General features: G+C 37.9%; 48 protein-coding genes (1 of these 48 running past the window's edge). 40 read left to right on the forward strand and 8 right to left on the reverse strand.

The features are described 5' to 3' along the window. Positions 1–1,518 carry the beginning of a type IV secretory system conjugative DNA transfer family protein gene (locus C3B52_RS27175; protein WP_103109513.1) on the reverse strand. It extends 1,902 nt beyond the left edge of the window, so only the first 1,518 of its 3,420 coding nucleotides appear in the window; it begins with the start codon at positions 1,516–1,518; the stop codon falls past the left edge of the window. Next, positions 1,511–2,818: a replication-relaxation family protein gene (locus tag C3B52_RS27180; RefSeq protein WP_164684963.1), complete on the reverse strand. Its 1,308-nt coding sequence runs from the start codon at positions 2,816–2,818 to the stop codon at positions 1,511–1,513. The genes C3B52_RS27175 and C3B52_RS27180 overlap by 8 nt, the downstream gene beginning before the upstream one ends. An 859-nt stretch (positions 2,819–3,677) precedes the next feature. On the opposite strand from C3B52_RS27180, the gene C3B52_RS27185 reads away from it, so the two are divergent. Both C3B52_RS27185 and C3B52_RS27190 read left to right on the forward strand, forming a co-directional pair. Then, positions 3,678–5,039 carry a hypothetical protein gene (locus tag C3B52_RS27185; RefSeq protein WP_103109515.1) on the forward strand — a complete coding sequence of 454 codons (1,362 nt, stop codon included), beginning with the start codon at positions 3,678–3,680 and terminating at the stop codon, positions 5,037–5,039. Between the two features lie 28 nt (positions 5,040–5,067). Next, a complete protein-coding gene (locus C3B52_RS27190) occupies positions 5,068–5,682 on the forward strand; it encodes a hypothetical protein (RefSeq protein WP_103109516.1) in 615 nt (204 codons plus the stop codon). A 331-nt stretch (positions 5,683–6,013) separates the two neighbouring features. Here C3B52_RS27190 and C3B52_RS27195 read toward each other — a convergent pair whose 3' ends face one another. From C3B52_RS27195 to C3B52_RS37530, 4 genes are all read right to left on the reverse strand, one after another. After that, complete coding sequence (locus C3B52_RS27195; RefSeq protein ID WP_103109517.1) at positions 6,014–6,514, reverse strand: DUF6843 domain-containing protein; 501 nt, start codon at positions 6,512–6,514, stop codon at positions 6,014–6,016. Between the two features lie 148 nt (positions 6,515–6,662). After that, positions 6,663–7,022 (reverse strand): hypothetical protein, encoded by a 360-nt coding sequence (locus tag C3B52_RS27200; RefSeq protein ID WP_103109518.1) that lies wholly within the window; start codon positions 7,020–7,022, stop codon positions 6,663–6,665. Positions 7,023–7,193: 171 nt separating this feature from the next. After that, positions 7,194–7,415 (reverse strand): hypothetical protein, encoded by a 222-nt coding sequence (locus tag C3B52_RS37525; protein WP_235615875.1) that lies wholly within the window; start codon positions 7,413–7,415, stop codon positions 7,194–7,196. Positions 7,416–7,433: 18 nt separating this feature from the next. Then, positions 7,434–7,616, reverse strand: a complete 183-nt coding sequence (locus tag C3B52_RS37530) for a hypothetical protein (RefSeq protein WP_235615876.1) — start codon at positions 7,614–7,616, stop codon at positions 7,434–7,436. 1,318 nt (positions 7,617–8,934) lie between these two features. On the opposite strand from C3B52_RS37530, the gene C3B52_RS27210 reads away from it, so the two are divergent. Beyond that, positions 8,935–9,657 carry a hypothetical protein gene (locus C3B52_RS27210; protein ID WP_103109519.1) on the forward strand — a complete coding sequence of 241 codons (723 nt, stop codon included), beginning with the start codon at positions 8,935–8,937 and terminating at the stop codon, positions 9,655–9,657. Positions 9,658–9,749: 92 nt separating this feature from the next. Beyond that, on the forward strand, positions 9,750–10,346 hold the full coding sequence (locus C3B52_RS27215) for a hypothetical protein (protein WP_103109520.1): 597 nt from the start codon (positions 9,750–9,752) through the stop codon (positions 10,344–10,346). Positions 10,347–10,362: 16 nt separating this feature from the next. On the opposite strand, the gene C3B52_RS27220 is transcribed toward C3B52_RS27215, so the two are convergent. Continuing rightward, entirely contained in the window at positions 10,363–10,812 is a 450-nt protein-coding gene (locus C3B52_RS27220; protein WP_103109521.1) for a hypothetical protein, read from the reverse strand. A 241-nt stretch (positions 10,813–11,053) separates the two neighbouring features. Between C3B52_RS27220 and C3B52_RS27225 the strand changes: the two genes are divergently transcribed. From C3B52_RS27225 to C3B52_RS27400, 35 genes are all read left to right on the forward strand, one after another. Further along, positions 11,054–11,446, forward strand: coding sequence for a pilin (locus tag C3B52_RS27225; protein ID WP_103109522.1), 393 nt, complete (start codon positions 11,054–11,056; stop codon positions 11,444–11,446). A gap of 164 nt (positions 11,447–11,610) precedes the next feature. Continuing rightward, a complete protein-coding gene (locus C3B52_RS27230) occupies positions 11,611–12,075 on the forward strand; it encodes a thermonuclease family protein (protein ID WP_164684965.1) in 465 nt (154 codons plus the stop codon). Positions 12,076–12,086: 11 nt separating this feature from the next. After that, positions 12,087–12,413 (forward strand): PrgI family protein, encoded by a 327-nt coding sequence (locus tag C3B52_RS27235; protein ID WP_103109524.1) that lies wholly within the window; start codon positions 12,087–12,089, stop codon positions 12,411–12,413. Beyond that, entirely contained in the window at positions 12,413–13,312 is a 900-nt protein-coding gene (locus tag C3B52_RS27240) for a hypothetical protein (protein ID WP_103109525.1), read from the forward strand. The genes C3B52_RS27235 and C3B52_RS27240 overlap by 1 nt, the downstream gene beginning before the upstream one ends. After that, positions 13,302–15,425: a VirB4 family type IV secretion system protein gene (locus C3B52_RS27245; RefSeq protein WP_103109526.1), complete on the forward strand. Its 2,124-nt coding sequence runs from the start codon at positions 13,302–13,304 to the stop codon at positions 15,423–15,425. The genes C3B52_RS27240 and C3B52_RS27245 overlap by 11 nt, the downstream gene beginning before the upstream one ends. 16 nt (positions 15,426–15,441) lie before the next feature. Further along, positions 15,442–17,529 (forward strand): hypothetical protein, encoded by a 2,088-nt coding sequence (locus C3B52_RS27250; protein WP_103109527.1) that lies wholly within the window; start codon positions 15,442–15,444, stop codon positions 17,527–17,529. Beyond that, entirely contained in the window at positions 17,529–19,001 is a 1,473-nt protein-coding gene (locus C3B52_RS38050; RefSeq protein WP_103109528.1) for a M23 family metallopeptidase, read from the forward strand. Before C3B52_RS27250 ends, C3B52_RS38050 begins: the two co-directional genes overlap by 1 nt. A gap of 58 nt (positions 19,002–19,059) precedes the next feature. Further along, positions 19,060–19,656, forward strand: coding sequence for a hypothetical protein (locus C3B52_RS27260; RefSeq protein WP_103109529.1), 597 nt, complete (start codon positions 19,060–19,062; stop codon positions 19,654–19,656). Positions 19,657–20,000: 344 nt separating this feature from the next. Beyond that, positions 20,001–20,639: a hypothetical protein gene (locus C3B52_RS27265; protein WP_103109530.1), complete on the forward strand. Its 639-nt coding sequence runs from the start codon at positions 20,001–20,003 to the stop codon at positions 20,637–20,639. Between the two features lie 25 nt (positions 20,640–20,664). After that, positions 20,665–21,141 (forward strand): hypothetical protein, encoded by a 477-nt coding sequence (locus C3B52_RS27270; protein WP_103109531.1) that lies wholly within the window; start codon positions 20,665–20,667, stop codon positions 21,139–21,141. A 165-nt stretch (positions 21,142–21,306) separates the two neighbouring features. Beyond that, positions 21,307–22,233, forward strand: coding sequence for a helix-turn-helix domain-containing protein (locus C3B52_RS27275; protein WP_103109532.1), 927 nt, complete (start codon positions 21,307–21,309; stop codon positions 22,231–22,233). A 42-nt stretch (positions 22,234–22,275) separates the two neighbouring features. After that, positions 22,276–22,845 (forward strand): ribonuclease HI family protein, encoded by a 570-nt coding sequence (locus tag C3B52_RS27280; protein WP_103109533.1) that lies wholly within the window; start codon positions 22,276–22,278, stop codon positions 22,843–22,845. A 34-nt stretch (positions 22,846–22,879) separates the two neighbouring features. Further along, on the forward strand, positions 22,880–24,079 hold the full coding sequence (locus tag C3B52_RS27285; RefSeq protein ID WP_103109534.1) for a hypothetical protein: 1,200 nt from the start codon (positions 22,880–22,882) through the stop codon (positions 24,077–24,079). A gap of 15 nt (positions 24,080–24,094) precedes the next feature. Next, positions 24,095–24,508: a hypothetical protein gene (locus C3B52_RS27290; protein ID WP_103109535.1), complete on the forward strand. Its 414-nt coding sequence runs from the start codon at positions 24,095–24,097 to the stop codon at positions 24,506–24,508. A 127-nt stretch (positions 24,509–24,635) separates the two neighbouring features. Next, complete coding sequence (locus C3B52_RS27295; protein WP_103109536.1) at positions 24,636–24,884, forward strand: hypothetical protein; 249 nt, start codon at positions 24,636–24,638, stop codon at positions 24,882–24,884. A 135-nt stretch (positions 24,885–25,019) separates the two neighbouring features. Further along, positions 25,020–25,280, forward strand: coding sequence for an AbrB/MazE/SpoVT family DNA-binding domain-containing protein (locus C3B52_RS27300; RefSeq protein ID WP_103109537.1), 261 nt, complete (start codon positions 25,020–25,022; stop codon positions 25,278–25,280). 310 nt (positions 25,281–25,590) lie between these two features. Beyond that, entirely contained in the window at positions 25,591–25,941 is a 351-nt protein-coding gene (locus C3B52_RS27310) for a hypothetical protein (RefSeq protein WP_103109539.1), read from the forward strand. 47 nt (positions 25,942–25,988) lie between these two features. Continuing rightward, positions 25,989–26,474: a hypothetical protein gene (locus C3B52_RS27315; RefSeq protein ID WP_103109540.1), complete on the forward strand. Its 486-nt coding sequence runs from the start codon at positions 25,989–25,991 to the stop codon at positions 26,472–26,474. Beyond that, complete coding sequence (locus C3B52_RS27320) at positions 26,461–27,537, forward strand: hypothetical protein (protein ID WP_103109541.1); 1,077 nt, start codon at positions 26,461–26,463, stop codon at positions 27,535–27,537. Before C3B52_RS27315 ends, C3B52_RS27320 begins: the two co-directional genes overlap by 14 nt. A gap of 704 nt (positions 27,538–28,241) precedes the next feature. Beyond that, entirely contained in the window at positions 28,242–28,559 is a 318-nt protein-coding gene (locus C3B52_RS27325) for a LysM peptidoglycan-binding domain-containing protein (protein WP_164684966.1), read from the forward strand. A 12-nt stretch (positions 28,560–28,571) separates the two neighbouring features. Then, positions 28,572–28,874, forward strand: coding sequence for a hypothetical protein (locus tag C3B52_RS27330; RefSeq protein WP_103109543.1), 303 nt, complete (start codon positions 28,572–28,574; stop codon positions 28,872–28,874). Positions 28,875–29,050: 176 nt separating this feature from the next. Beyond that, positions 29,051–29,305, forward strand: a complete 255-nt coding sequence (locus C3B52_RS27335; RefSeq protein WP_164684967.1) for a hypothetical protein — start codon at positions 29,051–29,053, stop codon at positions 29,303–29,305. Positions 29,306–29,367: 62 nt separating this feature from the next. Continuing rightward, entirely contained in the window at positions 29,368–29,979 is a 612-nt protein-coding gene (locus C3B52_RS27340; protein ID WP_103109545.1) for a hypothetical protein, read from the forward strand. Positions 29,980–30,169: 190 nt separating this feature from the next. Then, a complete protein-coding gene (locus C3B52_RS27345; RefSeq protein WP_103109546.1) occupies positions 30,170–31,525 on the forward strand; it encodes a hypothetical protein in 1,356 nt (451 codons plus the stop codon). A 226-nt stretch (positions 31,526–31,751) separates the two neighbouring features. After that, positions 31,752–33,311 (forward strand): DNA cytosine methyltransferase, encoded by a 1,560-nt coding sequence (locus tag C3B52_RS27350; protein ID WP_103109547.1) that lies wholly within the window; start codon positions 31,752–31,754, stop codon positions 33,309–33,311. A gap of 105 nt (positions 33,312–33,416) precedes the next feature. Further along, positions 33,417–34,664, forward strand: a complete 1,248-nt coding sequence (locus C3B52_RS27355; RefSeq protein WP_103109548.1) for a hypothetical protein — start codon at positions 33,417–33,419, stop codon at positions 34,662–34,664. Between the two features lie 323 nt (positions 34,665–34,987). Then, entirely contained in the window at positions 34,988–36,550 is a 1,563-nt protein-coding gene (locus tag C3B52_RS27360) for a DNA sulfur modification protein DndB (RefSeq protein WP_103109549.1), read from the forward strand. A 1,062-nt stretch (positions 36,551–37,612) separates the two neighbouring features. Next, a complete protein-coding gene (locus C3B52_RS27365) occupies positions 37,613–38,593 on the forward strand; it encodes a hypothetical protein (protein WP_103109550.1) in 981 nt (326 codons plus the stop codon). 224 nt (positions 38,594–38,817) lie between these two features. Continuing rightward, entirely contained in the window at positions 38,818–39,372 is a 555-nt protein-coding gene (locus tag C3B52_RS27370) for a hypothetical protein (RefSeq protein WP_103109551.1), read from the forward strand. Further along, positions 39,369–39,734, forward strand: a complete 366-nt coding sequence (locus C3B52_RS27375) for a hypothetical protein (RefSeq protein WP_103109552.1) — start codon at positions 39,369–39,371, stop codon at positions 39,732–39,734. Before C3B52_RS27370 ends, C3B52_RS27375 begins: the two co-directional genes overlap by 4 nt. 57 nt (positions 39,735–39,791) lie before the next feature. Then, the gene (locus C3B52_RS27380; RefSeq protein ID WP_103109553.1) at positions 39,792–41,138 is read left to right on the forward strand and encodes a hypothetical protein; all 1,347 of its coding nucleotides are present in this window, start codon (positions 39,792–39,794) and stop codon (positions 41,136–41,138) included. Positions 41,139–41,361: 223 nt separating this feature from the next. Then, the gene (locus C3B52_RS27385; RefSeq protein WP_103109554.1) at positions 41,362–42,000 is read left to right on the forward strand and encodes a hypothetical protein; all 639 of its coding nucleotides are present in this window, start codon (positions 41,362–41,364) and stop codon (positions 41,998–42,000) included. Positions 42,001–42,132: 132 nt separating this feature from the next. Further along, on the forward strand, positions 42,133–42,972 hold the full coding sequence (locus C3B52_RS27390) for a site-specific integrase (RefSeq protein WP_103109555.1): 840 nt from the start codon (positions 42,133–42,135) through the stop codon (positions 42,970–42,972). A 100-nt stretch (positions 42,973–43,072) separates the two neighbouring features. Beyond that, positions 43,073–43,390, forward strand: coding sequence for a hypothetical protein (locus tag C3B52_RS27395; RefSeq protein ID WP_103109556.1), 318 nt, complete (start codon positions 43,073–43,075; stop codon positions 43,388–43,390). A gap of 93 nt (positions 43,391–43,483) precedes the next feature. Beyond that, positions 43,484–44,155: a hypothetical protein gene (locus C3B52_RS27400; RefSeq protein ID WP_103109557.1), complete on the forward strand. Its 672-nt coding sequence runs from the start codon at positions 43,484–43,486 to the stop codon at positions 44,153–44,155. On the opposite strand, the gene C3B52_RS27405 is transcribed toward C3B52_RS27400, so the two are convergent. After that, positions 44,150–44,647: a hypothetical protein gene (locus C3B52_RS27405; protein WP_103109558.1), complete on the reverse strand. Its 498-nt coding sequence runs from the start codon at positions 44,645–44,647 to the stop codon at positions 44,150–44,152. The two genes, C3B52_RS27400 and C3B52_RS27405, sit on opposite strands and share 6 nt — an antisense overlap. A 912-nt stretch (positions 44,648–45,559) precedes the next feature. Between C3B52_RS27405 and C3B52_RS27410 the strand changes: the two genes are divergently transcribed. Then, complete coding sequence (locus C3B52_RS27410) at positions 45,560–46,798, forward strand: AAA family ATPase (RefSeq protein ID WP_103109559.1); 1,239 nt, start codon at positions 45,560–45,562, stop codon at positions 46,796–46,798. Positions 46,799–46,886 lie beyond the last annotated feature (88 nt).

Here is a 46,886-nt window from a genome sequence, read left to right on the forward strand (position 1 = left end):
AAAATTCGCTTTGGGTACGACAATCTTGTGAATGAAACTAGATGTTTGTTCAATGATGGAGTAATACGAAAGATCATCGCCATCGAACTGATTCTCCCAGTCTTCTGGTAGGAGGAGCTGTAAGGAATACGCAGCTTGTTTTACTAACCAAGGATCACGATACATCTTCATTAACGTATCTAATGTACACGCATTATTCCCAAAAACTTGTTGGTAGGTAAGATACGGCTTTCCTTTGGTAGGATCGGCAATATCTGGATATGTAGGGGCATACGTGCGAATGATCGACTCGATTTCTTCTCTCGCATCGTGAAAAAGCTTCACTAGCAAGATGTGGTAATACAAATGAACAGCTTGCGTGTTTTTATAGAAATCTTCTTGATCGGGTTGAAGCCCTTCTAATACAAACACAAATGTGGCTGCTACTGTTTCAGCTGGACCTCGAAGCGGGTTATAACTCTTGCTGTCTTGATTTTCTGGATCGAGATAATAGATCGCTTCTTTGGGTATACCGTGAGCTCGCGCGAGTTGGAACGATTTCGAACACAAGTCATTACTCGGATCGATAATTGTTAACCCGGATAACCGTTGAGATAGTGTTTTATCATCATCTGTCTGAAAGTTATTGATATAATTGACAAGATGCTTCATATCAAGGCGAATGACTGGTAATAGAGCAGCTGCGGATTTACCAGTACCAATGGATCCGACAATTATCGTATGAGTTGCACGATCGATGCCTCTCATTATCGCCTTAACCTTAAAAAACGCATCAACATATATCCCAATACAGATATCTGCGTATTTTCCTGCACGTTGCATTTCTGTAATGCCTTGGAGTAGATGGTGATTGAATTCATAATTTGCGAACCACTCGTGCCATCGTTTCGAATGTTGCATTAATACTCCGATGAACCAAGCAAGGAAGAAGTAAACCGCATATATCGGTAAGATCAACAATCCCCACGTGAACCACACAACGTTATCTTCCAGAAACTTATCCATCGTTTCTGTTTTGCCTACATATTGCACCATGAGTTCCGCAATCCAGGGGGTGAACATTTCTTTAACAGGAAGAGAAGACCACGAAACCCACTTCGCAAAGATGACCAAAATACAGAATCCGAACATAATGTACCGAAAAGGTAGCTTTTTGAGTTGCTTCACTTTTGTACTAAATAACCATGTGCTCAGTCCTAAGATCCCCACGTAAAGAAATGAGAAGAATCCTATGTCTTGTGGATTGAAGTATGCCAAGGTAAATAAACTTTTCCATGGCCCCGCCTTAACATTCTCTAATACAACTGTTTTGCTCCACATCTCTGGTGGATAATACCAGATGACCATGACTTGAAGTATCGATCCGATAATAGAGCATACCGTGATGAAAGTGAGAAGAACTGTTATCAGGAGCGGGATAGCGCGGATTACTTTTTCAATCCCAACCTTTTGAACAATGTCCTCTACGCGCTTTCTAGCACGTAGAATGATGGGCACTTGCGAAGTGATCTTACTCAATGAGATTCACCTCTACCCTCTTCCACGTACGTTTGCTTTCTGACCATTTCCAAGCATGCCTTAACCCTTTTTGGCTCATCGTATGTAGGTCAATAGAGAGTACGTTATTAAAGGCATGAAAGGTTGGTACATCATCCATACGGTTTTCGTGTGAGTCATGAACCAAATATACAAAGCAATCGTATTCCGCATTGCTCATGCTATTTGCGAAAATTGAAAGGTCATATCTTTGCATCTCTGATAGACATGAACCCGGCTCTGCTTGTAATTGAAAAATGACCCTGTGCTTCGTGTTAGCATGTTTCTTAAAAAGGAAATGTACCTTATCACATGATGGAATTTGTTTTCCAAGCTTTTCGCATGCTTCAATATACGTGTATTGGGCGATCAAGCCTGTTTGATTAGGATCGTAGGAAATCTGTAGCGCCTCGGAAAATATGTCACGGCGCTCTGGCTCGATAAGCTTCTCCAGGTAACTGATTAGCCAGTCTATAGTGAGCGCTGAAGCTCCTTCTATGACTTCAAGCCTATCTTCGAGTATGAATTCACCTAGGTACTCAATCGCCAATCTTTTAATGTTTCTCCGTCGAGTAATATTCTTCTCAGTATGAGAGGCGAATAAGATTACATGCTTTCCACTCTGGGGGTTATCCCTAAACCACTCCGCGTAATTATGAAATTTGGAAGTGATTTTTCTGGTATTCTCTGTCCCCATATCCATTTCAAGATTGATGGTCAAATTGCTGTGACCAACAGAAATGATCCAATCAGGCCTATGTGTAACATGACCAATTTGATTAACGTAATGCGGCATGCGCTTTGGTTCTTTGAATGAAAGACCAAGTGTCGTAAGCATCTCATTACCATAAACAGAGCGAATCTGACGGATAAACTCAATAATCCAATTTTGTGTATGGTAGTGATGAGGTAATAACCTATCGGATACCATTAGTTCTTTAGCATCGAAATGGTTTTTCTCGATGATCTTGTTATCAGGACCATAGCGATTGTAAGGTATGCCCAAAGTTGCTACAGCATGACCTACTCCATTCTCCGTTAGGTAATACACATAGATCGGATTGCCAACCATTCCTATTTGGGGTAATCGTCTTCTTCGCACAAGATTTTTTGCTATGAGAATTTGTAATCGCCGATTGAACTTTAGGCGATATTTATTCTCCACATCGTATCCGCAGTACACACAAATCTGTGGAAGAGTTAAATGGCGATGATCGTACAATGCTACAAGGATGTCATTGTCTAGATCTTCCGTGGCTTTTCTTTTTACTTGCTCTGCCACGAACAGCTCACCTCCTTTCTAAAAACAAAAAACCCGAGCAAAAGTATAGGGGTAAAGAATTACTCCTATTACTTGTGCTCGGGATATCCGATGCAATTTATTTGGTTGTTGATACGTGACCACTATAACATGACTTCCAGGAAAAAGGGAATAGTTTCGTTAAAAAAAGTGAAATTAATTGATGTTTTGAAATGACTTCTTGATGCCTATATTATATCCGGGTTTTTCCACCGTTTCATAATGTGTTTATTTGAAGTGAATTAATATCAAAATGGAAATGCTTCTGGATTCAGGATTCCCATGAGAAAATCCATCTTTCTACTATGAAAACAATGATGAAATTAATTGTGACATTAATTTAGAGTTGAAGTTTATGCATTCTTTCGCTGCTTAATATCGTGTTAGTAGAGTCATTTAGATGAGTTATCTGGCCTTGTTGTGTGTGAGGTTTATAGATTATGTTTGCAAATCAACTGTGGTTTTAAAAAGAATTCACTTTTGGTACTATTGTAAATTTCGAACAGACTCGATCCAATGGCGAATATCACATGTAAATTGGCGATTATAGTAAAATGTGCAGATTTCCCTTCAGAAATGAGGCTTTTTCGATAGTTTTACTAGTATTCTCTCAGAATTAAGTTCATATATATTAGAGTGAGAAACGCACAAGAATAAGATTGAACAATCATCTGCTTTGATTACAATAGTGAACGACATCAGTCACAAATAATGTTACGTTAGATTTCGTATGTATATAAATATAATTATAGATATGTTTATGTTTATACTTGTATTCTGTTTATATAGATGATACCCTTAAGTTGTGCATACCAAAATATTCATATAAAGGGTGAACTATATGAGCAAAGCTAAGGACTTTGAATATCAACTAAACGGATCAGATCCAGGAAATACCAACACCAAGCTTTCCTACTTAACAAAAGAAGGAAATATTGCAGAACTTGCAGTCCCAACCGCGGTTGCTCATGCCCCCTCTCACGTTAGCAATCTTGGTAGCTCGAAGACTTTACAAGCAACAGATAACCTCCATATTTTTCTTCAACCTCTTGACGATACAGATGGATTTATTAAGGGTGGATATTATTGGGTTGGTCCTGCTGCGAAGCTGTCTGGTGAGGTAAAGGAAGCGCGAGACGGTCAAAATAAACATGACTCACAAGTACATATGATAACCATGATTACACTAGAAGCAGTTGCAGCAAGATTAAATGGGTCAGAAGGTACCGTTGTAATCCCTCCATCTTCTGGTCTGCCAGTGAAGCTCATTAAAGACGGCGCTAGGGAAGCGTTTTTAAGTAGGATTAAAGGTTCATTTCAAATTACATTTATCGATGGAATGTTCAAAAATGACACATTGATCATCAAACATGAAGTTGATGAATCTGCACCGGCTTCCCGCTATATTCATGCAGAAGCAACAAAAGCTGGAATGGGTATGGGATTCAATGTTAAAAACTTCGAGATGATTGAAAATAATGTTGACCAAAGTGTTATTGACCCTAAGGGTGCCCTGATTGTAAGTGATCCAGGAGGGTACACCTATGATGTTGCTACTTTTGAGCCCCAAGGAATCAATAGTAGCCTTACGACAACGTATGAAGTGGTTCCGCCAGAATTTGCTCAAGCTAAACTGGCTGATTTGGTGGGGAAAAAAGTCGGAGGTAACCATATAGTTGAACGCTTGCAAGATCTAGTTAACAATAAAATCATTGATATTCATAAAGAAAATGACCTACCTCTCTTTCAAGACAACTTTTTTAGAGATAGAGCAGAGTTTATAGATATCGTATTAAAACCATATATTGAAGCGCTTGTAGCAGGTGAAGAAGCACCACGAATTGTTAGATCATTTGGATATGCGACAAATGTCGATCTGACAGATATTATTGTTCCGGTTCTAGACGAGTATGGGAATATTGTCTTTAATTTGAATATGATGGCTAGACAAAAGGCATCATCAATTGGCAGCAATATTATTGTTGGTGGCGGCGTTTTACTAGGATATAAAGTATTGCGAGATCGTCAAACAGTTGGAGATCCAAAGGCAGCAAATAAGATTAAACTTTATGAGCTTCCGCCAAAAGAAATGATCGAGAGCTCCCCTTTTATAAATGCCCGTGGGTATCTCATTGAAGCAATGCTAAATAACCCAGACATCGTGGAAGTGCTCATCAAACAGAACAGTAAGGTAAAGAAATAGAGGAGCTGAGTAGATTGGAGGCAGAACAATGACAAGATCTAAGGAGAATGCCAAGTTTGTTCATGGCAAATCTGCCCCCCTACTCCCCGGATCTGATGCTGAATGGGTGACACCTTTCAATACTCTTTTAGATAAGTTAAATGAGGAACCAACGGATCACCCCTTGTTAAAAGGATTAGGGGCTAGGCCATCACGAAATAATTTAGTTCAACACTTGATCATGATCGGGTTAGATACTGTTAATCAGTATAAAAATAGAGTTTTCATTGAAACAAACCAGTTGTCTGAAGACTTAATTGAACTTTTGAATACTCCAGCTGGTCAAAAAGTTATTGGAAACTTATTGGCCATGATGGATGGTAAGACTCAGACACCCTTTAATCATATTCAGGTGAACAGACTAGTTAAGACATCAGGTGACATTCCAGTTGAACCAAAGATAATTACCGAGCAATCCGTAGTTCAAGAAGTTACCGTTCGTACAGATCTAACGAGTCAAGAACAAAGTGCTGATGATAAGAATAGACAACATAATGAAGACGTTGTTCACGTGCCGCCCGTTGAACCCAGTAAAAAGGAAGATGCCAAAGGCTTAAGTCCAATAGAAAGAGCAAGAATGTTATCAAATAGATCCAATTTATAATTTCGTCTTTTAATGATTACAATTTCTGTTCATTTAAGATAAAATGTGTATATACCCTTTTGTGGTATGCACTCAAAAGAGGAGCCTTTTATGGGCTCCTCTTTTGATTTGGTTTATTGTTTGGGACACTCTTCAAGATATCAAATTTTTGAACAGCCATAAAATCTGGTTTGTTGGCAGTTCCCTTAACTCTCGATTTTTTCCGATTCGTGATGTGATCGCTATTAAGCACTGGATAGCTCATTTTACTCATCAAGCGTATTCCTATGCGCTTGTTCATGGTTGGAAGTACATTTATGTTTCTAGCTACATCGAAGTACAGGACTTATGTTCAACTATCGTCTAGGCCATAATGCACTTTCAGAATTTCGTTTAGTACGGTATCCATTTCCTCTGGATATATTCCATTTCCTCCATCGATAAATGCCTGACCGCATCTATTGTTTGTGACTTCAATTCCCGTATATTTGATCTCTATTTTGTTGGATGACCCTATGTCCTTTTCCAATCCTCCAGTACCCATTTCCCTTACACAATCATTCTGGATCGGGGACCTCTGCCCATTCTTATCGAGGTAGTAATACTTGTTGGTTATCCTCCCATGATCCATTACCGGAGACGAAGTGACAAAATACCCCATGTCGTTAATTACATATACGTCATAATCGCCTTCTTTGGTGAGTGCTGGTGCATCTTTTACGTTATAGAAGACATATATATTTCCTTCGTATCCTTTTGGAATTAAGTAGATGTCATTCGTTTCACTACTAGTACTTGAACAACCTATTAAAATGAAAAAAACGCAAGAAAGGATTCCAAATTTGATCTTCAATTCACCTTTCCCCTTTGTTCTTTACTTGATGCAAGTTTGATTTCCAGGTTAGAAATCGAGGTTAGTAATTACTTTTTTTGACTGGCTTGAATCTAGTAACAGCGTCACCATTGTGACGAAAAGTAATTCTCTTAGAATGCAGATGTTGCTAATCTCCATGGAGCTTGTGTTGAGTCATATAATCTTCATATGCTTCATTAACTTTCTTTTTACAAAGACTTTTCCAGGATTCTTTTAATTCAGTTACCATCTTGGAATTATAAGGATCAGGTTCCATATCACCTCCATATCCTATCCATGCATCAGAGTCGACTTCTCCCAATTTATCTGAATACGCTATTTCAAGGGGTGCTGGTGCATGCCCTGAGTACTTACATTTTTCCGCTAAACAATGGTACCCTGGCTTACGGACTCCGTTTTTACAAAACGGTGGAACGGGATTCACTTGTTCTTGTTCATCTATCGTGTAAAGACAGTGTAATTCCACAATAAGATGAGTAAACGGCATGGGTTAACAACCTACTTTCTCAAATAAAGCGATTTGGGTTATATATTTTTGACACGTTCAAATTATCCCGACTTTTGGGTACGGAAAATCCAGATCGTTTTATGTGACGAGGAACATCTCACTCTTCCGCGCCGGATATCGGGCATCCAATTCCACCCACTGCCGCTTCGGTCATATCAAAAACTCGTGGGTATCGGAAAGATAGGAGGCTTCAAACAGACGAATTTCGTATTTGTCCCTGATCAATTCCTGGAACCCGCGAATCGTAATATAGCGATCTTTTCCAGAAAGCGTGAGCGCAAACGAATGTAATTGTCCATTGTAGGTAACGTCCAATCCTTTGTCTGTAGTCGTCACCTCGACCGATTCATCCGGAAGCCGTTCACCGAACAATCGGATGATTTCCTCGTCTTATTCACTGTATATGTAAGCGAATGCTATCGGAATTTGCTTCTCGATCGCAAGCTCGTCCTCCAGCACAATTCGATGGCGCTCTAATGGTTCACGATGATTTTCAATAAATTGTAGAAGCTGTTGCTCGTCTCCTTCGAATAGATTCGTTAGCTCCCGATTAACATGCCTGTGTTCACCCAATTGGTGCTACTGCCCTTTCTGCCTTGATTGATATACGCAAATCTTTGGAGAAAGTTTCCAAGTTACTGCGTTAAACTGCCTATTAGACGATCATGCAGCTCGCTGCACCACAGATTATGAAAATGGATTAGTGCATCCATAATGATTGATATTACAATTTCTTTTGCCTTTTTTGCGTTTTAATTTTCATGAGAGTTGAATAACTGTCTCCAGTCTAGCACTTTGATCGATTTGCAAAACCCTATTTGAATCTCCCTATTTGTCTTTCTATCTTCCGCTTGATATTACTTCTGTTGGATATTATTCATTCTAATATTTCTAGATTAACAAGAAAGTATCATGAACATATGATTACTTTTACTATTAAACCTTGGTGAATAGTATGAAGATGTTATGCATTGCTTGTACACTTGTATGCATTTCTTTCAGTAGAGGTAGTTCATGTACGTTTGAGAAAAATCAGATGGCCAAGTACTCAATTGCTTGAGAGAACTCTACCTATCAGCACTCCCCTATTCAAATGATTGGGTTTGATTGAGTTGTTTTCGGAGTCAATCAATCTAACTCAATATAGATCAGTGCTAAAAAATGATTAAATTGAGGACAAAGGACAGAAAACACTATCTTGATTGACTGTGATCGAGTTGTTATTGAAGTGGATTGATTTAGATCGAAATGTTTTGAAGCAAAAGCAAGATAATAATGGGATTCTGATCTAGTCTGATTCGGTTGATGTTGATCCGGATTGAATTAATCTGATTCAGTTTGATTGATATTGATTCAAGAGTAGAAATATAACTATAACATGTTTATAAATATATATATAAATATCATTTTAAACATTTCTTGCTTCTGATAAACAATCCACTCCAGTTTTACGGATGTACTGTTTGACTATGAGGGGGTTGTTTTCGAGGTGAATTGATTTGCATTGATGTACTTTATTGCTCCAAGGCCTTAACACTTAGGGCTTTCTCAATATTTGCCTTTGGACTAGCAGCAGGGTGATATGCAGATTAATTAATTACACAAACATATATATAAACATGATTATACTATATATATGTTTATAATTGCTTTCCGTGGCTGCTGTAGATCTTGAATTAATAGGGGAGAGGTGATCTTGTTCAAGTGTGATTCGGTTTGAGGGGGTTAATTGCGAACTAGAACGAAGCGCCTCATCCTAGATCACTCAAATTAGTTTGGATATATCGTGAAGTGAGTTAAAATAGCATAGGGTCAATCGAAGTGCCTCGTTGACAAGTTGATGCATATGTGGAAAAGTATAATTAACTAGGAAGAAAGGAGGGGGAGCGTAGTGAATCAATCTCATGTGACAGTTTATTACTATACGAATGAGATAGCGAAACAAGTGGGTCACTCCAACGCAACTATATTAAGATGGGCAGAAGAACTTTCAGTAGCTGGGTATCACTTTGAAAGAGACGAACAAGGTGGGCTGAATAACTATCGTTTTAAAGAAGAGGACTTAGAAGTATTCCAAAAATTTAAAGAGTATAGGAATATGAACTATAGTCTGCCAACATGTGCAAGTAAAGTGATAGAAGATAGAAATAAAATACTAACGCCAATTACTAAAAGTGAGAATATAGAAACAGAAGATCAAACTACGTTGGCTGCTGATAACTACCTGGATGAACTCGTGGAATTAAAGTTAAGGGATAAAGTGGAACCATTCCTTGCACATTTGACTGAACGTTTAGACCAGGTAAAACAATTAGAAGAAAAGATGAGACAGCTTCCACCACCACCTTCCCAAGAGGAAATTAGAAGGATCGCTAGAGAAGAAGAACGACTCAGAGCTAGAATAAGTTTTGATGTGAAAACGAAATTAAGAGAAAAAGCAACGAAGCTGTGGTATGAAAAGCCTGAAAAAGAGAGAACGATAAAACTATTGTTTAAAAGAATTGAGAATGAAGGTCTTAAAAATGAATTCATTCGATCCTATATAGACCAACACTATCAAGAAGAAATTGATAAGTGTTATGAGGATCTTTCTAGAGAAGGTAAGGAGCAATAAGCCCTTTCCTTCTTTTTTGTTGTAGTGAGGTTAAGTTACAAATTATATGGCAATTCTATATTTAAAAGGAAAATATGAGAGGGTGATTAAAATTGAAAAGAAAAAGGATAGTTTGGTCCACTGCTGAGGACTCCAAATTACTAGAAACCGTCCTGCGTTACATTCGAAATGGAAGTTCACAAAAAGCAGCATTTCGGGAAGTAGGGGTAGAACTAGGAAGATCAGTAGAGGCTTGTGGTTTCCGCTGGAACAATGTTGTCAGAAAGCAGAATAAGGAACGGGTGGATTCTGCGCTCACTAAAAGATCGGCCTTAAAAGACGACAGTTCAATTACGTTATCATTACAAAATACCTTTAATCAAAGCAATTCAGTAATAAGAGGGTATGATGAAATCCTCAAGAGAATTGATCAAGTACTCGCCGCAATGAATGATAGGAAAGAGTATTATGCGAAAATGCAAATTCTACAGAAGAAGTTGACCAAATGGAAGCTGTTGTTAGGGACAGAACGTGAGCTGTTCCACGAAATTGTTGATCTAGTAAACAGGTTAAATAACATTCAGTTACGCGAAACTAACATAAATGATTTAACAGTTGTTCCAATGGGAAGTGTTCATCATAACATTCAAAAAGTAATTAGAAAGTTCGATTTGTCTATAAGTAACGAAAGAAGCGGTCAGGTTTCTTAACCCAGACCGCTTCTTTCTATTTTACTGTTTTTACACGTACAATTTTCCCATTACCTTTTCTTCTATACCCTGGATTTAAGTTATCACTAGGTGCGCTCACGTTCACTTTCGCATTATTCCAATCGTCTCTTAGTTCTTTGATTTTCCGTTTGAAGAGAATAATAGGGGGGATGATTAAGAAACCGAGCATAAGGACTACCAAGACAGCAAAGAGTGCCACGCTGAGATATCCAGTTAAGATCACACCTATAGCACCAAGGGTGAGCATTTTCATTCCAGCTTCATAAGGCCACAAAACCATGTTGTCAGGCCAAATTCCCTCATCGATTAATCGTTGTCCAAAATATGTTGATTCAAACCATGGAATATAATAAGGTGCACCGATACATGCCCCCAGAATGATTGCAATTGCTAGAAGTTTGACTAAAGGAGATTCGAAAAGAACATTAATAAACGAAAACATCATATCACCTACTTTCCTTGATTTGTAAATTCATTATACTAGCAAACCAGTAATTGTACAACAAAAAAGAATCTTTCCAATATGGTTATTTAATGGTAATCTGTAGTGGACAACTAAATGTGGCCGAGGAAACACCCGGCGTTAAACTTTCTTTATGCATTTTATGCTGAAGGAAGTTTAACGCCTTTTTGTTTTTCTACAAGGCTACATTTATACAAAAAAACGGGAAAGGAGGATAGATCCAGTGAAGGCAAAATTTCTTCAACAATTATTAATGGTTGTTTGCGTCCTGGTATTAGGCTTGTCGTATGCAGAACCTTCTCTTGCAACCAGTGCAGGCAACAAAGGTAGCATTAGTGAGATTCTGGGTAAAGGGCTAATCAATGAAAAAGACTCAACGTTCAATGATGCGAAATTACAAACCAGTATCACAAAAATTGTGGGTGTCGTTCGCTTAGTCGGGGCGGGCATTTGTTTCATCATGATTGTCATTAGTGGAATTCTGTTTTCTACATCTGGTCAAAACCAACAACGTAGAACAGGAGCATTTGCGTCACTTATAGGTGTAGCGGTTGGGATTTTCTGCATCATGCAAGCGTCTATGATCGCGAGCTGGTTTGCCTCGATCGGTACATAGATCGAAATGCGAAAAAACCGCTAGTGGTCAAATTCACTAGCGGTTTCAAAATTTTCAAGAAAGGAGTACGGATGAGACCGAAAAGCTTATACATCTGTTGCGCGTTAGGTTTGGCGGTATTCCTTCTTACTGCGTGTTCCCCATTTGAGACGGAGCCTCCTTCAATGTTAACTTCTTCAAAAGGTAATCAAACGAATGTTGTAGTTAAGGTTTTGCAAATCGTTGATGGAGCAACGATTGTTGTTGACTTAGAGGGGAAAGAACAAACAATTAAATACGCCATGGTAGAACCACCAAACAAAAGTGACAAAGCCAGTAGTGATCATTCCAAAAGATATAATGAGACCCTCATCAACCAATCCAATGGTAATGTCCAACTCATATTGGATGCAGCTGTTAAAAGTCAGTTAAAAAATCCAGGCGTACTGGTTGCATACGTATTACTGTCGAATGGAAAAGTTGTGAATGAAGAGATGATTAGAAGTGGTTTGGCGCGTGTAAGCGATGAAATAGTAACGGACATAAAAAAGGAAAGCAAGGATATGGCACAAGCCATCAAGGGCACATTGAAAGAAATCGAGAATGAAGCAAAGCAAGAGTTGAGAGGTATGTGGAAAAGCAAAAAATAGAGGAGATATCGATGAAAATTAACGTTGTTCATGTAGATATAGTATCCGAGGAAAAGGACTTCATGGGCTTAGTTAGTTGGCGACAATTTGCCTATTGCGCGATTGGTGGCATTCTTGCTTACAACATTGCTAAGCCCATGTTCTTTTCGGATTATTCATTGGAAACAATCATCATTCTTTTAATGGTCATCTTAGCACCAATTATTTTGATTGTCTGGGCTTTAGGATTTCTGTATCTTGATGAACCAGACATGTACTTTGATAAATGGCTTGTTTATTGGTGGATCGGTAGGAATGAAAACAATATATATCTCTACTTAGAGGAGGAGAGTGATTAATGGAGGGAGATTCAATTTTTGGATTTGTAGTCCTCGGGATTATGCTTACGTTAATATATTTCTTCTGGGATAGATCTCGAAAGAATTTACCACTAAATCCATTCAAGAAGCAAAGTAAGAAGAAAATTTACATTGAGGACGAAGATGAAGAAACCCCTGAGGAAAAAGAGAAGAAGCAGAAAAGTAATGAAAAGAAGAAAAGAGTTAATATTCGTGAGCTTTTAGATATTGAAGACATCAAACACGGATTAATGAAGCTTAAGAACGATAGATTCGTCCTCGTTGTTAAAGCAGGAGGGGTAAACTACTACCTTAAAAGTCCGGGTGAACAAGAGGCAATTGATGCAGCTTTCGAAGCTGGTATTTCGGCTTACGATGGTTCAGAAATGATAATTTACACACAGAGTAGACGTGTCGATTATGACGATCACATAAAGTATCAGCTTGATTTAGTGGGTAACAATAGAAGTTTGAATGATGTACAAGCTTATTATTGCCTAAACGTATTGAACAATGTGGATATCTGGCAAACCAATACCGAGGTCTATGAAAAACACAGATACTTCTTACTCCCATATGATTTATCTGCAAAAGACAAGAAGAAATTCAAAAATGAAGATCAATTATATAAGCGCATCTTTATCATCATGTCAAGGAAAGCAAAGATTCTGATGGACACGATGGGACGTGCTGGTGTTCGTAATGTTCACATTGCTACCAATGTGAGGATCTATGAGATGCTGCATCACGCAATGAGAAGAAGTGACTCTCGACATTACAAATTAGAAGAAGCCTTAAGGCGAGAAGTAGATGCTCTGTTTGTAACCTCCGATAGGGATGAGCATCAAATTGAACTAGTAGAAAAAATCACAAAGGAGGTTGAATCTGATGCTAGCTAAACTTTTTAACTTCAAAAGAGAAAAAGAAGTAACAAATGAAGAAGAAATCGAAGCGGATCTTTTTCAAAAGCAAAATGAAGAAGAATTGAGTGATATGTTCGCGACTGGAAGTGCGAGTCTATGGTCCATAATACTTCCCGATGGTGCTGACTTAACAGCAAGAGATATTGGCTATCTCCAGGATAAGCTTGGTAAGGAACGTGTCCTTCAACCATTGTATATCACACAGGGAGGATGGCCACGAAAGATTAAAACCGCTGCATTTCACCAACTCATTAATGCACCGGATACGGATGTTATGTTCTACTTGCAAAAATCCAAAAGAAAAGACGCGGTAAAGTCTCTAAAGAAAAAAGCAACCATCCTCAAGTCCAATCTGAACTTGGAAATAAAAAGAGGAAACGATGACCAGGTATTTGACTTGCAGTTAAAAATTCAAGACTGCGAAATGCTACAACAAGAGATTGCAATTGGATTGAATGATCAATTTATGGTTGCGGTTGTATCGAACGTGTTTGCGAACAATGAGGATGATTTAGAATCTATTACACAAGACTTGTCAGATAATATGGCTGGCGATGGATTTAATTTAAGAACTACATACTCAAGGATCAAGATGGGGTATGCATCCGGATTACCACTAGGTAGAAATCAAATTCGTGAATCCTGGAGGAACTTAGACAGATATGCGGCGGCATCTGTCTTTCCATTTGCAACGAATGATTTAGAGTATGCTGGACCAGGTAGTATTCCTTTGGGAATGAATAAAATTGAGGATAAAATAGTGTTCTTTGATAACTTTTCGCGGAAGAATCCAAATTATAACTTTGGGATATTCGGGGTGAGTGGATCAGGAAAGAGCTATGCTGTAAAACTATTAGCAGCACGAGGGCTAATCAATGACATCGCAACAGTGTTTATAGATCCTGAGAAGGAGTACAAGGATTTAGTACTACAACTTGGCGGTATTTACATCTCATTCGTAGAAGAGGAACTGTCTGATAAGCCACAAATTACAATCAATCCGTGCGCACTTTGGCCGACAGAAATAGAGCTCGATGGAGAAGATGATGATGAATTAAACAATATAGATACCAGCAAGTGCGAAGTTTATAAGGATCATGAGGGCAGAACCTTTATTCGATTCGTAAATATCCAGGAAAAAAGAGACGAGATTCTTGACTTTCTTGAGATGGTTGTAAAGGACGATGAAAAGAAAGGTCTAAATGCATTTGAACGTGAGTTTTGTGAAGATGCGATAATTAAGGTTTTTAAAAAGCGAAGATTCACTCAACATCCAGATTCACTGTTTGAAGATGGACACATGGATGAAGACGGCAGAATCCATACAGGCCGAGTAAGGAAGAAAGAAATAACCATTACGGATATTTATAACCAGATTTATGGTGATTTTGGAGACCGGGAAGAAGCACAAGAACTTCTTGCTGCTTTAAGACCATGTCTGAGATCTCGAAAATCGCGAGATTATGAAACGGAAGAAGAGTTTGATATTCGTGGATCTATGTCTATGTTTGATGGCCAGAGTTATTTTGGAGAAGGTATCAACACTGCTTTGGAAGATCAAATGTTAATAGGATTCGATCTTTCATCCTTCGAAGGAAACCCACGTTTAAGCAAAATAGCCTACCATGTCATCTTTCAGTGGAGTTGGGAAAAATTTGTAAAGGGAAATCCAATCAAGAAAAAGCGACTCCTATGCGATGAAGCGTGGAGAATGGTTGATGATGAGCAGTCTGTAAACTTCTTAGAAAAGGCAGCTCGCAGAGCGAGGAAGCGTAATTGCTCTTTAACAATTGCAACGCAAGATTTCCAACGACTAGCTGAAAATAAAAAGGCAAGTTCTGTTGTACAAAACTGCCATACCCTATTCTTTATGAAACAAGATAGTAAGAGTATTGATTCTGTAGCAAGTACTTTCAAGTTAACAGATGGTGAAGTTAGCTTGTTAAGTGCAGATATTCCTCAAGGTGAGGGGATCTTGCGCGTAGGTAATACAAGTGTGTGGATGCAGACTCTTGCATACGAAGAAGAGAAACCATTCTTAGAATCAAATGAAGCAGTCAAACGAGAACAGAGACAGGTAGCCTCTTAAGAGAGGGGGGAACATAATGTTTGCGATAGGTGATTTATTGGTTGAAGCGATAATTGCTTTATTACAACCAATACTTGATTTTATTTCTAACAACACAGACACCATCATGGAACTCGTCTTCAATTACAATATTGAGAAAGATGTGAGTACTGGCGAAGTAATTGGAGGTGGTTTGTCCAACTTGGTTTATGGGCTGTTCTCCGCATCGGAATTAGAAAATCTTATCAAACCTGGTGTTGAAGGAATGTTAAGAATATGTGCTCTATTGCTTCTGTTAGGGGTAATGTACTTTGGAATAAGAATGGCAAGACAAGGTACAAATGAGCGATTACGTAGTGAGAACATGTCCATGTTGTTTACCATGGCTTTTTCGATGTTTCTTTTAGGAAACATCTGGATATTGTATGACATGATGTTTCTTCTGAATAGTATCATTGTTGATACATTCAGAGCGATGGCGTTTCAAAAGCTCAATGGGTCAACCTTTGCATCGGGCGTTGATGAGAGCTCCAGTGCGATATTAAAACTTGTGTTGAGTTTGTTGATGCTTGGCCTTTCATTGTGGGCAAATTTTTACTATATCATGCGGAAGTTAATGATCATCTTATTGATGATTACTGGTCCTGTGTTTATTACATTGTCGATTTACCCACACATGAGACAAGTTACAAGTACTTGGGGGCGCGAGTTATTTTCAAATATCATTTCTCAATCAATTCATGCCATCATGTTGTGGATCTTCATTGTTATGTCAAATACACAGCAGGCGTGGCTCTTACAGGTTGTTTTCCTGGCTACTTTTATCCCGTTATCGGAAGCAATTAAATCATTGCTTGGGGCATCTAGTGAGACAGGAAAAATGGCAACTGGTTCAAGCATAGCTGCTATTGCTGGTGCAGCTGCTATTACTGGTAGTCTCGCGAATGCAACTGGGGCAAATAATGTTTCGAACTTGATGAGTAAATTAGCATCTTCAGGTGCAAGTAATGTTAGTGGTGGTGGATATAGACCAGGGCCGGGTGTGGGGCCAGGGCCTGGATCAGGAAGGGGAGCTTCAATCAGTGGAGGGGCACCTTCTAGCAATGGATATTCACCAGCTGCGAGTGCTTACGAAAACTCAGGCCTTGGAATGGGAACTGCAAGTCCAGTCAATACTCCAATTTTGACTAATAGTCGTCCGATGAATCGAGCACTTAAAGTTGGTAGGGTCATGAGTAAAATAGGTGCAACAACTGGTGCTGTATTAGGGGCGACTGCTATGGCTCCACTTGGACCGATGGGCATGGCGTTAGGTGCTTCGGCAGGAGCGAATGTTCTATCTTCCACTGGTGCTGTTCTTGGTAGAAGTGGCTGGCAAGCAGGTGAAACTGGATTAAAAGGTATTCGTGGTGGCGTGAAATCAGTATATGAAGGATTTAAACCAGGAGGCGCAATATCACAAGCAGGTGCAGAAATGAAGCCACTTGGAAGAAAAGGTGCTCAAATAAAATCAATGGTTCAGGAACTTGGGAAAGGTTCCTTAAATGCAATGGGAGTTAAAGGTGGAGTTGGAAATGTTGCAAGGGGTGCTGCTTCCCATGCAGCTGGTACGATATTCGGGGAAAAAGGATACAATTTTACCTATGGAGTGGCAGATAAAGCATTAGGATCGTTAAGTCCATCGATGAATGAGTTGAAATCAAAAGTTGATGACCAAGAATTCCGTAAGATGAAGCTAATTCAGACAAATGAAGGTTCATATTTAACGGCGTATTCACGTGCGGATAACTACGCGAATAGAGTTCGAATCTCAAGAATTGGTGAGGGAAATCCTGTCCTAAAACCTAATGAATCTGTTGAGATGAAAGCGAATTTTGCTCCTGGTGGGCGTTTACAGTTTGATCACTCAACAATCGAGTTTCGTGACGCTAATAAGCAAATCCGTAAAACGATAAATGAGCGGGGGAAACAGGTAGAAGATAGAGATTATGCAAGGAGTAAATATACACACGTTGAACCAAATGCCCTGTTCAAAGAAAAATATCCAGACCATACAACCAGAAGAAACCAACGTGCTTCTCACTCTGATTGGATTCAAAAAAATTCCTTTGGAGGTAAAGGTTAATGTCTGCCCCTAAACAGCGCGGGGATTATACCTCTAAAATTGTCCATAAAACGATCAATACGTCAAAGGGCATAGCAAACCAGCTGATAGGGTTAGGCGGAAAACGTGGCGGTTCAGTTGTAAAGAATTTTTTGAAGGAATTAGCGAAGAGGGCAATAAAAGAATTAATTAAGTTAATAGCAAGAATGATATTAAAAGCAGCTCTGTGGTTTATAGGATCATACGGTATGCTTGCTTTCATTGCTGTTATTGTCATACTCATCGCTTCTATGTCGTTGTATATTCTTTTCGACAGCGATGGAGATGGAATAAAAGATGCTAAAGGCGAAAGGTTCTATCAGACATATGTAGAGTTGGCAAAAGACACGGTGGATAAGAAACAACCTGAACAGTACTTTTTTCGAACCAATGAGTATTTACTAATGATTGCAAGTAACATTACTGCACAAAAAGGTTACATGAGTTCTGACGAGTCTGTGAAAAGAATTATGAGTGCGGTCAAGCCTTCGTTTGTTTACGGCCCTGTTAAGGAATGGGATTTGCAACGTGATTGTTATCCAGATGGAAACTGCTCATCGCCTTATAAAGTGAATGAGAGAGAAGTAATTCTTCTTACACAGGCAACAAACTTTATTGGTACTTGGACACTAGATTACGAAGTAAAACCAGTACCAGTTGATGAGCAAGGAAAAACAGACCTTAGTCTACAAATGATTGAGTATCTAGGTCGGGATCACTCAGGCTCATGGAACACAGTAGATTGTGGTCCAGATTCTTGTACAGAGCAGATGGATCATAAAGCCTATTTGCAGAAAAAATACGTGACTAAGCCAGATCTCTCTAACCTAATTGAAGAATTAATTTCTCAAGGTTATAAAAGATTCGACTTTGCTTTACTACAAACGATGTACAACGAGGCTGTCTCAGATAACTTTCAAATCTTTTTTAGAAATCTTGAAGGGATAGATGGCTTCGGGGATGGCATTAGCGGTGGTGATCGCACTGGAGCAGTAGACGTCATTCAAAAACCTCCAACCGATGAAATGCTAAACAAAGGTGAATGGATTTGGCCAACCCCAACAATAACAAACATCACTTCTTATTTTGGAAAACGCTTAAGAAACGGATCGTTTGAAGGGCATCAGGGGATTGATATCGCACCAAAAGGGTCATCAGCAGCTGGTCATATGGTCTATGCTCCTCGTGACGGTACCGTGATAAAGGCAGGAAAATCAAATGGGTATGGAATCGCAGTCTTTATTCGACACAAAGATGGAATGACAACAGAATTGGGTCATCTACAATACAACGGAATTTTGGTAAAGGTGGGTGACAACGTGAAAAAAGGAGATCCTGTAGCCACAATCGGTTATGGTATTGTTGGGGATTCTTCTGGACCACACTTGCATGTATCTATAGACATGCCGAATAGCTGGGTAAGGACCAATCCATTGTATTACATTCGGCCATGATAGATAACAGGGTGCTATGTATGCACCCTGTTATCAAATGGTTTAAGGAGGAATACAGTTGAAAAAAAGGTTACTACTTATCATGATAGGAGCGCTTCTATTTTGTAGTCTTTTGTTTTTGATATGGGATAAATTCACTTCTGGTAATAGGCAAAATATAGGGAACAAAGCAGCTGAGTATGAAATTGAACTAAAAAGAGTAAGTGAGAACTCTCAATTGAAAGACGACAAACAAATCACTGAAAGAAATCCTTATGAACATAAACATGAGGAGGAAGTGATTTATCCAGAAGATGATATCACATACATGTTTACTGCTGCAAAAGCGAACGATGTTGAGGGTTTTTATGATTCATTTACTGCCGAAGCGCTAATCGTAGCGTTTCCTGAGGTAAAAGAGATGAGAGTTCAAATGGAGGAATATTTGGACATTCTAACTCAGAGTGGAAATCTAAAAGATATCGGTATTCTAAGTAAAAAAGTTACGAATCCCGACCCAAAAAGCATGGAAGTAGTGGTATCGGTCGCACTACTCTATGATGGACTGAATCGAAAAGAGGTAGAAATTAAAGTGCAATCATTTGCAGATGAGCATGGTGGCCGATCATGGAAAACAGTGACGCCAATGACTGAAATCATTTCACAAATACAGTGAAATCTATATTAAGGAGGGCGTCGTTTCTATGACGATGGTGACTATCATGAGTTACCTCATCATTGGGGTAACTTTATTTCACATACTAATAAAAGTAAAAAATCTCTTATTCAAAAGTGCAACCATTATTGCAATTATAATGGCTAGCTACTGGTATATTTTTCATTATGATTCAGTTCAAATAATAAAATGATCTTCACATTTCACTTTCGATACTATACGATAGTACATGTGGGCTAAGAAATTACTACCTGAATACATGAAGCTGGGAAATACCTAGCTAGAAAACCTTATCTAAGGTTTTTTAGCTAGGTATTTTTGTATCCCAGCAAAAGGAGAATAATATGGTAAAAAAGGCTGCTTTAATAATGATGTTACTATCGACCGTGACAATAGTTGGCTGTACAGATAGTACGGATTCTCCCAACAGTACCAACAAAATAGCAAATGTTCCTGATAACGGGATAACTTTCTCTCCTACCTTGAATGTTGGACCTGGTAAACCGGTAGTGAATCCAGAGAAGCCAATAACTTCAATTGAACAAAAAAGCGATAAAACGAGTGTTGCGAATGAAACAACAATGCAAAAAAAAGCAAAAGAAGAAGTGGAGTCGGTCCAAAATGAAGACGCCGTTGTACTGCCACCAAATCCATCTGTTCCCTTAAAGCCAAGATACGTGAATTCAAATCCAGTGAAAAAAGAGAATGGTTCTGACCATCTTAATCAGTCCAAAGTCCAATCAAATGTCGAGAATTCGCTGGTAAGTGATGATATTGCTGAGTTAATCGATACTCATAAATTAATAAAGCAAGCACATGCCAAAGGTTACCAAGTAACAATTGATGCAGGGAAAGTATCCGTTAACAATGAGCCAGTTATCATGGTTGATGATGAGGGGGATTACTATATCTATGATCCTGATGCTGTCTTTCAAAAGAGTCTGTTGAATAAAAACGTAAAACAGGGAAAAGAAAAGCAGTAAAAATTATTATGAAAGCAGTGATCGTATGTCTTCTATAATTTTAGACAATAAGATAATTTTTGTAGTACTTTTTATCTTGCTATCTATCATGCTATATGTTCTCATTTACACGGTTAAACGAAACGATCGAATAAGAGTTGAAAAGAGAGCACTCGAAAATCAAAGAACTAAGGAAAGGAGTGCAACAGAAACTAGCACTAAAACGATTGATAGCAATGAAAAAATGGACGTAGATGTCAAAATTGAACCGAATAATGATGACGATGATGCCCTTATTCATGATGTGATGAAGGAAGCAGCTGAATGGAATGATACGGATTATTCCTTAATGACTGAACAGGAGTTACGAGAGTGTTATCGAAAATTAAGAATATCACTAGGTGCAATAGATTACTTAATTAAAGCAGGTAAACTAAATGTTGAAATCGGCCAGCAGCACCGAGAACGAATGATGAGCGTGATAGCACTAATTAAAGAGCGTATGGAAGCAGAAAATAAATAGAGGATTCAAGTAAATATGAATTACCTCATTGGCGACTCGGTTCAGAGTCGTTTTATTATTATGGAAATAGCCTTATTGGAAATGTATATTTAATTAAATGGTAATGTATAGCTTTGACGTGATATACTAATCTTACGACTAAATTCTTATACGGTAGGATAATTCATGAAAAATCATATGTTAACAGAAGCAGCTGCACTTCTTGGAGTAACTGAAGAATCTTTATTAACGAATAATGAAGGAATTAGCTGCAATGATGCAGCAAAGATTCTAGGTGTTACGCCCAAAACAGTTTGGTTAAAGGCAAAGTCCTCTGAATTACCAAGTACATCCGTCATGAAAAAGGGACGACTTGTATATAGGTTTCAACTTGATGACATATTCAGATACAAAGAGGAACTAGCAAAATTTGAGCCTGAGGTTCTATCTAATGGATCAGGAGTATATTTATTTCAGCGATGGAACAGCTCAGAAGGAAAGACATTTGGAAGGGTCGTGAAAATTGAGCAATCCTCTAAATCCAGTTTCACTGCATATATCCAAACCGAAAAAGGCAGCTTACTTCCGGAGGACGATCTCAGAAATGCTGGTTGGGTTCCAGAATTGATAGTAATAGAGAATAAGAAGCGGAAGTATATGAATGGAACAGTGACTCTCTCTTATCCAAAACCAAAAAACATAAATGATGCAGTATATGATCATTTTCTATTTTTGTTCGCAGAGTTTGGACTCAATAACATCCAACTCATATTTTTAAACGATACTATCGTCATTGAGACCAAAAAGTACACATCAACTAGTAAGTGGGATGATTTCCATTTCCAAATGCTCGTACATGGCCTAGAAAACGGTGGAGGCAGTATAACTCAGGGTCAGAACGAATTTACGCTTGAACCTGATCTGGAGGGATACTTAGCAAATTTGTCGGGTGAAAAGAGACGTGCAATTAATCACGTAATCCAGGTGGATCAGACAACGAAGCAGGATCTAGTAGAAAGCGGAATGGATCTATATTTAAAAACTTATCATCCACAGATTTACAATCAGTTGAAAGATAAGGGTTTAATTCGAGATAGACATAAACGAGAATAATCCTAAATTAAATCATCAAAAAGTACATGAGGAGATTTAGAAATGTATAAGGCATATTGTGATGGCTACACATACCGAATGAGTGGTTATGCAAGTATTGCTTATATCATTAAAAGTGAAGATAGTGCAGTAGTCGATAAACACGTAAAAAAAATAGGAAAAGCAAGTATTCATGAGGCTGAATATGTTGCTGTAATTGAGACATTATCGAAACTTCAAAAATTGGGGATCAAAGAAGTTGTTGTAATATCGGATGATAGTCTGGTCGTCAATCAGATAAATGGTGATTGGGAAATTACAGATGAGAAGTTGAAGCATCTTCATTCTGAGGTTATGGAAATAAGGGACTTCTTTGATATCATCCAATTTTTGTGGTTGCCCGAGTCTGAAAATGAAGCAGCTTCAATGAGCAAAGAATTATTAACCCCCAAAAAGGGTGTATTTACCGGAGACATTTCCAGGTTAGATGAAAACAGATATCAGGTTGTTGGAAAAAACACTTACATCGTTGACTTGTTTTTATCCAATTGTACATGTCCCGCTTATCAAAATATGTCCACCCGACCATGTAAGCACATAATAGCTGTAGAAGGTCAAGTGGAAATAGAATGATTCATAGAAGTATGAATGATTATAAGGAGTTTGGATGGGTACTAAAACTAGGGTAGCACTTAATGTAACGAAATTCTCAAAGGTCGAAATCCAGAATAAACTACTCCAGCTTTGGTGCATTGGTGTTATAGCACTATGTATCGTTGCGGGAATCTGGTTGAAATCTTATGTTCATGTGATTACTTCAATTTTAACCATTAGTTTTGTAATACCAACTTCGGTATGTATTTCGATCATTGTAGATAGAAAGTATCAAAATACTCGTTTGAAATGGGCACTGATCGCATTGCCGTTCCTGGTTCTAATGACAATAGGTGGTGCCCTATTATTAATACCGGTTGAGCCATATACCGTGAGTTATCCCAAGCGAATCATTCCGATAAATTCGGAGATTATTAAAATGAAATTCACGAAAGATTCGCATTTCTATCAAGTGTCAGTTGGATCACAAGTGGTTACAAATAAGCTACAAGAACTGTATGTTGAGTATCTAGGTGCAGGGAAGATGGATAGGCGGTACTTATCTTTACAATGCATGGATAGTCAAAATCAATCCTTAGAGATCTCAACGTATGAAGCGTCCATTAAGCCAATCATATCTGCATTAACGTATCTGAATCAAAGGCCATCATTTACCGAAAAGATACGCATAAACGTAAACAGAAACACCGGTGCATTGCAGAACGGAGATATAGTTATGAGCATTAATGATAAACAAATAACAACAAGTCAAGAATTGCAACAATTGCTTGTTACTCCCGATACAATCTTATCTTTTCTCATAGACCGGGAAGGTAAAGAACTAATAATCCAATTCCGAGCAGATGAGTTCTCGGACTATGCAAACCAGGTGCAACTACATCTGTCGTCAACCATTGACCTTTCTTCGGAATTACCAATTCAAACCTACATATCTAAAGAAATGCTTGGCGATTCTAATGGCTTACCGAAAACGTTAGAAATCATTCATCAAATGTCGAGCGATTTGATTAAAGGAAGAAAGATAATTGCAACAGGAAGTGTACAAACTGATGGCACAATCCATGCTGTCGGTGGAATAGAGTATAAATTAATCACATTGTCTGAAAGTACCTTTGACTTTTGTTTCATTCCTGAAGCCAATAGAAATGAAGTGGAACGTGCAATTGGTTCTGGATTAATACCTCGACTCACAGGTGAATTGGTATATGTTAAGACAGTATCTGATGTCATATCGATTTTAAAAGATAGCTAATCGGGAGGGTAATCTATGAATAAAGAAATCACTCCTTTAAGTGGAGTTAATTCCTTTGAAAATATTAATCTTGACGAAAGTATTGTTTTTCAATCTGAACAAGTAATTGAAAGAGACAGTGAAATTGCTCGGAAATTAATGAGTATCGGATCAACTATTAGAACAGTTAACGTAGTCATTAATCCGAAGAAAGAATCAGGCCAATTAATGAAGTCATTAGTTGGAGCTATACCTTCATCATTATTAGCCCAACTTGAAAGTATGCAAGAGATTCCTTCTTATGTAGAAGAGCAGAGCTTTGTGATTATAAAAAAAGATGATGAGAAATGGTTAGCGCAACTTTGCAATGAGTACGATGACATCGTACTACTATCGATGACACCAGAAGATGTTATGCAGATACGTGAGTATAAGACATTTCTTCAGTAATAGTACTGATGGGTACCGTCTCAACTTCAGTTCTTTGCATCTGATGGTAAATGAAACAGGCTTGAGCTAGATTTGAGTACTAGCTTCAGTTAAATAAAAGCTGAATAAGAATAAAAGGAGAATTAGATTGAAAGATACTGACATCGATTTCGAAGAAGAGATGTTTAATATTCATCGGCCTCGGAGAATTGTTACAGATCCAGTAGAAAAAGAACTAATGGATAAATCTAATGCAGCATTCATGAAGATCATGGAGCAGCCTACAATTGAGAATAAGATGGTTTACGACAAAATTGAAGAAGAACTGAAGGCGTACAGAAAGCAAGTAATGGATAATCTTAAGCAAGAAATAGAGGATGAACGAAAGTCTAAATAAGTATGATTGATTATCATCGGTGTGCTTTCGTAATTTCAAGATGCATTGAGGGAAATAGTTTCTTCCACCAACCAAAAGACACTAGATTCTTGGATATCACTTTAAATAAAATGAAGATTTGAAAAGGAGAGATCAATTATGAAAGCTACTGGTGTAGTTAGGAAAGTCGATGAACTGGGTCGTATCGTTCTTCCTAGTGAGTTGCGTGATACTTTTGACATTAACATCAAAGACCCCCTTGAGATATTTGTTGATGGGGAAATGATGATCCTAAAGAAATACCAGCCCTCATGCGTCTTCTGTAATAGCGCCGATAAAACTACTTATTTTAAAGGAAAGCTAATTTGTTCAACTTGCCTTGATGACGTAAAAGAGGCAATTGAAGAAAATGAATAATTGATTTTAGTGAGGTACATATATGGAAAATCAAATTGATAAATGTCCAAAGTGTGGGTGTACGGACATAGGCAGAGGTAGGCAGGCAGGACACGCTATAGTAGCACCATATGAAAAGTTCTTTGGTCTTGGATCAGTTCTAATTCACCGTATCTGTACGAATTGTGGTTACGTTCTTGAAAGTTACGTAGAAAAGCCTTCCAGATTTAAAGAGTAAAACGGTGAATTTATTAAGTAAAATGAGTGCTAATTGCACTAATGTAAGTGGATACAAGATGCTCAACGAGTGAAATAGGAGGCCCTAGGAACAATGAATAAACGACAGTTGAAGAAGAATGAAAAGAAATATATCCCTATTATTGCAGATGAAGCTATTCTTCTTACGATGACAGAGGACGAACAAAAAAGAGCATTTGAAAATTATATGATGTACCGGAAAAAATATGCTTATAGGAAAAAATATAAGGATCTTAAAAACGCCAAACCTTTGCTGTATTTCTATTCTTTAGGTAACTCTGGGCGTCAATTTAGCGAGAAGCTAGGGAAAAGAGCAAGGAAGGGGTATTCGGCAATTGGAACTCAAGCACTGGATGAAAAAACCCGCAGTCTTTTAGAAGAAGCTTATATTTCAAGGCCTGAAGCTGATAGAAACACGAATTAACAATGGTTTGTCGAGTGTACCTAGCATGAGATCAGAAAGGGTTAAGAATGAATAGAGATGAATTTATAAAACTACCACGTTACGAAGAAGAAGTATATTTCCTTCAAACGTTGAGAGTGGATCATGCCATGGGGGGAGCTATGTTTGATAAGCTTTCTGAGATTCTTATGGTTGAGATAGAAGAAGCAAAGAAACGAAGTGAAGATAAAAAAGCTAAATCGCTTGAACTCTTTTTGCAGCAAATTACAGAGGCAGTACAGTCTTATGGAGATATCGAGGAAGATTTCTTACTCAATCGGGTAATATGGACAAAAGAATTGACATTGCATTTGCTTCGCAAGCGTTACGACAGCGGTTATCCAGTAAACTCCGGAAGCATGCAGCACGGGGGGAAGGTGTTACGACGGATACATGAAAAAGGTAAGCGTTTTTTTGGAAGCTGGGATGAGTGCTTAGAGGCAGCAGGTATTCCTCCAAAGGACATACGATTAAGTAAGAAAGGGCAGCAGGTAACGAGGAATGTACTACTATAATCAACGTTTTGCTACGGATAAAGAAAATGCCATCTTACACACTCTTCGGTCTGACATTGATTACAGCATCCTTACTCATCTTGTCGATACGTTGGGTACTCCTCTTTTAGATGATGAAAGTAAAAGTATGTTAGGGCCATTTCTTCAATGTAGTCAGCAGTTACTCGAAGTGTATAAAAATGAAAACCTGCTATCTCTGCAACCAGGTCGAATTCAACAATTTCTTTTTGAAAGACAGCAGCAGGGCAAGTCACTTGCTGAGGCAGTAATGCGGGAAGAAGAGCTTGTAATCTATGAGGCGATTACAAGAAGATGCGACTATTACGTATTTCTAAGGATGTATAAATTTGATGTGGAGAGAATCAAGAACGAGTATAACGTTCAACAAAGAAAGTTACGAGCTGAACAAAGACGAATTGACAATCAGAAATGGCTTGAAGAAACATACGATGAGAGAAGAAGCGAAATCCTAGGCAATATCAAAGCGCTTGCCGAAAACTATAAGGGGAAGGTGTCCCACGCCCTTTACAGGAGGAAGTATCCTTACTCTGGATCAGCAGTGGAGATCAAGGAACTATTTGGGGATTGGAACCAGGCGTTAAGCGAATCAGGAGTCAAAGAAATTATGGATAGGTTCGAGGCGTTAGCATCTGCAAAAGAAGAGGACCCGGAGATCGTAAATCTTAAAGAGCGCATCATCGAACAAATCAGAGAATGTCACATGGATAACGGTAAGGTTTCTGCCAGCATCTATGAACTTTCTGGGCGTTCCCCATCAATAGAGGTTATAAAGCGTGTTTTCGGAAAATGGACGGATGCCATGATTGCAGCTGGGTTGCCCACTAATAAGACGACTCATCGAAAAGCTGAAAGAAAGAACAAAGTTCATACAAGCCTGCACAGCGAAATTCACGAGTTAAAACGCTCATTAGAACTAATAAATCAGGAACGTTTAGCTTTGCGTGAAGAATTCAGTAACAGGGATTTAAAGCTTGTACTGGAAAAAGAAAGTACCCAAGCGCGTTTAGTCGAATTAGAACAACTACTTAAAAATCCAAAGTAATAACCTCAGTTTATGTAACGGGATGTGTCAGTGAATACTTGTAGAGAGTTGATGGACTATAAGGATGGCTTTTAAAAGAGTGCACGTTCGCTGTGAATGAAATAGATGCTAGAGCCATCTGTGTCATCAAATAAGAGTATTTCTTGGCTATTAAAACTAAGTAAAGAGTACGGAAGTGTGGTTTCACCAACCAGCGGGCAGGAGGCTCGGGTAGATTTTGCACCGGTGGCGCATCAATGTGAAGCAAACCCCAGTGACATCCGGTGTAACTGCGTATCGTTGGCTATGATCGAGAACCCGGACAAGACCAAGTTAGCCTAAAACCACTTTACTCACTTATCAAAGGTATAGGCGCATGGATAAAACTGAAGTTCATTACTCCATTTAGAAGTTACCATGGTGAAGAAAGGCTGCTTGCTTGTTTCTTCCCCTTAAGGTATTATTAATGCTATAAACCTTTTAATTGTTTTTCTTTTTTAGGTCTAATTTAGACCATGTGCCGTTGAATGAACATTCAACTTTGTTTGTAATAGCCCGTTGGCTATCTTTGAAACTCTACGTTTCTTAGGTGTGCCAATGGGCTTTTTTGCGTTCCTAAAAAGACAAAAAGGAGGCCTATTACGAAGACACACCAGAAAAAAATCAAAGTAAGCTTCAACCGGTCATATATAGAATATGGCCTTTTTGTCATTCTTAATAGAAAGGTGGGAAGGATCATTATTGATCCGAAGATAGTGAGAATAAAAGGATGGGTCGTTCTTGTACTTATGGCTATCTCTTTCTATGTGGGAAGCATCAGCAGCGGAAATCAGGAGAAAGAATTGCTTGTACCCGAAACTCCAAATTACACCGTTAAGCAAGGCGATACGCTTTATAAGATCGCAAAGACGGTAAGTGAGAAAAATGATATTGGTATTACTGAAGCGATAAAGTCGTTAAAGCGTGTAAACGAAGAAAAAGGAAACAAAATTGAAGCAGTCATTTACCCAGGCCAAGACATATATGTTCCAATATCGAAATAAGGAGAGATTTCCATGAATACATCATTAATTAACCAAGGAACCTTAGACACTCTTCAGACGTCAGCAGCCAAAGAGATAGAGATTCACCCTAGAACACAATACCAAACAATTAGAGGTGTTGTTTGGACGCAACCACGAACTATCACAGTGTCTGAAGGTGTATATCGACTGGAATTTGTTTTTGATGATGATGAAGAAATACGAAAATCTTTGCTCGGCTTGTTTAGTACTAATAAAAATGGAGAAATTATTGTTTACAGTTATTCTTTTAAGGATTATTCAAAATTTGACATGAGAGGGAGATTAATCTCCTAACGAAAGGACCAGAAATGGTCCTTTTCTGTTTCAATGCTTAGGAAAAACTTCTTCTACATGGAGAGTGAATATCAATGATTGGCTTTCGGGTCACCTATGAAGATCTTTGCAGTTTTCTTAGACAAAACGTTGCGGAATGGGTGGATATCATTTTTTCCCGTTCATCTTTTTCATGCATGCTGCACATCAATGAAATTGAGAAGAATGGTTTTGTAAAGGTTAATGGCTGGGAGTACAACATGGATGACATTAACCGAATATTACTTGAAGAAGTAGGCGTGATTAATGATTTTTCATTTGGTCCAGGACCGAATGAAGGATACAAAATCATTATTCGTTTTGAGAGCGGGCAAGTTATATGGGTGAAAACATTTGAAAGAGATTCGTTCAAGCAACTGTTTGACTGGGTTCAGACTCATGGAACGAATTAGCTGTTTGATACCCAATCCATTAATGATTCAAATCAAGAAAATATGACCTGGAGGGAATAAACATGATTGACGTTACTTTAAATGCTGATAACACAGAAGTGAAGAAAGAACAATCCTGGAAAAAAGGTGATAAGTGTAATTTAAAGGGAAAACGAGGTGTCTTTGAGATTTACTTCTTACAGGAAGGGATTTTTCCAACTGCCAACATCGTGAAATTAGACAGCCACGGAAATCAGATGAAAAAACGTTATACAGGAATATCTCTGAATGATCTACTAAGATTCGATGAAGATCAACCTTCATTAGATAAGGAAGGAAGAACCGCATATGAAGCTGCTTTAGAATTAACGAAAAGTGGTTTCGTCATGACTGATTTTTACAACACAACATCAGAGACATTGGCAAAGGTCATTCAGGTCACAAAAAGCGGTAGGATAAAAGTCATTGAGCTCCATATCAAGAGCGGGCTTCTTCCAAAATATAGAGGAGAAGGAAAAAACAAAGTTCGGGATATGGAAGTTCAGATCATTGATTATTCGAACTTGGATTATTCTGAGAGTAGCGAAATATTAACTTTCACTCCGAAGCTCTTTTGGGGTAAATGGGGTTATTGGCATAAAGGTAGCAAAGTATTACGCCATCCTAAGATGACAAAAGAAAACTTACTTGATTAGTTGAGAACGAAGGAACCAATCGGTTCCTTCGTTCCTTTTATTTAATAGAACGGGAGCAAATGACATGGAGATTGTTATCGTTTTTTCTTTTGTGATTTTATTTTTACTCATTGTGGGTGTTTCACTAATAGCATTCATTTGGAACGTGGTCACCAACAATAATAAGCTGGATAATCAATGAGAATTGGAAGTGAGTGGTGAAATGATGGAAAAGAGTATTGCTAATACAATAGAGAATGAACGAGAAGAATTTATTCTAGAAGATGAACTTGACGGCAATGAATCATGTGATGAAGATGATGAAAGCGAAGGTATTGATTGGAGAGCTTCAGACATAAAGAAACAAAAGCTCTATGCTTACCTGAAAGACTTGTATGAACGTGAGTCACTTCCGCTCCTGGAAGGTAACGGATTATACGAAACTGTAACGATTGAAAGAATCGAAGAGCTATATCCGAGAATTGCTGTGGATCTTCGAAAGTATTTTACAGGTTTAACGTTTGGCGGAACTGATTTAGATGATCGCTATCTCACTGCTTTTCTTCGACTATTTGCGAGAAAGCAATACGATAGTCTAGAGAAGGAAATACAAAACAAGAATATAAAATTGATCCATAGTTTATCTTGGCTATTTGAAGTCTCGTTAAAGAAGATAAAATTTTTCCCTCAGAATGACGCCCGTAATGTGGTCTTTTATCTGGAAGAATTCAGAAAGTTTTCTTTGACTGCAAAGGTGATTAAAAATCGTGATGAGTTGTTGAACGGGGATGTTATTTACAATGGACAAATTATTGTTAATCATGATTTACCAGTAAACTATGTTTTTGGTGTAAGCAGGGATGGCTACAGTTCATTAACCAATGGACCATATTGTAAGGAAGTTGGCTGGCCTGTATTTGTAATCGGATGTTCTACGGGAATCAGAATTGATAAGATCATGCAAAAAGCTACGTATACAGCAGAGTGCAGCTCCATGGAGAAATGGCTTAATTTACTTAGAAATACAGAATATAAGTTTCCTTCCTCTCACTACATTCCTGTCAACGGAAAAAGACAGGAAGTTGAAGGTATAGGTCGTGCTTTCTTAGAAAATCTTGAGAGCCAGTATGTAAATTGGCTCTTAAAGAATCCAGATGAAATCAACAATTACTTTAAGCCTGATAAACGCTCCTCTTCTAATATTATGCTATCCAAACTATCAACCAATATGAGACGCAAAGTAGTCGAACGTGTGAAGGAATTAATGATAAGCATCATTAGTGCAAGATATACGGATAAAGGGTTCGCTTTACAAAATTCCTATGATAATAGCGGGTTAAAATGGCTCGGGAAAGAGTATCATTTTCCTGATCTGAGTGGATATCTCGGCCATCCGATTAGGAAGTTTTTTGCTAGTGCATCAATAGAACAACTAACTACCTTTGACTGGCCCTTAGTGGAAGTGAAACGTGGACAGCTTGTTGAAGTCCTCTACCCTGATATTATTGAAGATGTAGAAATGTCGGATGAAGTTTTTTATCAATACGAACAGATTAGTCTTTTTTAGAAATCAGATAAGAAAACGCTTTTAATCTGACGGTTGAAAGTGATAGAATTATAAGATATTCACTATTGTTTTATTTCTTTTGTTTATGAACCTCTAATCGGTTCGAACTTTCCCAGTTGGGAAATTCGTAGTCAAAAGCCCGTTGGCTTGAGAACATCTATTGAGATGTGACTCAATCTGACTGGGCTTTTTTTGTTGTCTAAAAATCCTAAGGAGAGATTGAGAAATGAATCTTATTAAAAGAAGAACAGCGAAAAATTCTGATCGTGGAATCTATCTCCAGGATAGAGAATTAGTCCAAACCGTTTTTTCCCCAGGTACCAATTATAAGTATGTCATGGATGTCAAAAATCGAAAAATTATTATCCTTTCATCTACGAATCAAAAAGACAACAAAGTCTCTAAAAGAGCGGTAAAGAACGGGCAAAAGCCGGTACTGGATATACGGAGTAAAGAAGCGCTATCAGCGTTTAAAGGCTGTGATTACTTACAAGTTTCCATTTACGATGATCAAGTTATCGTGGAAGGGTTTGTTCAAGAACAAGAGGGCCTTATGAGCTCAATAGGAAGCACCATTAAAGAGATGTTTACTTCGAAAAACAAGCCGATTGCTGACATTCGTACTTTACTTAAAGTGCGTCAAGTAGCATCGGCTGTTTTTTCAAAATCACAACTTAAGAAGGCTGTTGGAGATTCTTTTGAGCAGTTGTCCTTTGAGTTATTTAATGAAGCATCTACAGAAATACAAAGCTCAAGTATACGTGATATTCAATCGGCCCTACAAAACCTACCTATAGCGCTTAAAATAACAAGCCTATTTTCTGCTTCCGGAATACTGGATTTGGCCTTTGAACAAGAAGGTTACGATGTTGTATTTGCACTTGAAAAAGATAAACATGCTAGTAACACCTATGAGTACAATTTCAAGAAAAAAGTAACACGGGCAGACATAAGGGAATTTGATCTCAGAAAGATGGTAAAATCTCCGATCATGATATCGGGCTCACCATGCCAAGGTCTATCTAATTCCAATAGATACACCAATTATTTAGACAACCCTAATAATCTGTTGATAAAGAAATTTATTGAAGCGGTGAAGGTAAATGAAAACTGTCAAATCTGGATGTTGGAAAACGTGCCGCAACTGCTAAGTCAGGGAAATTCTAAGTTCCTCAATGAAATCAAAGAGGAGTTAGGAGATTTTGAAGTAGAGGCCGATGTTCTATGTGCAGCTGATTACGGTTCTTGCCAGATACGAGAAAGAGCAATTGTTATTGGAAGTAAAATTGGTCCTATCGGGTTTCCAAATACAACACGTCAACCTGATCAATACATGACTGTAGAAGAAGCATTTCAAGGGTTACACAACGGAATTCCGAATCAACTTGATGTTTCTGAACCGGAACCATTGACGGTTCAACGTATAGAGGCTGTTAAACCTGGTGGAAACGTCCATGATATACCCGAGGACATACGACCAAAAGGGGTTCACTCGAATAATTATAGAAGATTGCAATGGGATTCACCATCGGTAACGATCGTGAATCCAAGGAAGTCCATGTTGTTGCACCCTTCTGAAAATCGGATTTTGTCAGTGAGAGAATGCGCGCGGTTATTTGGAGTGCCAGATGATTTTAGATTCATCGGCAATTTGAATGCCAAACAGCAAATGATAGCAAATGCAGTTCCGGTTGAACTAGGGAGAGCGATTGCAAGGGTAATTAAAAATGCCATTATGAAATGGAACTTACGAAATAGAAACCTCCAGCCTTTATTTAATACCTGATGGATAACCAGAACTATTAGCGTTCCCTAGCCTTTTTGATTTCCGGGAGTTTTTGACAATTCACATTGTCCTCCCGGTAAACGGGAGGAATAGGAGGATCAGCAGATGGATAAATACTGGTTTCGTACAAAGAAGCAAGAAAAATTGTTCTTTCGGAAGCATAAGCACTATGTTACTGGTATGGGTAAAGAACATAATATCATAGAGATTACGAAAGAGTATTTAGATATTAAAGTAATCAGTTCACAAAATACGATTCGAATCTCAAGAAAAGACTTAAGGAAAGCAATCCATTACACCTTTCAGGTTCGAACGGTAACTCGAAAGGATCTAGAGCAGTTCCATAATTATACTAGCTCTTTGTTTGGACTCATGCTTTTAGTGTTTAGAGATATATCAACGAATTACCGAACAGCCAAAGGAACGATGCGCCTCGTAATAAAGGGCCTGAGATACTATTTCTCTGGATTAGCAAAAAGCCCTTCGGATCGGAAACTTGTTTTCAACAATGGGGGCGACTGTTTATGCTTGTCGTATTTCCATTTAAGAGACCTTAATCCGAAACGATGGGTTCCGGATATATTATCTAATAAAAGTAAAGTGCTACTTGATTCTGGAGCGTTCAGTCTCTTTCAAGCGGAGCAAAAGTGGCTTAAGCAAAAGCAATTGCAAGACCAGCTCGTAGATCAACTTGATATGTCATTTCATGGAATGGATAGCACGAATGTTCAAGAAGGTAACATTCAACCAATAACCCTGGAGGAGTATGGCCAATTCGTAAAAACGTTTTTGAAGATAGGAGCGATTACATATTATCTCAACCTCGATGTTTTTGGGGATAGTGAGAAGACGAAGTATAATCAAGAGCAGTTGACCCGAATCGTTGGTGTGCCCCCAATTCCAATTTTTCACTGGGATGCTCCAATGACTGATCTAGATGAGATGGTAAAAGAAGATCACCCGTTTATTGCTCTTGGTGGAATCGTGACATTACATGGTGAAGGGGCAAAAAGAGCATTTTTCAAGAAAGTATTCGAAAGGCACTCCAATATTAGTTATCATTGGTTAGGGGGAAGTAGTAAGCTCTTGTTTGAATTTCCCTTTTTCTCTTCAGATAGTACTTCCTATTTAATTCCAAGGTTGATGGGCGATGGAACGATTCTTACTCCGAACGGTTTTGATAGAAAGCCGGATTGGTCCAATGAAGAGTGTATCGCGTACAATGTAAAATTCCTATCGAGTCTTGAACAAGCATATGAGGAAGCTTTCCAATTAGAAATCCCTGTATCCTATCCGAAAGTGCACTTTACAAAACGGGACAGGGAGCAGCTAGAGTTTAACTTCGGGATATGAATGAACGGAAAGCCATTATGGATATTGTAAAGTACAAATATTTACACTACAATATGGATATATACCTTTATTTAGTATTTATCTTTTTATTGCATCTGTATTTCAGGTGCGGAGTGTTATTCTCTCTTTACTAGCCAGTAGGCTATTTCTAGCTGTTATTTCGCATGCAATTCAAAATGAAAAAATACACGAAGCCAGTCCATTTTTTGGATTGGCTTTTATTTTTTAGGAGGGATATATGGGGGTTAAGTAGAAGTTGAATTTATTATCAAGGAAAAAGGGACCGGGAAAACCAACTAGCATATTTGAGGAGATGAAAATAAATGGATAGAAAAGAGTTGAAGTTTTTAACGACAGAAGTGGACTTTGTGGTGAAACGCGTAAGCAAAATGATTAATTTGTTTGAAACTGGTCAGTTGATCATTGATCCAGAGGCACAAAGAAAACTGTCAAAGGCTCACATGAAAGAAATTGCTGCCTACCTTAGACGTGCGCTAGACGGAAAAACGTACGGAGCCTATTTTCCAGCATTAACAGCATCCAGACGTAGTGATGGTATTGAAGCGATACTAGATGGTCAACATCGCTTATTTGGTGCATGGGAAGCTTTGAAACAAATTAAGAAGGAAATCAGTTTGGTTGAGAAGGTACTTGAAAAATCAGGTACCATTACACTGAGCTCTATCATCATGGAAATACAGGAGCCAAACTCTGAAACGATTGCCAAAGAAATAAGAAAAGTGCCTTATCTCTTCCTTCAATTACAGGAAGCGGTTGGGTTAATCACTGAAGACGACAATATTCAAACAAGCGTATCAGAGGAAGTGATTGAAAAAGCGTTACAACACCTACTTGATAAGCTGAAAGAACAGGAGGCTTTAATTTTGGATTCAGTGATCCCGATGGTTGTCTATGTAGGACTTTCTAAGAAACAAGAGCAACAAGCTTTTCATGACTTTAACCAGAAAGGTAAAAAAGTAGCTAAAGCACTTGCTATCTCATTTAACCATAGTGATCCTATGGTTAACGTAGCACAGCTGGTTTGCCAGTTTGATAGTGTTAAGCAATATGTACAACCATTCAATGAAGGAACCAAACTCAAAGGTGACTATCTTTTCCTCTTTTCTACGATTTACACGACCGTATCTACGTTCTTTGGTGTAACTAAAAACAAGCCAACAGAAAAGACAGAAGATATGATCAGTGAAATTGAAGATTTCTTTACCATCGTTATGAATTCCATTCCGGATGAGGTCCCAGCGGGCACCCTACTTAAACATGCTGGTACACTGCCTGGCTTAGCTATGTTCGCGAAACGGATGAAGGATACAAATAGTGTATCCTGGAGGAATACATTAACCAACGCGTTAGAAAACATCCCATTATTGGACAATAATACCCAGTTTGTTAGGTTCGGAAGAGCAGCAGTTAATCCGGATCAAACAGTTCGATTCTCAGGTTCAAATGGTGCGATTTCCGCTGTAGTAAAAACGTTTGAATCATTGGCCACGTTGTTAGACGAAAATGGTGTCGAATTGCTCACTGCTTACGAAACGTTATCGAAGCAGGAACCGGTACCCATAGTATCCGAACAAGTTGCGGAAATAAAGCAAGAAGAGGTAGTTGAATTACAAGAAGAGAAAACATTAGAAAGTGGCGATGCAAACACGATTGATGATGGCATGTCTGCATCTGAAAGGGCAATTATTCAAGCCATTCAGGAATCAAGTGAACGAGTTCTCAGAGGGTCCTATACTACGATTGGAAAAGATCTCAGGTTCGCCAGATCATCTATTACAGAAGCAATCAAGAAACTGGAGAAAAAAGGTGTAATTGAAATAAATCAAGAAAACGAGCAGAAGATACTAACACTACGAGATGCTTAGTGATTATGAAAGAAGCGATTAGGTCGCTTCTTTTTTTCTTTACAAAAATAGGATGGTTGAGTTAAGATAGAACTATATTTACTATTTCTTATTTTTCTGTTGAGTGGCTATCTTCTATAGCCAAGTTTAATCGTCTGATGACGACATATCTAAGATATCAGCCCGTTGGCTGCTTTGATCATGAACAATACCTCTTTGATTTAGCTGTATGCTATGTCGAAGTGGGTATTGTTTTATCAAGTGGCTGGCGGGCTTTCTATATTTTTAGCCTAGCCAGAGAGGAAGTGAGTAACGTGTATATGAAAGCAAATATATTGAACAAACGTTTACTAGTTTTTGAGTCGTAGGTTGGTGGTAATTGGAGGTTAACTTAACTCGGGTGGTAGCGCGTGGTCCGGTGGGACGTAACGTAGTGACATTTTCTTAACGCTTCCCAAAGCGTCGATGTGATCAGCAATGATTACATCCCCTACAGAGTAGGGAGAGAAAATGTCCAGCTCTTGGGCCCCGACTTCTTATATATACAATTATGTATATATGAGAAGCTCCATTTGTGATAAGACTCTCCTCCTGTCATTACCTTATTTCAGGTAATGCAGGAGCGGTTTTATCACAACGATCGGTTTTCTGCACACATACATTTCCTCTTATCAAAGAGTAGAGATGTTCGTGAGCTTATCCAGGATGATTTCTACACTCGCGAGGTGGGAATGAACTGGATTGACATGAAAAACGATTTTACCACCGATGACTGATGTTGAGATAGATATTCTTAACTCAGTTTCGGTTTTGTCAGGAAATTTCGTTTATCTTGCATTGATTTCACCGTGGTGATCTCAATTACCAGATAGCGAAGTCTCCTGATTGTGAACGTGAAACTGAGTGTAAATCTCAGGTTCATTTCTAATCATTATCTATGGATAGATGATGAAAAGGAAGACCTCTAGATTCGAGAATGATTCTATCTTTCCAAGTAGTTTCTATGAAGCAGATATCCTAAATGCCGAGTGCATGATTAGGGTATCTGCTTTTTTTATAGATAAATTCTATGGAGGTGTAGTCATGAATTGGCTGAAGAAAAAATTACCGTCTAAAGAGTCCTTTTTAGCTTTCTATGCAACAATGTACTCGTTAACATTAATTGCCCTACTGGTTTACACGATTTTTTCTCAGAGAGGTGCATTCGAGAAAATCATTTTGTTTATTGTGGTTGTGATCATGGCGTTAAAGTTACCAACTCCGGATGCCAATAATCACGATCAAAAAGCGAAAAAGAAAAAAGCCATTCATCCCAAAACAGCTTTACAAGATGGTAATCAAGGGAAAAAGAAAAGAAAGCGTCGTAAACGTACATCAACAAAGAAAGTAATTGCTAGTAAGCAAATAACAATCGATACGCTACACATTGAACCTAAAGTAAGCCAAAAAACACCCCATGAGGAGGTAATGAATAACCCCGCTCCAAAAACAATCAAACCACTGTCGGCTCCCATTCACGAGTTAACGCAGAGTCGAAAAATGAAGCAACCACAAAAACATACAAAAGAGCATTCAAACAATCAGCCCAATCAAAAGTTATCAAAAGTAGAAACACACGAAGTAAAGCAGCTCTCTCATAATTCGATTGTGAAAGATGATGCTATTCAAATAGATGAGATCGAAACGATGGATCTTGCAAGAGAACCAGAAAATATAGATCTGATACTAAGTACCTTACGTTCCAGGGTAGCTGCAAATGTTGAGACGGATCGCATTGTAGATATTACCCATATGCGAGAACATAAGGGGAATTGGGACGCTAATGACTTAAGTATACAAGGTTTTGATTCTGTAACAGGTCATCCGACCAGTATCACAGTGAAATGTGTATCTTTTCAAAGCGATGTCGCCCGCTTAGCAGATAAACATGGCGAATATAGATGGGTGAAAATGCCTGAAGACTTTTGTAATACAGAACTAGTAAGTGGTCAAGATTTTGAAGTACAGCTTATTAAATTCGGTAGTAAATACCGAGCTTTAAAAGTCAAAAAGCTTGTGTGTTAAATTGGGGGAAAGAATCCCCCCTTCAAATGGGTTCATTTACTAAATGAATCGATTTGAGAGGGAGAGCATCTTCTCATAAAAGGATAAGGGGGAATCTGATAAAATTTGTAATATTCAGGGTAAGAGCAGCACTTTTGTATTGTAGTCTTTACCTACTTTTTGATATATTAGAGTAGGCACGTATTCATTAAAGAAAACTAACTTTCCGAATAGGAGTGTGCCAAATGATAAAGGAAAACGTGAACAATGACATTGTAAATGTAGTCCCTGTACAAGGAATGTTTAACTTAGTAGCACCAGCGTCTTATGTCGTTGAGATGATTAAGGATACTGCTAACAACCTATGCTTACTAAACATTCAGCATCAGCATTTAGTGGAGAAAGCTGAGCAGATTCATCAAATCGTAAACTCCCCATACGTAACATACATTTTTGAGATTGATCCAAGTCAAGAAAACGTGATCGCGAGTATTGAGGTAATACTAAAGGCGCCAACAGTTTTAGAGTATAAACGGATTGTTACAAACCTTACTAAGATTTTTGCACCTTCCTCCCAAATCATGATTGATGTTAATGGTGAAGGAGTATCCCTACGAGGAAAAGTAGCCTTGCCACTCATGCACTTTAGTGAGCAGACAAAAATACTTGAGAGCAATCAATTCATTATGGCGACCTATCTACCAGTTCAATTTCAAGCGAATAAAAGGTTTTATGTAAATGTAGTAGATGGAGAAATCAATGGATATACGAGTGTGACGGTAGGTGAAAAAAATCAATGAAAAAGAAAATAGCTGCAATACTTCTGATTGCATTTGTAGTTATGGTATCCATCTATTCAACAGCCCTTGGTGCATCAAAATCAGAAAACGATGCCCTTATCGAGAAAGTATCTGGACAGAAACCTGGGGAATTAAACATTACTGATGTTGCAGATGAAGCGACGATCGATTCGGGAATCGCAATTGCAACTGTAGCCTCAAAATTTTGCGTACTGATTTTCTTCTGCGCCATTCTCATTCAATTGTTTGGTAAAGTCATTCAGCACCCTGGTTATTCAAAATGGTCGAGGCTTCTCATTGGTGGAACGATTATGGGTTTTATAATCATCAGGACTGCACCCATTGTCTTATATGGAATGTAGTGAATTCGAAGGAAACTTCCTACAACGAGGTTTCCTTTTTTCCTAAGGAGGTAAGTGATGATAGATCCTGGTCATCAAAAAGATCTTGTCGACATGATTTGGGAGAGAATGGCGCACTTGGGATATAAGCAGCTCCATTTGACACAAAAAATAAACGAGATTGCACTGAAGCAAGGATCTGAAAATACTTACGACAACGCTACAGTACATAACATTCTCAAAAAGAATAGGGGAATGAGTCTTGCATTTCTAATGATTGTAACGGAAGCTCTCGGATTTGTAGAAGGTGAATTTTTCCCTGAGTATATTAATCAGTATCTTATCGTCGAGCACCCTTCAAAAACGCAAGTATCTAAACAAAAGCTAAATAAGTTCATCAATCTGTGTATTGATAAAGGGCTGTATGAATATTGTAGATTGGTCGTCGACAAGGTGAAGATAATTGATGATCCCCCAATAGCAATTTTAAAAGGAATTGCAGAAAAGTTGGAGAAAATTGGACAACTAGACAGCGCCATTTACACTTATTCCATTATTACGAGTTTAGTTGACTTCAAATTAGGTGAAAATGCACAAATTCATATTAAAAAATTTATCCTTCAGATGGAATTGGGGATGAGCAAAGCGTATGAAAGTGCCGTAGAGTTAGGGGTTTACGCCACCTATATGGACGATGAGATATTGAAACAGAGGGCTTATGGCCTCTTAATTTCAACCTACTATTTGCTGGATGATTGGGAGAAAGTCTACTTGTACTGTGACGAACAACTAAAGCTTGTTTCAATTAAAAACTCGGGTCAATTATTAGAGACATTGGTTTATAAAATTTATGCAGCACGTAAAAAACGTGATTACAAGACTGCACTAGAATTAATTGATCAATATCAAAAGGCCCTAGGTGTAAAACAAAGTAAATGGACAATGATTCTCCGATTAATTATCCATGTAGAAATGGGGGATCAAGGAGCACTTAATCAGCTGCTTCAACTCATTAAAAACTACCCTCCCAGAGAAAATTCTACCGATAGAGTAGAATATATTCCATTTCTATGCCTACCGATAATTCTGTCTGCATTTGTGAAGCAAAGCTTACTAGAGCGGGTACCAGGCTTTATGGAAGAGTTTAATACAGAGATAACTTTGTTGCTGGAGCAGGATAATCTATTGGACATAAAACACATTTACGCTTTCTTGATTGCCCGAGCTGACTACAATTTTCTAATAGGTAATACGTCCCAAGGGTTGGATGATGTCATCCAAGCAATAAATTGCACATTGATATTAAAGTCCCAAACTCTATTTGCGCTAGCTGTATGTAAATTTAGTACATATACAACCTGTGCATTACCTCATCAAAAGTCAAAATTTGTAGAACTATGCACTACAGCTAGCAAAACTTTTTAGTTCGATTATTGTATCAATAGAGAAAATACTGTCACATCGTGTCGAAATGCGCGAAATATTGTCATTTTTCCTAAGTCCAAGAAAAATGACAAACCATGATATCATTACTATTGCACTGGTAATAAAGTTCTACAAATGGGTGCTGGAGGAAACGTTTCAACTATTTTGTATCTGTTTGGTAAAGGAATTTGTTATCGGATATCGTATCGCAGAGGTGACATAAATGAGTGAATTACTAGATGGATTACGAAAAATGCATAGAGATGAATCTCATTTAATACGAGGGGCTCGTATTACAATACAGATTCAACTATTTCGAGACAGATCAAAATATACTCTTAAGTTTTTTAGTACGAAATCTGAAGAAGACCTACCCATTGAAAATCACATCATCGATAAGAACCTAGAAGAGATAGTTCTTGCTTTAAAAGAAGTAGGAAGCCTTATTAATGGAAAGGATGAAAATACGATAACAACATTTGATTTCGATGATGATGGCCGACTTTCATCGATTGAACATGAGTTTATCTCTGGTTTTAAAACTCTAACTATGTATCGCCATAATACTAGAAGAATTCTTAAGAATGTAATCCCACAAGGATTAGTTGAAGTTGTAATTGGACCACTTGGAAGAGTAACATATCCCGTACATGCGGAATATGCAGGTTCCTTTAAAATAAAGGGCTTTAGAGTTGTAACCGAAACTAAGGAAGATGAGCAAATCGTTCAAATGAATAGTTATGTCATGACAACATATCTACCGAAAGTCATGAAACATGGTGCCAGGTATCATATATACACAGTAGATGATTCATTAGACTCTCCAATTGAAATTCCTCCTGCTAGGTTTTTCAACTCCTAATCAAAAGAACGAACCAAAAAATGGTTCGTTTTTTTGAATACCGTCGAATTTCGTCTTATGGTTATAATTGCCTAGAATTACGAAAACATGGTAGTATTTGATAAAGTAATTAAAAAGGGAGTACACAATATAATGTCAGTTAATCCCTTCAAAAGTAACAATCTCGATGAGTATCAAAGTTACTTATTGGATCTTAAATTAAGTGAAGAAACGGTACAATATTACATTGCTGAAGCCAAAAGGTTCACTGAGTGGTTAGATAAAAATAGTGGACACGAAACATTTAAAAGCTGTCTTAACGATTATAATTTTTATATAGAAAATAGGTTTTCGAAATCAGTAATTCCCAAAAAGAAGTCAGCTATAAATTCGTTTGTTGAATTTTTATCAAATAGTAATTTGAATTTAATTGATAATAGTATTGAATTGAAAAATCCTATAATATTTCCATATACTAAGAAAGAATTAGAATTTTTAAAAGCAATCATGCTTGCAGCCGGTAACAATATTACAAGACAGAGAAATTTATTAGTTGTAGAATTAGGTCTTCAGGGTTTATCAATGAAAGAGATTACTCATATTAGAGTTAATCAATTTGACTTTGAAAAAAATGAAATACAATTATCTGATAGATGTATAAAAATGCTTCATGCCGAGCAATTGTTACGTTATTATAAGGAATGGATGGCAATCATTAGAGAAGAAAATGGAGGTGAAATTAGTTTATTAATTACTCCTTTACATGATGTTCATAAGCCATTACGAAGTTCTGTCATACATAAATGGTTTGAATTAATCACTCAACTTGGAGGAGTAAAAGTAACTCTCGAACGACTTAATTTAACATTTTTACATACACTTATCGTCAGAGGATGTACAGATATTGATCTACTAAGCCAACTAGGTCCACATTTAAAGAAGCAATTACCTGTGTATATAGATATCTATCGAAAGCAATTAAGAGAGGAATAATGGCATCCTTTAGTCATTTAACAGGACGTGGTATAATTAACTTGTCACAATTACGGGGCACAGTACTTTAATTTCTTATGTTGTCAGGAGGAGAGCTTTAATGCCAGCTCAGAAACCTATTAAATTTTATCTCACTCAATTAGAGCATATCATTGAGGATGAAGATTCGGACAGAACTACAATTTTTAGAACTTTATCCAAAGATGATATAACTCATATTGAAAATCTAGGTGAAGCCCCATATAAAAGGTTTGTTAAAAGAGAGCAGAAAGAAATATTAAAAAATGATTTAGATAAATACCCTCCGTTAGTTGATGTTGAATTGTTAATTGAGGAAAATGTTGTATCTGAAAACTCATTACTTGACGATAAATGGTTTAGTCAATTAATAACGATGTGTAATTTGAAAACAAATTAATAAGAGGCACGGAAACACCGCGCAAACTCACTCAGCTTTTATTCTGCTGAGAGAGTTTGCGCTTTTTTATTTATAAATTTGAGGAGGTTTGAAATGGATATTTCCAAAATGATATCGAATTTGTTACCTAAAGAGGAAAGCTTTTTAATGTGGAACGAAACGTATAAACATGTTTTAAACAGGATGAGAGAACTACAGCAGTTGTTAAAGGAACCAATAAAACCGGTAGTCGTAGAAACGTTATTTCAAATCATAGAGTCGGATATTAGTCATTTAACACAAGCAAGCAAGGATCTTAATGACAAAACTAACTATAAAGAGAAGATAGCCCTTTTAGAGAAAAACTTAAAAGTACTTCAAGAAAGCTATATAGTCTCTCAAGCCACGGTTAATAAGAGACAAATGATAAAAGTCAGTATTGATCCAGGATATTTACCACTTGATAAAATGCGTGCAATGAAGAAATTGATTTCAAATGAACAATTGAAACTAGGGACAATACCAAGTACTTTTACCGATAGTGGTTTGGTAAATGCACTGTCCATAGATTTAAATGAGTTGACTGAAAGGCAGCGAAATGCACTGTTTACATGCCTTGTTAGTGCCATAGACAGTGATTTGGATAGAGGAATTGAATCGATCCGCTTGTTCATAGAAAACTATGAAATGAACTTGAATAGTCCTCTGACATATTTTGAGCAGTATATGGTTTTACTGATGATTGACTTACTCATATATAGCGAAAAAAAGGAGAGCGCCTTATAAAGGCATGCTCTCCTTACGTTGATAAAACTCCTCAAGTCCTGGAATGATAAATACCTTCTTCTTTTGAGAATTATCGACCCGTAGGTACCTGTAGATCAGTAACTCAGCTAGTGCCTCTGTAACCTTTGTTTTACTTAAGTTGAATCGTTTTACAATGTGGCCAACATTCACCACAAGCGAAGCTGAATCCTTCATCTTCGCCTGATAACAAAGGTATGAAAAGACGACAACCGTGTAGTAGGATAGCTCTTCATATAAAAACGGAACTGCGAAACCGTTAGACTCATTTGCGCTATTCGTTATTTTAGTACCAGCTGCTGTATTTATGGAACCGTTGATATGAGCTCCCATTGAAAACCCTACAAACGTGGCATATTCGCTTAAATTCCTAGTATCAATTAACTTTATACTTTGGTCATTTAGAAAAAAATAGGTCTCCTTGGAGTTAACGAGGTTCATAGGTGTGATGAGTTGAGAAAAAGTAAGAGGCATACTTAAAAGCCACCTTTCAAATGATATTAGATTTTGTATTCGCTGTGAAATAAAAAAGGATAGGCACCTTTAATAAAAGGATGCCTACCCCGGTGTTTCCGCAGCAGCGTTCTTACTGTTATCTATCTTCGACTAATGTAAATACTACATTATTGGAGCCATTGATACAAGATGAACGAATGTTTTAATGAAACAATCATCCGACTCTTAAACTGAGATCTAGTTTTTCATCGAAGAAAAAAGGGGTAGGGCCCCTGAAAGTACTCATAGCATTCGAGAATGCGATCGCTGGTAGGAGAAGCGACAGACGATTAAGGGTAAATCGAATTATCAACTTTCGAAGCAAGTGTATACTATCGTTCATTTCATCACCTGATCCTTTCCATTAATATTCTGCATTATGAGCGGATAATAATTTGGCCAAAAGCAAATTGTTTCTTCAAGGCTTGTAGTCTCTGTATCTTTGAAATTGCAAGGATTACTTGTTTTCTGTTCATTAACTACACCTCCGTATTTTGAATACAAAAAAGCCATTTGGCGACACACCCAAATAAGGATGTGTAAGCCAAACGGCTTGTGCTTTCAATACCGAGTACTCCCGGATAGGTCGTTACGTCAACATGACAAAAATAACAAGTTGAAAAAGAATTGCTTGCAATCAGTATAACATAGGATGAATCGAATGCAATTGAATTTAATCAAATACGAAGAACAACACGATTAGTTAACATAATAAATGCTATGTAAACAAATAATTGCGTGCTGAATGAATAGTATGATGAGTATTTTGTTTTTATCATTTACTACTTATTAAATATATAGTAAACTTCATTGTAATAACATTCCTTGTTTATTTAATTAAAGGTAAATAATAAAAATAAGATTGTTACTATGTGAGTTAAGGAGGAACAGATGGAAAAAAGGATATTGGATTATATTAATGCTGGTTATCCAGCGCTCTGGATCAAAGATTGGGAAGTCGATAGAGTCGTGGAAGCACTCAAACGGGTTGCTCATCTCGGAAAGAGTGGAAAATCTATAAAAATTCGAGTTTGGAGTTGTACAAAGGGATTTATTGATCCAACAAACAAAAACGGGTTTTCAAAGACGGAGGATCCCTACGAAGCTTTAAAATTCGTCGAGAGAGAGTATTTGGGAGTAGATGGTGTAACCAAGATCGAAGGTGCTGTCTTGTATGTCTTCCAAAACTTGCATCGCAAAGAATTTATTGATGATCCGCAAATACAACAGAAAATAAAAGATCTGATTCCTTTGGGAAAAACACAAGAACGCCATCTGATTTTCGTCTCGCCAACGATCAAGCTGCCGATGGAACTTGAAAAGGATATTACATTGCTCGAATTTGATTTACCGGATATAGATGAATTGGGAAAAGTTCTAGATTCAGTTGTGAGCTCAATCGATAAACCGTTAAACATGGATAACAAAGATAAATTGTTGCAATCTACTCGCGGTCTTACATTGTCAGAAGCTGAGAACGCATTTGCTTTGGCGTATGTACGGCATAAAGCATTTAATGATGAAGCAATAGTAACTGTTCAAAAACTGAAAGCTCAATTTGTTAATAATACAGGCATTTTGGAGTTCGTTTCTCCAAAGCTTGAGTTGAACGACATCGGCGGGCTCGAAAATTTGAAAGCGTGGGCTTTAAAAAGAAAAAATCACTTCCTACCACTGGCAAAAGAATTTGGTCTTCGTCCTCCAAAAGGAGTCTTTGTTACCGGTGTCCCAGGTTGCGGTAAGTCGCTAACCGCAAAGGCACTTGCAGCTGCTTGGCAGATGCCCTTACTTCGTTTTGATATTGGTCGCATCTTTGGTTCATATGTAGGTGAGTCAGAAGAACAAATGCGATTAGCATTGAAAACAGCAGAAGCAATCAGCCCATGCATTTTATGGATCGACGAAATTGAAAAAATGTTTGCAGGTGCAGGCGGTAGTGGAACGGGCGATTCAGGTGTTACTCAGCGTGTACTCGGTTTTTTCCTCACGTGGCTCCAAGAGAAGGAAAAGCCGGTATTCATATTTGCAACCGCAAATAAGATTGATTCACTTCCACCTGAGTTCACTCGTAAAGGACGTTTTGATGAGGTATTTGTGCGCCCAGACGGGCTGCATCGCATTGCTGCTTAAGCAGCTAGGCTATACCAACATTTGCCTATCACCAGCCGACTACCCGTGAAAGGAAACTGACGCGGTGACTGGAGCATGTCGGACAAAG

Source organism: Brevibacillus reuszeri, from assembly GCF_002897295.1.
Lineage (GTDB): Bacteria > Bacillota > Bacilli > Brevibacillales > Brevibacillaceae > Brevibacillus > Brevibacillus reuszeri_A.

Coding starts and splice junctions, on each gene's coding strand:
- C3B52_RS27360 (WP_103109549.1), top strand. CDS start 34,988: ATGGATAGAAAAGAGTTGAAGTTTTTAACGACAGAAGTGGACTTTGTG.
- C3B52_RS27405 (WP_103109558.1), bottom strand. CDS start 44,647: ATGCCTCTTACTTTTTCTCAACTCATCACACCTATGAACCTCGTTAAC.
- C3B52_RS27370 (WP_103109551.1), top strand. CDS start 38,818: ATGATAAAGGAAAACGTGAACAATGACATTGTAAATGTAGTCCCTGTA.
- C3B52_RS27235 (WP_103109524.1), top strand. CDS start 12,087: ATGAAAATTAACGTTGTTCATGTAGATATAGTATCCGAGGAAAAGGAC.
- C3B52_RS38050 (WP_103109528.1), top strand. CDS start 17,529: ATGTCTGCCCCTAAACAGCGCGGGGATTATACCTCTAAAATTGTCCAT.
- C3B52_RS27190 (WP_103109516.1), top strand. CDS start 5,068: ATGACAAGATCTAAGGAGAATGCCAAGTTTGTTCATGGCAAATCTGCC.
- C3B52_RS27285 (WP_103109534.1), top strand. CDS start 22,880: ATGGGTACTAAAACTAGGGTAGCACTTAATGTAACGAAATTCTCAAAG.
- C3B52_RS27330 (WP_103109543.1), top strand. CDS start 28,572: ATGAATACATCATTAATTAACCAAGGAACCTTAGACACTCTTCAGACG.
- C3B52_RS27410 (WP_103109559.1), top strand. CDS start 45,560: ATGGAAAAAAGGATATTGGATTATATTAATGCTGGTTATCCAGCGCTC.
- C3B52_RS27375 (WP_103109552.1), top strand. CDS start 39,369: ATGAAAAAGAAAATAGCTGCAATACTTCTGATTGCATTTGTAGTTATG.
- C3B52_RS27380 (WP_103109553.1), top strand. CDS start 39,792: ATGATAGATCCTGGTCATCAAAAAGATCTTGTCGACATGATTTGGGAG.
- C3B52_RS27340 (WP_103109545.1), top strand. CDS start 29,368: ATGATTGACGTTACTTTAAATGCTGATAACACAGAAGTGAAGAAAGAA.
- C3B52_RS27240 (WP_103109525.1), top strand. CDS start 12,413: ATGGAGGGAGATTCAATTTTTGGATTTGTAGTCCTCGGGATTATGCTT.
- C3B52_RS27400 (WP_103109557.1), top strand. CDS start 43,484: ATGGATATTTCCAAAATGATATCGAATTTGTTACCTAAAGAGGAAAGC.
- C3B52_RS27185 (WP_103109515.1), top strand. CDS start 3,678: ATGAGCAAAGCTAAGGACTTTGAATATCAACTAAACGGATCAGATCCA.
- C3B52_RS27350 (WP_103109547.1), top strand. CDS start 31,752: ATGAATCTTATTAAAAGAAGAACAGCGAAAAATTCTGATCGTGGAATC.
- C3B52_RS27265 (WP_103109530.1), top strand. CDS start 20,001: ATGGTAAAAAAGGCTGCTTTAATAATGATGTTACTATCGACCGTGACA.
- C3B52_RS27245 (WP_103109526.1), top strand. CDS start 13,302: ATGCTAGCTAAACTTTTTAACTTCAAAAGAGAAAAAGAAGTAACAAAT.
- C3B52_RS27365 (WP_103109550.1), top strand. CDS start 37,613: ATGAATTGGCTGAAGAAAAAATTACCGTCTAAAGAGTCCTTTTTAGCT.
- C3B52_RS27280 (WP_103109533.1), top strand. CDS start 22,276: ATGTATAAGGCATATTGTGATGGCTACACATACCGAATGAGTGGTTAT.
- C3B52_RS27385 (WP_103109554.1), top strand. CDS start 41,362: ATGAGTGAATTACTAGATGGATTACGAAAAATGCATAGAGATGAATCT.
- C3B52_RS27230 (WP_164684965.1), top strand. CDS start 11,611: ATGTTAACTTCTTCAAAAGGTAATCAAACGAATGTTGTAGTTAAGGTT.
- C3B52_RS27220 (WP_103109521.1), bottom strand. CDS start 10,812: ATGATGTTTTCGTTTATTAATGTTCTTTTCGAATCTCCTTTAGTCAAA.
- C3B52_RS27395 (WP_103109556.1), top strand. CDS start 43,073: ATGCCAGCTCAGAAACCTATTAAATTTTATCTCACTCAATTAGAGCAT.
- C3B52_RS27355 (WP_103109548.1), top strand. CDS start 33,417: ATGGATAAATACTGGTTTCGTACAAAGAAGCAAGAAAAATTGTTCTTT.
- C3B52_RS27320 (WP_103109541.1), top strand. CDS start 26,461: ATGTACTACTATAATCAACGTTTTGCTACGGATAAAGAAAATGCCATC.
- C3B52_RS27315 (WP_103109540.1), top strand. CDS start 25,989: ATGAATAGAGATGAATTTATAAAACTACCACGTTACGAAGAAGAAGTA.
- C3B52_RS27200 (WP_103109518.1), bottom strand. CDS start 7,022: ATGCCGTTTACTCATCTTATTGTGGAATTACACTGTCTTTACACGATA.
- C3B52_RS27335 (WP_164684967.1), top strand. CDS start 29,051: ATGCTGCACATCAATGAAATTGAGAAGAATGGTTTTGTAAAGGTTAAT.
- C3B52_RS27310 (WP_103109539.1), top strand. CDS start 25,591: ATGAATAAACGACAGTTGAAGAAGAATGAAAAGAAATATATCCCTATT.
- C3B52_RS27275 (WP_103109532.1), top strand. CDS start 21,307: ATGAAAAATCATATGTTAACAGAAGCAGCTGCACTTCTTGGAGTAACT.
- C3B52_RS27390 (WP_103109555.1), top strand. CDS start 42,133: ATGTCAGTTAATCCCTTCAAAAGTAACAATCTCGATGAGTATCAAAGT.
- C3B52_RS27270 (WP_103109531.1), top strand. CDS start 20,665: ATGTCTTCTATAATTTTAGACAATAAGATAATTTTTGTAGTACTTTTT.
- C3B52_RS27290 (WP_103109535.1), top strand. CDS start 24,095: ATGAATAAAGAAATCACTCCTTTAAGTGGAGTTAATTCCTTTGAAAAT.
- C3B52_RS27250 (WP_103109527.1), top strand. CDS start 15,442: ATGTTTGCGATAGGTGATTTATTGGTTGAAGCGATAATTGCTTTATTA.